At 66.5% G+C, this 56,477-nt stretch carries 49 protein-coding genes and 1 pseudogene (2 of these 50 running past the window's edge); 22 read left to right on the top strand and 28 right to left on the bottom strand.

Going from position 1 to position 56,477, the window contains the following annotated elements; translation table 11 throughout:
- Both J2T47_RS28090 and J2T47_RS28085 read right to left on the bottom strand, forming a co-directional pair.
- Positions 1-298: the 5' end (the start) of an HD domain-containing protein gene (locus J2T47_RS28090; protein WP_253453902.1), read on the bottom strand. 344 nt of this gene lie to the left of the window's left edge; only the first 298 of its 642 coding nucleotides appear in the window; the start codon lies at positions 296-298; the stop codon falls past the left edge of the window.
- Between the two features lie 355 nt (positions 299-653).
- Positions 654-1,889 carry an NAD(P)/FAD-dependent oxidoreductase gene (locus tag J2T47_RS28085; RefSeq protein WP_301295711.1) on the bottom strand — a complete coding sequence of 412 codons (1,236 nt, stop codon included), beginning with the start codon at positions 1,887-1,889 and terminating at the stop codon, positions 654-656.
- 172 nt (positions 1,890-2,061) lie between these two features.
- On the opposite strand from J2T47_RS28085, the gene J2T47_RS28080 reads away from it, so the two are divergent.
- From J2T47_RS28080 to J2T47_RS28040, 9 genes and pseudogenes are all read left to right on the top strand, one after another.
- Entirely contained in the window at positions 2,062-4,260 is a 2,199-nt protein-coding gene (locus J2T47_RS28080; protein ID WP_253453898.1) for an OsmC domain/YcaO domain-containing protein, read from the top strand.
- 364 nt (positions 4,261-4,624) lie between these two features.
- Positions 4,625-5,134: a VOC family protein gene (locus J2T47_RS28075; RefSeq protein WP_253453897.1), complete on the top strand. Its 510-nt coding sequence runs from the start codon at positions 4,625-4,627 to the stop codon at positions 5,132-5,134.
- A 22-nt stretch (positions 5,135-5,156) separates the two neighbouring features.
- Positions 5,157-5,546 (top strand): VOC family protein, encoded by a 390-nt coding sequence (locus J2T47_RS28070; RefSeq protein ID WP_253453895.1) that lies wholly within the window; start codon positions 5,157-5,159, stop codon positions 5,544-5,546.
- Between the two features lie 144 nt (positions 5,547-5,690).
- Positions 5,691-5,999: a hypothetical protein gene (locus tag J2T47_RS28065; RefSeq protein WP_253453893.1), complete on the top strand. Its 309-nt coding sequence runs from the start codon at positions 5,691-5,693 to the stop codon at positions 5,997-5,999.
- A 177-nt stretch (positions 6,000-6,176) separates the two neighbouring features.
- On the top strand, positions 6,177-6,677 hold the full coding sequence (gene tpx / locus J2T47_RS28060; RefSeq protein WP_081516774.1) for a thiol peroxidase: 501 nt from the start codon (positions 6,177-6,179) through the stop codon (positions 6,675-6,677).
- A 231-nt stretch (positions 6,678-6,908) separates the two neighbouring features.
- Positions 6,909-8,207, top strand: a complete 1,299-nt coding sequence (locus tag J2T47_RS28055) for an MdtA/MuxA family multidrug efflux RND transporter periplasmic adaptor subunit (protein ID WP_253453891.1) — start codon at positions 6,909-6,911, stop codon at positions 8,205-8,207.
- The gene (locus tag J2T47_RS28050; protein ID WP_253453889.1) at positions 8,204-11,326 is read left to right on the top strand and encodes an MdtB/MuxB family multidrug efflux RND transporter permease subunit; all 3,123 of its coding nucleotides are present in this window, start codon (positions 8,204-8,206) and stop codon (positions 11,324-11,326) included. The genes J2T47_RS28055 and J2T47_RS28050 overlap by 4 nt, the downstream gene beginning before the upstream one ends.
- Positions 11,326-14,442 (top strand): multidrug efflux RND transporter permease subunit, encoded by a 3,117-nt coding sequence (locus J2T47_RS28045; RefSeq protein WP_253453887.1) that lies wholly within the window; start codon positions 11,326-11,328, stop codon positions 14,440-14,442. Before J2T47_RS28050 ends, J2T47_RS28045 begins: the two co-directional genes overlap by 1 nt.
- Positions 14,439-15,936: pseudogene (locus J2T47_RS28040) on the top strand (efflux transporter outer membrane subunit); the annotation flags it as partial. The gene J2T47_RS28045 and the pseudogene J2T47_RS28040, both read left to right, overlap by 4 nt.
- Here the strand turns inward: J2T47_RS28040 and J2T47_RS28035 are convergent.
- The 7 genes from J2T47_RS28035 to J2T47_RS28005 all read right to left on the bottom strand — a co-directional run bounded on the left by J2T47_RS28035 (position 15,934) and on the right by J2T47_RS28005 (position 19,768).
- Positions 15,934-16,227: a hypothetical protein gene (locus J2T47_RS28035; RefSeq protein WP_253453883.1), complete on the bottom strand. Its 294-nt coding sequence runs from the start codon at positions 16,225-16,227 to the stop codon at positions 15,934-15,936. The pseudogene J2T47_RS28040 and the gene J2T47_RS28035 overlap by 3 nt on opposite strands.
- Before the next feature lie 28 nt (positions 16,228-16,255).
- On the bottom strand, positions 16,256-16,849 hold the full coding sequence (locus J2T47_RS28030) for a C40 family peptidase (protein ID WP_253453881.1): 594 nt from the start codon (positions 16,847-16,849) through the stop codon (positions 16,256-16,258).
- Between the two features lie 147 nt (positions 16,850-16,996).
- Positions 16,997-17,566 (bottom strand): C40 family peptidase, encoded by a 570-nt coding sequence (locus tag J2T47_RS28025; RefSeq protein ID WP_253453879.1) that lies wholly within the window; start codon positions 17,564-17,566, stop codon positions 16,997-16,999.
- A gap of 123 nt (positions 17,567-17,689) precedes the next feature.
- The gene (locus tag J2T47_RS28020) at positions 17,690-18,115 is read right to left on the bottom strand and encodes a VOC family protein (RefSeq protein ID WP_253453877.1); all 426 of its coding nucleotides are present in this window, start codon (positions 18,113-18,115) and stop codon (positions 17,690-17,692) included.
- Positions 18,116-18,135: 20 nt separating this feature from the next.
- On the bottom strand, positions 18,136-18,597 hold the full coding sequence (locus tag J2T47_RS28015; protein ID WP_253453875.1) for a hypothetical protein: 462 nt from the start codon (positions 18,595-18,597) through the stop codon (positions 18,136-18,138).
- 92 nt (positions 18,598-18,689) lie between these two features.
- On the bottom strand, positions 18,690-19,013 hold the full coding sequence (locus J2T47_RS28010) for an antibiotic biosynthesis monooxygenase family protein (protein WP_253453873.1): 324 nt from the start codon (positions 19,011-19,013) through the stop codon (positions 18,690-18,692).
- Positions 19,010-19,768 (bottom strand): CTP synthase C-terminal region-related (seleno)protein, encoded by a 759-nt coding sequence (locus J2T47_RS28005; protein WP_253453871.1) that lies wholly within the window; start codon positions 19,766-19,768, stop codon positions 19,010-19,012. Before J2T47_RS28005 ends, J2T47_RS28010 begins: the two co-directional genes overlap by 4 nt.
- Before the next feature lie 108 nt (positions 19,769-19,876).
- Here J2T47_RS28005 and J2T47_RS28000 point away from each other — a divergent pair, with 108 nt between their 5' ends.
- Entirely contained in the window at positions 19,877-20,749 is an 873-nt protein-coding gene (locus J2T47_RS28000) for a LysR family transcriptional regulator (RefSeq protein ID WP_192382988.1), read from the top strand.
- A gap of 47 nt (positions 20,750-20,796) precedes the next feature.
- Here the strand turns inward: J2T47_RS28000 and J2T47_RS27995 are convergent, their stop codons facing one another.
- Positions 20,797-21,171 carry a hypothetical protein gene (locus tag J2T47_RS27995; protein ID WP_024762291.1) on the bottom strand — a complete coding sequence of 125 codons (375 nt, stop codon included), beginning with the start codon at positions 21,169-21,171 and terminating at the stop codon, positions 20,797-20,799.
- A gap of 226 nt (positions 21,172-21,397) precedes the next feature.
- On the opposite strand from J2T47_RS27995, the gene J2T47_RS27990 reads away from it, so the two are divergent.
- Positions 21,398-21,724: an I78 family peptidase inhibitor gene (locus J2T47_RS27990; RefSeq protein ID WP_253453869.1), complete on the top strand. Its 327-nt coding sequence runs from the start codon at positions 21,398-21,400 to the stop codon at positions 21,722-21,724.
- Positions 21,725-21,788: 64 nt separating this feature from the next.
- On the opposite strand, the gene J2T47_RS27985 is transcribed toward J2T47_RS27990, so the two are convergent.
- The 3 genes from J2T47_RS27985 to J2T47_RS27975 all read right to left on the bottom strand — a co-directional run bounded on the left by J2T47_RS27985 (position 21,789) and on the right by J2T47_RS27975 (position 23,579).
- The gene (locus tag J2T47_RS27985; protein WP_253453867.1) at positions 21,789-22,049 is read right to left on the bottom strand and encodes a hypothetical protein; all 261 of its coding nucleotides are present in this window, start codon (positions 22,047-22,049) and stop codon (positions 21,789-21,791) included.
- A 182-nt stretch (positions 22,050-22,231) separates the two neighbouring features.
- Entirely contained in the window at positions 22,232-22,489 is a 258-nt protein-coding gene (locus tag J2T47_RS27980) for a hypothetical protein (RefSeq protein ID WP_253453865.1), read from the bottom strand.
- Positions 22,490-22,655: 166 nt separating this feature from the next.
- Positions 22,656-23,579, bottom strand: a complete 924-nt coding sequence (locus J2T47_RS27975) for a LysR family transcriptional regulator (RefSeq protein WP_253453862.1) — start codon at positions 23,577-23,579, stop codon at positions 22,656-22,658.
- A 123-nt stretch (positions 23,580-23,702) separates the two neighbouring features.
- Between J2T47_RS27975 and J2T47_RS27970 the strand changes: the two genes are divergently transcribed.
- Positions 23,703-24,461 carry a 3-oxoacyl-ACP reductase family protein gene (locus tag J2T47_RS27970; protein WP_253453860.1) on the top strand — a complete coding sequence of 253 codons (759 nt, stop codon included), beginning with the start codon at positions 23,703-23,705 and terminating at the stop codon, positions 24,459-24,461.
- Between the two features lie 31 nt (positions 24,462-24,492).
- Here the strand turns inward: J2T47_RS27970 and J2T47_RS27965 are convergent, their stop codons facing one another.
- Positions 24,493-25,581 (bottom strand): FUSC family protein, encoded by a 1,089-nt coding sequence (locus J2T47_RS27965; RefSeq protein WP_253453858.1) that lies wholly within the window; start codon positions 25,579-25,581, stop codon positions 24,493-24,495.
- 86 nt (positions 25,582-25,667) lie between these two features.
- Positions 25,668-27,098, bottom strand: a complete 1,431-nt coding sequence (locus tag J2T47_RS27960; protein ID WP_253453856.1) for an ArnT family glycosyltransferase — start codon at positions 27,096-27,098, stop codon at positions 25,668-25,670.
- Positions 27,099-27,214: 116 nt separating this feature from the next.
- On the opposite strand from J2T47_RS27960, the gene J2T47_RS27955 reads away from it, so the two are divergent.
- A complete protein-coding gene (locus J2T47_RS27955; protein WP_253453854.1) occupies positions 27,215-28,279 on the top strand; it encodes a metallophosphoesterase in 1,065 nt (354 codons plus the stop codon).
- Positions 28,280-28,354: 75 nt separating this feature from the next.
- Complete coding sequence (locus tag J2T47_RS27950; RefSeq protein ID WP_253453852.1) at positions 28,355-30,418, top strand: putative bifunctional diguanylate cyclase/phosphodiesterase; 2,064 nt, start codon at positions 28,355-28,357, stop codon at positions 30,416-30,418.
- Between the two features lie 5 nt (positions 30,419-30,423).
- On the opposite strand, the gene J2T47_RS27945 is transcribed toward J2T47_RS27950, so the two are convergent.
- Complete coding sequence (locus J2T47_RS27945) at positions 30,424-31,290, bottom strand: LysR substrate-binding domain-containing protein (protein ID WP_253453850.1); 867 nt, start codon at positions 31,288-31,290, stop codon at positions 30,424-30,426.
- Positions 31,291-31,406: 116 nt separating this feature from the next.
- Between J2T47_RS27945 and J2T47_RS27940 the strand changes: the two genes are divergently transcribed.
- Genes J2T47_RS27940 through J2T47_RS27930 form a run of 3 tightly spaced genes read left to right on the top strand, consistent with a single transcriptional unit; the run spans position 31,407 to position 33,743 of the window.
- Positions 31,407-32,054, top strand: coding sequence for an ankyrin repeat domain-containing protein (locus tag J2T47_RS27940; protein ID WP_253453920.1), 648 nt, complete (start codon positions 31,407-31,409; stop codon positions 32,052-32,054).
- A 16-nt stretch (positions 32,055-32,070) separates the two neighbouring features.
- Positions 32,071-32,526, top strand: coding sequence for a nucleoside deaminase (locus J2T47_RS27935; RefSeq protein WP_253453848.1), 456 nt, complete (start codon positions 32,071-32,073; stop codon positions 32,524-32,526).
- 8 nt (positions 32,527-32,534) lie between these two features.
- Positions 32,535-33,743, top strand: a complete 1,209-nt coding sequence (locus tag J2T47_RS27930) for a CynX/NimT family MFS transporter (RefSeq protein WP_253453918.1) — start codon at positions 32,535-32,537, stop codon at positions 33,741-33,743.
- Between the two features lie 112 nt (positions 33,744-33,855).
- Here J2T47_RS27930 and J2T47_RS27925 read toward each other — a convergent pair whose 3' ends face one another.
- From J2T47_RS27925 to J2T47_RS27900, 6 genes are all read right to left on the bottom strand, one after another.
- Positions 33,856-34,056, bottom strand: a complete 201-nt coding sequence (locus J2T47_RS27925; RefSeq protein ID WP_045207810.1) for a hypothetical protein — start codon at positions 34,054-34,056, stop codon at positions 33,856-33,858.
- Positions 34,057-34,173: 117 nt separating this feature from the next.
- Positions 34,174-34,368, bottom strand: a complete 195-nt coding sequence (locus tag J2T47_RS27920) for a hypothetical protein (protein WP_253453846.1) — start codon at positions 34,366-34,368, stop codon at positions 34,174-34,176.
- A gap of 267 nt (positions 34,369-34,635) precedes the next feature.
- Entirely contained in the window at positions 34,636-36,063 is a 1,428-nt protein-coding gene (locus tag J2T47_RS27915; protein ID WP_437181023.1) for an efflux transporter outer membrane subunit, read from the bottom strand.
- A 5-nt stretch (positions 36,064-36,068) separates the two neighbouring features.
- Positions 36,069-39,281, bottom strand: coding sequence for an efflux RND transporter permease subunit (locus J2T47_RS27910; protein ID WP_253453842.1), 3,213 nt, complete (start codon positions 39,279-39,281; stop codon positions 36,069-36,071).
- Positions 39,282-39,390: 109 nt separating this feature from the next.
- Positions 39,391-40,626 (bottom strand): multidrug efflux RND transporter periplasmic adaptor subunit MexE, encoded by a 1,236-nt coding sequence (gene mexE / locus J2T47_RS27905; RefSeq protein ID WP_253453840.1) that lies wholly within the window; start codon positions 40,624-40,626, stop codon positions 39,391-39,393.
- Positions 40,627-41,026: 400 nt separating this feature from the next.
- Complete coding sequence (locus J2T47_RS27900; protein ID WP_017517481.1) at positions 41,027-41,941, bottom strand: LysR family transcriptional regulator; 915 nt, start codon at positions 41,939-41,941, stop codon at positions 41,027-41,029.
- A gap of 313 nt (positions 41,942-42,254) precedes the next feature.
- On the opposite strand from J2T47_RS27900, the gene J2T47_RS27895 reads away from it, so the two are divergent.
- The 3 genes from J2T47_RS27895 to J2T47_RS27885 all read left to right on the top strand — a co-directional run bounded on the left by J2T47_RS27895 (position 42,255) and on the right by J2T47_RS27885 (position 46,472).
- Positions 42,255-43,274, top strand: coding sequence for a zinc-dependent alcohol dehydrogenase family protein (locus tag J2T47_RS27895; protein WP_081516799.1), 1,020 nt, complete (start codon positions 42,255-42,257; stop codon positions 43,272-43,274).
- A gap of 484 nt (positions 43,275-43,758) precedes the next feature.
- The gene (locus J2T47_RS27890; protein WP_253453838.1) at positions 43,759-44,217 is read left to right on the top strand and encodes a (2Fe-2S)-binding protein; all 459 of its coding nucleotides are present in this window, start codon (positions 43,759-43,761) and stop codon (positions 44,215-44,217) included.
- An 11-nt stretch (positions 44,218-44,228) separates the two neighbouring features.
- Entirely contained in the window at positions 44,229-46,472 is a 2,244-nt protein-coding gene (locus tag J2T47_RS27885; protein WP_253453835.1) for a xanthine dehydrogenase family protein molybdopterin-binding subunit, read from the top strand.
- Between the two features lie 55 nt (positions 46,473-46,527).
- Here J2T47_RS27885 and ptrC read toward each other — a convergent pair whose 3' ends face one another.
- A complete protein-coding gene (ptrC, locus tag J2T47_RS27880) occupies positions 46,528-46,734 on the bottom strand; it encodes a type III secretion system co-regulatory protein PtrC (protein ID WP_253453833.1) in 207 nt (68 codons plus the stop codon).
- A gap of 206 nt (positions 46,735-46,940) precedes the next feature.
- On the opposite strand from ptrC, the gene J2T47_RS27875 reads away from it, so the two are divergent.
- The gene (locus tag J2T47_RS27875; protein WP_024762270.1) at positions 46,941-47,276 is read left to right on the top strand and encodes a ribonuclease E inhibitor RraB; all 336 of its coding nucleotides are present in this window, start codon (positions 46,941-46,943) and stop codon (positions 47,274-47,276) included.
- 352 nt (positions 47,277-47,628) lie between these two features.
- Here the strand turns inward: J2T47_RS27875 and J2T47_RS27870 are convergent, their stop codons facing one another.
- The 4 genes from J2T47_RS27870 to J2T47_RS27855 all read right to left on the bottom strand — a co-directional run bounded on the left by J2T47_RS27870 (position 47,629) and on the right by J2T47_RS27855 (position 52,823).
- A complete protein-coding gene (locus J2T47_RS27870; protein ID WP_253453831.1) occupies positions 47,629-48,288 on the bottom strand; it encodes a DsbA family oxidoreductase in 660 nt (219 codons plus the stop codon).
- 176 nt (positions 48,289-48,464) lie between these two features.
- Entirely contained in the window at positions 48,465-50,876 is a 2,412-nt protein-coding gene (locus J2T47_RS27865) for a TonB-dependent receptor (RefSeq protein ID WP_253453829.1), read from the bottom strand.
- Positions 50,877-51,384: 508 nt separating this feature from the next.
- Positions 51,385-52,320 (bottom strand): FecR domain-containing protein, encoded by a 936-nt coding sequence (locus J2T47_RS27860; protein WP_253453827.1) that lies wholly within the window; start codon positions 52,318-52,320, stop codon positions 51,385-51,387.
- Entirely contained in the window at positions 52,320-52,823 is a 504-nt protein-coding gene (locus tag J2T47_RS27855) for a sigma-70 family RNA polymerase sigma factor (protein WP_253453825.1), read from the bottom strand. The genes J2T47_RS27860 and J2T47_RS27855 overlap by 1 nt, the downstream gene beginning before the upstream one ends.
- A gap of 257 nt (positions 52,824-53,080) precedes the next feature.
- Between J2T47_RS27855 and fusA the strand changes: the two genes are divergently transcribed.
- Positions 53,081-55,189 (top strand): elongation factor G, encoded by a 2,109-nt coding sequence (gene fusA / locus J2T47_RS27850; RefSeq protein ID WP_253453823.1) that lies wholly within the window; start codon positions 53,081-53,083, stop codon positions 55,187-55,189.
- 955 nt (positions 55,190-56,144) lie between these two features.
- Here fusA and J2T47_RS27845 read toward each other — a convergent pair.
- Positions 56,145-56,477 carry the 3' end of an ATP-binding protein gene (locus tag J2T47_RS27845; protein ID WP_253453821.1) on the bottom strand. 1,143 nt of this gene lie beyond the right edge of the window, so 333 of the gene's 1,476 nt are visible here — the last part of the coding sequence; the start codon falls outside the window, past its right edge — the gene reads right to left on this strand; its stop codon occupies positions 56,145-56,147.

The following is a 56,477-nucleotide window of genomic DNA, read 5'->3' as shown; positions in this document are numbered from 1 at the left end:
TTTCGGCGATGCCATGGCTGCGCAGGAATTCCGCGGCGCAGTCGGCGCCATCCACCTCGAAGCGTTCGCACTGGCTGCAGTAGCGCGGCATCAGGCCCATGTCATGGAACATCGCGCCAGCGTAGAGCAGCTCGGCATCGTACTTCAGTTCCTTGCGCGCGCCGGTCAGGGCGCCCCAGTAGTAGACGCGCGAGGAATGGTGGAAGAGCAGCGGGGTGGCGTTGTCGCGGACCATCTCGGTGATGGCCTTGGCAAGGGCGCTGTCGGGGACTTTGACGCCGTTCAGGTCGAGGCTCATGGCGGGCTCCTGGGCTGGGATTTCAACGCGCGGTGCGGGGTGCGTCGCGCTCCCTGCCATTGGAAATCCGCAGCCTTCGAGGGACAACGAGGGCGGGGGAGCGAATCCGGACAGCCGTGCGTCCTTTGCTGCCAGCAGCCTGTAAACCTCTGAAATCGAGCTCACCTGCAGGAGCGCGCCATGCGCGCGATCGCGGGCATGGCCCGCTCCTGCAGGGGGCGCCGATGCTGGGCGAAGATCGTAGGGCGGATAACGCGCCAGCGTTATCCGCCGCGAGGCAATCGGCGCATAACCCGTTCCGGGTTATGCGCCCTACGGTCCTACCGTTCGAAAGCCTCGGCGTGGGGCGTCTGCCCTAGACGAACTGCGCCGCCGCGTAGCCCGAGGCCCAGGCCCACTGGAAGTTGAAGCCGCCCAGGTGGCCGGTGACGTCCAGCACTTCGCCGACGAAGTACAGGCCGGGGGATTTCAGCGATTCCAGGGTTTTTGAGGACACCTCGCGGGTATCGACGCCGCCCAGGGTGACCTCCGCCGTGCGGTAGCCCTCGGTGCCGGCGGGCACCAGCTGCCAGTCGCCCAGGCGCTCGGCGATCACCTTCAGCTCGGCCGGCGTGTACTGCTTCATCGGCTTGGAGACGAACCACTGCTCGGCCAGCAGGCCGGCCATCTTCTTGGTGAACAGCTCGCCCAGCAGCGTCTTCAGTTCGCTGTTGGGGCGCTCGCGCTGCTGCTCGACGAGCCAGACGGGCAGGTCGATGCGCGGCAGCAGGTCGATGCTGACGGTGTCGCCGGGCTGCCAGAACGAGGAAATCTGCAGGATCGCCGGGCCGCTGAGACCGCGGTGGGTGAACAGGATGTTCTCGACGAAGCTCTGGCCGTTGCAGCTGACGCGGCAGTCCTCCACCGAGGTGCCGGACAGCTCGGTGCACAGCGCCTTGAGCTGCGGGTCGGTGAGGGTGAAGGGCACCAGGCCGGCGCGGGTCGGCAGTACGCTGTGACCGAACTGGCGGGCGACCTGGTAGCCGAAGCCGGTGGCGCCCAGGGTCGGGATGGACAGGCCGCCGGTGGCGATCACCAGGGATTCGCAGCGGATCAGGCCAAGGCTGGTCTGCAGCTGGTAGCCGCCTTCGTCGAGGCGGGCGATCTCGCTGACCGAGGTGTCCAGGCGCAGGTCGACGCCGGCCTGCTCGCACTCGTCCAGCAGCAGGCCGAGGATGTCGCTGGACTTGTTATCGCAGAACAGCTGGCCGAGCTTCTTCTCGTGGTAGGGCACGCCGTGCTTGGCCACCAGGGCGATGAAGTCCCACTGGGTGAAACGCGCCAGCGCGGACTTGCAGAAATGCGGGTTGTGCGAGAGGAAGTTGGCCGGCTCGCAGTACATGTTGGTGAAGTTGCAGCGCCCGCCACCGGACATGAGGATCTTCTTGCCGGCCTTGTTGGCATGGTCGATCAGCAGGACCTGACGACCGCGCGCGGCGGCGCTCATGGCGCACATCAGTCCCGCGGCGCCGGCGCCAATGATGATGACCTGGGAGGTGAGCACGGTGGATTCCTCGTGGACGAGCGCCCGGGCGGCGCAAAAGCCGCGCATCTTACCCCAAGGGTGGCCGTACGGGCTGCCTGCAGCCGACCGGGTGTCGACTGCCAATCCTTCACGCGACAGGCTTCCCGACCGGCGCCGGGCACGTCGGGATATCCCCGCGGCGCTTTTGTCCGGATAATGCCGGGCAGTTCGCTTTCTCCTTTTTCGTGGTAATGCCCGCATGGAAATCAAGGTCAATTTTCTCGACAACCTCCGACTCGAAGCCAAGTTCGACGACTTCACGGTGATTGCCGACCAGCCCATCCGCTACAAGGGCGACGGTTCGGCACCGGGTCCGTTCGACTACTTCCTGGCTTCCTCGGCGCTGTGCGCGGCCTACTTCGTCAAGCTCTACTGCCAGACCCGCGACATCCCCACGGACAATATCCGTCTGTCGCAGAACAACATCGTCGACCCGGAGAACCGCTACAAGCAGATCTTCAAGATCCAGGTGGAACTGCCGGCGGACATCTCCGAGAAGGACCGCCAGGGCATCCTGCGCTCCATCGACCGCTGCACCGTGAAGAAGGTGGTGCAGACCGGACCGGACTTCGTCATCGAGGAAGTCGAGAACCTCGACGCCGACGCCCAGGCGCTGCTGATGCCGAGCACCGCCGCCGGCGCCAGCACCTATATCCAGGGCAAGGACCTGCCGCTGGAGCAGACCATCGCCAACATGTCGGAAATCCTCGCCGGCCTGGGGATGAAGATCGAGATCGCCTCCTGGCGCAACATCGTGCCCAACGTCTGGTCGCTGCACATCCGCGATGCGCAGTCGCCGATGTGCTTCACCAACGGCAAGGGCGCTACCAAGGAAAGCGCACTGGCCTCGGCGCTGGGCGAGTTCATCGAGCGACTGAACTGCAACTTCTTCTACAACGACCAGTTCTGGGGCGAGGAGATCGCCAACGCGCCGTTCGTGCACTACCCCGACGAGCGCTGGTTCAAGCCGGGTGCCAAGGACGAGTTGCCGGAGGAGATCCTCGACGGGTATTGCCTGGAGATCTACAACCCGGATGGCGAGCTGCGCGGTTCGCACCTCTACGACACCAACTCGGGCAACACCGAACGCGGCATCTGTTCGCTGCCGTTCGTGCGCCAGTCCGACGGCGAGACGGTGTACTTCCCGTCCAACCTGATCGAGAACCTCTACCTCTCCAACGGCATGAGCGCCGGCAACACCCTGGCCGAGGCGCAGGTGCAGTGCCTGTCGGAAATCTTCGAGCGCGCGGTGAAGCGTGAAATCCTCGAAGGCGAACTGGCGCTGCCGGACGTACCGCAAGAGGTGCTGGCCAAGTACCCGGGCATCGTCGCCGGCATCAAGGGCCTGGAGGAGCAGGGCTTCCCGGTGCTGGTCAAGGATGCTTCGCTGGGCGGCGAATTCCCGGTGATGTGCGTGACCCTGATGAACCCGCGCACCGGCGGCGTGTTCGCCTCCTTCGGCGCCCACCCGAGCTTCGAAGTGGCGCTGGAACGCAGCCTCACCGAGCTGCTCCAGGGCCGCAGCTTCGAGGGCCTCAACGACCTGCCCAAGCCGACCTTCGAAAGCCAGGCGCTGACCGAGCCGAACAACTTCGTCGAACACTTCATCGACTCCAGCGGCGTGGTGTCGTGGCGCTTCTTCAGCGCCAAGGCGGATTACGAGTTCGTCGAGTGGGACTTCTCCGGCCATGGTGAGGATTCGAACCTGCAGGAAGCCCGGACTCTGTTCGGCATCCTCGAGGAGCAGGGCAAGGAGGTCTATATGGCCGTCTACGAGCACCTGGGCGCCACCGCCTGCCGTGTCCTGGTGCCGGGCTACTCGGAAATCTACCCGGTGGAAGACCTGATCTGGGACAACACCAACAAGGCACTGGCGTTCCGCTCGGACATCCTCAACCTGCACAGCCTCAACATCGTCCGCCTCAAGTCGCTGCTCAAGCGTCTGGAAGCCTGCGAGGTGGACGAGTACACCGACATCACCACGCTGATCGGCATCGAGTTCGACGACAACACCGTCTGGGGCCAGCTGACCATCCTTGAGCTGAAGCTGCTGATCAACCTCGTGGCGAAACGCTTCGAGACGGCCAAGGAACTGGTGGAGATGTACCTCCAGTACAACGACAACACCGTCGAGCGCGGGCTGTTCTACCAGGCGCTCAACGCGGCGCTGGACGTGCACCTGGACGAGGAACTGGAGATGGCCGACTTCGAAGCCAACTTCCGCCGCATGTTCGGCAATGAGCGCATGGACGCGGTGCTCGGTTCGCTGGACGGCAGCGTGCGTTTCTATGGCCTGACGCCCACCAGCACCAGGCTGGAAGGCCTCGACAAGCACCTGCGCCTGATCGAGAGCTACAAGAAGCTGCACCAGGCACGGGCTCGGGCGGTTGGGCGCTAATCCCTCTCCCTAACCCTCTCCCTGAAGGGAGAGGGGACTGTCCGGCGCGCTCTGATAGCACCTCGCTCGCCGGCTGCCGGTGAGTCCATATCTCGCGCCGATCGGCTCCCTCTCCCTTCAGGGATAGGGCGGGGGAGAGGGGCGTGAGCACAGCGCAGGACTTTACAGGGAGTCAAAAGGCGTCCAATCGCTCGCGGCACTTACCCTGATTCCGCACCCCGCACCCCGCACCCCGCTGCCACATGCCGCCCGACCGGTCGTCCGGTGCAATGCGAAAGTCCGCCTAGACTTGTCGATTCCGCCGTCGCCCAGGCGACCAAGCTGCATGGCGGTCATGCCGACCGCGAGAATCAGGAGAGTCACGATGTCCAGCCTGCAACGCGTCACCCCCTGCCTGTGGTTCGACGGCAAGGCCGAGGAGGCGGCCGAGTTCTATGTCGCCATCTTCCCCAATTCGCGGATCGTCCAGACTGCCTACTACCCCGAAGCCGAGAAGGACCGCCATGGCGGTGTGCCCGGTTCGGTGCTGACGGTGGAGTTCGAGCTGGATGGCCAGACCTTCATCGCGCTGAACGGCGGACCGGCCTTCAACTTCACCGAGGCGCTGTCGCTGCAGGTGATGTGCGATAGCCAGAAGGAGATCGACCATTTCTGGGACAAGCTCGGCGCCGGCGGCCCGGTGGAAGCGCAGATCTGCGGCTGGCTGAAGGATCGCTACGGGGTGTCCTGGCAGATCTGCCCGCGCCACGTCGGCGACATGGTCGCCGACCCGGACAAGGCCAAGGCCAGCCGCACGCTGCAGGCAGTGATGGGCATGAAGAAGCTGGACATGGCCGCCATCGAGCGCGCCCATGCTGGTAACCAGGCGCGGTAGTTGAGCGAGGAGGGTGCGCGGCATGTTCAGCCATATCACCGTCGGCACCAATGACCTGCCGCGCGCCATCGACTTCTACGGCAAGGTGCTCGGCCCCCTGGGGATCGTCCTCAAGGCGCAGCGCCATGCGCCTGAGCGGGCGATCTTCGCTCACCCGGACAGTGACGTGGTGTTCTGTGTCTATGAGCCCATCGACGGCCAGCCCGCCTGTATCGGCAATGGCAGCCTGGTTGCCTTCGAGGCGCGCACCCGGCACCAGGTCGACAGCTTCCATGCCCGCGCCGTGCAGCTGGGTGGTGTCGACGAAGGGGCGCCGGGCCTGCGCCTGAATTACTCGCCGACCTACTACGGGGCCTATGTGCGCGATCTGGATGGCAACAAGCTGTGCTGCGTCTGCCATCTGGAGGAGTGAGGCGGCACGAGAGAAATTTCGAACCTGCCCGCGCAGCGGCGCGTCCAACTCCCTGAACGTCGCAGTCAGCCGGCACGCACCGATTGCCTGACTGCGACGCCGCCAAGCGGCGAGGGTGCGCTCGCCGGACAGGGAGAATCTGCGATGGTCACTCACTACAAGGTCAAGGGGCACCTGGCTTGCGGGCACGCGGGCAAACACCTGGAATCCACCACCGAACTGAACCGGGTGAAATGCCGGAGCTGCCGCAACACCGAGGTCTACAAGGAGGCCCGCCGCGATGCGCGCAACGCCGCGCGCCGTGCCCAGCGCAAGGCCCGCGCCGCCGCCGTGCACAACGACTGGCGCAGCTTCTGGGAAAAACGCCTGGCCGCCATGCCGGGCAGCCAGCGCCTGCCGCGCGGGTTCCACGATCAGCCTTGCGTGGGCGCTGCCTTGGCCGCTGCTGCCTGAGCCGGGTCTGAGGGAGGGCGAGGCCGTTGATCCCGGGGCTGTCGATCCTGAAGGGCCCGGGTGCATGTCCGAGCCTTGTGCTCGGGAAAGTCGTGCTAGCATCTGCCCCGGCCCCGAATCCTCCCGCGGCGCTGGCAACCCGCCGGCGCCGCCATCCCTCACAGAAGGACCCAAGCAATGGCTCAAGTCACCCTCAAGGGCAACCCGGTTTCCGTCGACGGCAAGCTGCCGCAGAAAGGCGAACAGGCTCCGGCCCTGTCGCTGGTCGCCGGCAACCTGTCCGACGTCACCCTGGAAACCTACGCTGGCAAGCGCAAGGTGCTGAACATCTTCCCCAGCGTCGATACCCCGACCTGCGCCACCTCCGTGCGCAAGTTCAACGCTGAGGCCAGCAAGCTGGCCAACACTGTCGTACTGTGCGTTTCCGCCGACCTGCCGTTCGCCCAGGCGCGCTTCTGCGGCGCCGAAGGCCTGGAGAACGTGGTGAACCTGTCCACCCTGCGTGGCCGCGAGTTCCTCGCCAACTACGGCGTGGCCATCGCCGACGGCCCGCTGGCCGGCCTGGCTGCCCGCGCTGTCGTGGTGCTGGACGAGCAGAACAAGGTGCTGCACAGCGAGCTGGTCGGCGAGATCGCCGACGAGCCGAACTACGCCGCCGCCATCGCCGCCCTGGCCTGATGCTGCTGCGCTCGTAGGGGCGCCGGGCCAGTCCTCCAGGACAGGCTCCAATGGCGCGGGAACCTCCCGCGCCATTTCCGGGTCGCAATGCCCCGGCAATTCGTAACTCCCGGTAAATCAAAGGTAAATAGCGGGTAAAGAGACTTTGCCTGCGGCGTTGCTGTGCTTATCGTTCAGCCTCGCTATTCTCACTTTTTTGCGCCAAGCCCCTTTTCAACAAGACGAAGCCCCATGACTGCAAGCAACGGATCGCCCTCGAAACTTCGCACCCTGCGCCCCTGGCTCATCACCGCGCTGCTGTTCGCCGCCGTGGTGGGGCTGATCATGTGGCTGCACTCGACGTCTTCGGGAGCACCGGCGGCCCAGGGTGGACGTGGCGGGCGCCCGGGTCCTGGGCAGATGGCCGCGGGGCAGGGCGGCACGGCGGTGACCGTCAGCGTCGCGCCGGTGGTCAAGGGTGACCTGCCGGTGCATTACCACGCACTGGGCACGGTGACGGCCTACAACACCGTCAACGTCCGCGCGCGGGTCAGCGGCCAGCTGGTCAAGGTGCCGTTCCAGGAAGGTCAGGAAGTGAAGGCCGGCGATGTGCTCGCGGTGATCGACCCACGTCCGTTCCAGGCCGCGCTGGATCAGGCCCAGGGCACCCTGCTGCAGAACCAGGCGCAACTGAAGAACGCGCAGATCGACCTGGCCCGCTACAAGGGCCTGTATGCCGAGGACTCCATCGCCAAGCAGACCCTGGACACCCAGGAAGCCCAGGTCCGTCAGTACGAAGGCACCCTGAAGACCAACCAGGGCCAGGTCGCCGACGCCAAGCTCAACCTCGAGTTCACCCAGGTGCGCGCGCCCATCGCCGGTCGCGTCGGCCTGCGCCAGGTGGACGTGGGCAACCTGGTCACCTCCGGCGACACCACGCCGCTGGTGGTGATCACCCAGGTCAAGCCGATCTCCGTGGTGTTCAGCCTGCCGCAGCAGCAACTGGGCACCATCGCCCGCGAGCTGTATGGCAACCAGCCGGTGCCGGTCGAGGCGCTGGATCGCAACCAGAACCAGACCCTGGCCACCGGCGTGCTGAAGACCCTGGACAACCAGATCGACACCACCACCGGCACCGTCAAGCTCAAGGCCGGCTTCGAGAACGCCGACCACAAGCTGTTCCCCAACCAGTTCGTCAACGTGCGCCTGCTCGCCGAAACCCTGCCGGGCGTGCTGACCATCCCGGCCAACGCCGTGCAGCGCGGCAACGACGGCACCTACGTCTATTTGGTGGGGGAGGAGAGCAAGGCCAAGCGCCAGCTGGTCACCCTGGGCACCAGCGAGAGCGAGCGCGTGGTGGTCACCGAGGGCCTGAAGGAAGGCGACCGCGTGGTCGTCGAGGGCACCGACCGCCTGCGCGACGGCACCCGCATGAATATCGCCACCTCCGACGAGAAGGCCCGTGCGGCCGCCACCGAGGAGGGCGACAAGTCCACCGCCAAGCCCTTTGGCTCGGACACCCCGGTCCAGGACAGCGGTAAGAGCGAATGAACCCGTCCCGCCTGTTCATCCTGCGGCCGGTCGCCACCACGCTGCTGATGGTGGCGATCCTGCTGTCGGGGATCATCGCCTACCGCTTCCTGCCGATCTCGGCCTTGCCGGAAGTGGACTACCCGACCATCCAGGTGGTGACCCTGTACCCCGGCGCCAGCCCGGACATCATGACCTCCTCGGTGACCGCGCCGCTGGAGAACCAGCTGGGGCAGATTCCCGGCCTGAACGAGATGTCCTCCACCAGCTCCGGTGGCGCCTCGGTGATCACCCTGCAGTTCAGCCTGCAGATCAACCTCGACGTCGCCGAGCAGGAAGTCCAGGCGGCGATCAACACCGCGCAGAGCCTGCTGCCCAAGGACCTGCCGAACCAGCCGGTGTACAGCAAGGTGAACCCGGCGGACGCACCGATCCTGACCCTGGCGGTGATGTCCCCGGACATGCCGCTGCCGCAGATCCAGGACCTGGTGGACACGCGTCTCGCGCAGAAAATCTCGCAGATTTCCGGCGTTGGCCTGGTCAGCATCAGCGGCGGCCAGCGCCCGGCCGTGCGCATCCGCGCCAACCCTGGTGCGCTGGCGGCCGCCGGCCTGAGCCTGCAGGACCTGCAGACCACCGTCACCAACAACAACCTCAACGGCCCCAAGGGCAGCTTCGACGGTCCGACCCGCTCCTCGACCCTGGACGCCAACGACCAGCTCAAGTCCGCCGACGCCTACCGCGACCTGATCATCGCCTACAAGAACGGCTCGCCGCTGCGCGTGCGCGACGTGGCCAGCGTCGAGGATGACGCCGAGAACGTGCGCCTGGCCGCCTGGGCCAACACCTCGCCGGCGGTGGTGCTGAACATCCAGCGCCAGCCGGGCGCCAACGTCATCGAGGTGGTCGACAGCATCAAGAAGATGCTCCCGCAGTTGCAGGCGACCCTGCCCGGCAGCCTGGAAGTGACGGTGCTCACCGACCGCACCACGACCATCCGCGCCTCGGTGGCGGACGTGCAGTTCGAGCTGTTCCTCGCCGTCTGCCTGGTGGTGATGGTCACCTTCCTGTTCCTGCGCAATATCTCCGCGACGCTGATCCCCAGCTTCGCCGTGCCGTTGTCGCTGATCGGCACCTTCGGCGTGATGTACCTCGCAGGCTTCTCGATCAACAACCTGACGCTGATGGCGCTGACCATCGCCACCGGCTTCGTGGTGGACGACGCCATCGTCATGGTGGAGAACATCGCGCGTTACCTGGAGAAGGGCGACCCGCCACTGGAGGCTGCGCTCAAGGGTTCCAAGCAGATCGGCTTCACCATCATCTCGCTGACCTTCTCGCTGATCGCCGTGCTGATCCCGCTGCTGTTCATGGGCGACGTGGCCGGGCGGCTGTTCCGCGAATTCGCCATCACCCTGGCGGTGGCGATCCTGATCTCCGGCTTCGTTTCCCTGACCCTGACGCCGATGCTCAGCGCCAAGCTGCTGCGCCACGTCGAGCCGGAGAAGGAAGGGCGCTTCGCCCGCGCCGCCGGGCGCTTCATCGACAACCTGATCGAGCGCTACGCCGCCGCCCTGCGCGTGGTGCTGCGCCATCAGCCGCTGACCCTGCTGGTGGCCATCGGCACCGTGGTGCTCACCGCGGCGCTGTACCTCTTCATGCCCAAGGGCTTCTTCCCGGTGCAGGACACCGGGGTGATCCAGGGCATCGCCGAGGCGCCGCAGTCGATCTCGTTCCAGTCCATGGCCAGCCGCCAGCAGGACCTGGCGAAGATCGTGCTGAAGGATCCGGCGGTGCAAAGCCTGTCCTCGTTCATCGGCGTCGACGGCACCAACGCCACCCTCAACACCGGGCGCCTGCTGATCAACCTCAAGCCGCACGCCGAGCGTGACGTGACCGCCAGCGAGGTGATCCATCGCCTGCAGCCGGAGCTGGACCAGATCGCCGGCATCAAGCTGTACATGCAGCCGGTGCAGGACCTCACCATCGAGGACCGCATCGCCCGCACCCAGTACCAGTTCACCCTGCAGGATGCCGACCCGGAGGTCCTCGCCGACTGGGTGCCGCGCCTGGTGGACCGCCTGCAGCAACTGCCGGAGCTGGCCGACGTGGCTACCGACTGGCAGGACAAGGGCCTGCAGGCCTACATCAACATCGACCGCGACACTGCTTCGCGCCTGGGCGTGAGCCTGTCGAACATCGACAGCGTGCTGTACAACGCCTTCGGCCAGCGGCTGATCTCCACCATCTTCACCCAGGCCACGCAGTACCGCGTGGTGCTGGAGGTGGCGCCGGAATTCCAGATCGGCCCGCAGTCGCTGGAGAACCTCTACGTGCCATCCAGCGACGGTACCCAGGTGCGCCTGTCGAGCCTGGCCAAGGTCGAGGAGCGCCACACCCTGCTGGCGGTCAACCACATCGCCCAGTTCCCGGCCGCGACCATCTCCTTCAACCTGGCCAAGGGCGTCGCCCTCGGCGAGGCAGTGCAGGCGATCCGCGACGTCGAGGCGCAGATGGAAATGCCCGTCAGCCTGCAGGGCAGTTTCCGTGGTGCGGCCCAGGCGTTCGAGGCCTCGCTGTCCAACACCCTGCTGCTGGTACTGGCTTCCATCGTCACCATGTACATCGTGCTGGGCATCCTCTACGAGAGCTTCATCCACCCGGTGACCATTCTCTCCACGCTGCCCTCGGCGGGCGTGGGCGCGCTGCTGGCGCTGATGCTCTCGGGGCAGGACATCGGCATCGTGGCGATCATCGGCATCATCCTGCTGATCGGCATCGTCAAGAAGAACGCGATCATGATGATCGACTTCGCCCTGGACGCCGAACGCAACGAGGGCAAGCCGCCCCATGAGGCGATCTACCAGGCGTGCCTGCTGCGCTTCCGGCCGATCCTGATGACCACCATGGCCGCGCTGCTGGGCGCGCTGCCGCTGATGCTCGCCGGCGGTGCCGGCGCCGAGCTGCGCCAACCGCTGGGCGTGACCATGGTTGGCGGCCTGCTGGTCAGCCAGCTGCTGACGCTGTTCACCACGCCGGTGATCTACCTGTACTTCGACCGCCTGGCCGCGCGCTGGGCCAACTGGCGGCAGCGCCACGGCCTGGACGTGAACAGCATCGACCCGGCGGAGCGTGGCTGATGGGCGGCTTATCGCGCCTGTTCATCCTGCGCCCGGTCGCCACCAGCCTGCTGACCCTGGCGCTGATGCTCGCCGGCATCCTCTCGTTCAGCCTGCTGCCGGTGGCGCCGCTGCCCAACGTCGACTTCCCGACCATCCTGGTGCAGGCATCCTTGCCCGGCGCCAGTCCGGAAACCATGGCCTCCACGGTGGCGACGCCGCTGGAGCGCTCGCTGGGGCGCATCGCCGGGGTCACCGACATGACCTCCAGCAGCTCCCTGGGCAACACCACCATCATCATCCAGTTCGACCTGTCCAAGGACATCGATGGCGCCGCACGCGAGGTGCAGTCGGCGATCAACGCGGCCATGAGCCTGCTGCCCTCGGGAATGCCGAACAACCCGACGTACCGCAAGGCGAATCCGTCGGACATGCCGATCATGATCCTCACCCTGACCTCGGATACCTATACCCGCGGGCAGATGTACGACCTGGCCTCGACCATCGTCTCGCCCAAGCTGGCGCAGGTGAAAGGGGTGGGGCAGGTGAGCATCGGCGGCTCGTCGCTGCCGGCGGTGCGCGTCGATGTGAATCCGGACCAGCTCAGCCACTACGGCATCTCCCTGGACACGGTGCGCAACGCCATCAACAACACCAACGCCGACGGGCCCAAGGGCTCGCTGGAGTTCGGCGAGCGGCACTGGCAGGTGGACTCCAACGACCAGTTGCGCAAGGCCAGCGAGTACGCCCCGCTGATCGTCCACTACAACGCCGACACCGGTGCGGCGGTACGCCTGCGCGACGTGGCCAAGGTCACCGACTCGGTGGAAGACACCCGCAACGCCGGCTTCTCCGACGACCTGCCGGCAGTGCTGCTGATCATCACCCGTCAGCCTGGCGCGAACATCATCGAGGCCACCGACGCCATCCACGAGCAGCTGCCGATCATCCAGGACGTGCTCGGCCCGCAGGTGAAGCTGTCGGTGATGGACGACCGCAGCCCGTCGATCCGCTCCTCGCTGGAAGAAGCCGAGCTGACCCTGATCATCTCGGTGATCCTGGTGATCCTGGTGGTCTACCTGTTTCTGCGCAACGGTCGCGCCACGCTGATCCCCAGCCTGGCGGTGCCGGTGTCGCTGGTGGGCACCTTCGCGATCATGTACCTGTGCGGCTTCTCGCTGAACAACCTGTCGCTGATGGCGCTGATCATCGCCACCGGCTTCGTGGTGGACGACGCCATCGTCGTGGTGGAGAACATCGCCCGGCGCATCGAGGAGGGCGACCCGCCGATCCAGGCGGCGATCCGCGGTGCGCGGGAAGTAAGTTTCACCGTGCTGTCGATGACCCTGTCGCTGGTGGCGGTGTTCATTCCGCTGCTGTTGATGGGCGGCATCACCGGGCGGCTGTTCCGCGAATTCTCGGTGACCCTGGCGGCGGCCATCCTGGTCTCGCTGGTGGTCTCGCTGACACTGACGCCGATGCTCTGCGCACGCCTGCTCAAGCCGGTGGAGCGCGGACCGAAGAAGGCCTCGGTGGAGCGCCAGAGCAACCGCTACTTCGTCGCCTTCATGCAGCGCTACCGCGCCAGCCTGAGCTGGGCGCTGGAGCATTCGCGGCTGATGGTGATGATCATGCTCGGCTGTATCGCGCTGAACCTCTACCTGTTCGTGGTGGTGCCCAAGGGCTTCCTGCCGCAGCAGGATTCCGGGCGCCTGCGCGGCTTCGCGGTGGCCGACCAGAGCATCTCGTTCCAGGCGCTGGACAAGAAGATGGCGCAGTTCCGCAAGATCCTCTCCGAGGACCCCGGCGTGGAGAACGTGGTGGGCTTCGTCGGCGGCGGCAAGTGGCAGTCGAGCAACACCGGCTCCTTCTTCGTCACCCTGAAGGACATCACCGAGCGCGACTCCGCCGAAACCATCGTCAACCGCCTGCGCAAGAAGCTGGCGCAGGTCCCCGGCGCCAACCTGTTCCTGGTCGCCGGCCAGGACGTGCGCATCGGTGGCCGCCAGGGCAATGCGCAGTACGACTTCACCCTGCGCAGCGATGACCTCAACCTGTTGCGCGAATGGGCGCCGAAGGTCGAGGCGGCGATGAACAAGGTGCCGCAGATCGTCGACGTGAACAGCGATGCCCAGGACAAGGGCGTGCAGAGCCGCCTGGTGATCGACCGCGACCGCGCGGCGAGCCTGGGAGTGAACGTCGCCGAGGTGGACGCGGTGCTGAACAACTCCTACGGCCAGCGCCAGGTCTCGACCATCTTCAACCCGCTGAACCAGTACCACGTGGTGATGGAAGTCGCCCAGCCGTACCAGGAAACCCCCGAGGAGCTGCGTCAGGTCTACGTGATCAACAGCGAAGGGCAGCGCATTCCACTCTCGGCCTTCACCCACATCGAGCCGAGCCGCGCGCCGCTGGAGGTCAACCACCAGGGCCAGTTCGCCGCCACCACCTTCTCCTTCAACCTGGCCCAGGGTGCGCAGATCGGCCCGGCCCGCGACGCGATCCTGGCCGCGGTGGAGCCGATCCACCTGCCGATGGAAATCCAGGCCACCTTCGAAGGCAACGCCGGCGCGGTGCAGGACACGCAGAACGACATGCCCTGGCTGATCCTGCTGGCGCTGATCTCGGTGTACATCGTGCTGGGCATCCTCTACGAGAGCTATGTGCATCCGCTGACCATCCTCTCGACGCTGCCCTCGGCGGGCGTCGGCGCGCTGCTCACGCTGATGCTGTTCCGCACCGAGCTGTCGCTGATCGCGCTGATCGGGGTGATCCTGCTCATCGGCATCGTGAAGAAGAACGCCATCATGATGATCGACTTCGCCCTGGACGCAGAGCGCACTCTGGGACTGTCACCGCGTGAGGCGATCCTTGAGGCGTGCATGAAGCGCTTCCGGCCGATCATGATGACTACCCTGGCCGCGATTCTCGGTGCGTTGCCGCTGATCTTCGGCATCGGCGGCGATGCCGCGCTGCGTCGTCCGCTGGGCATGACCATCGTCGGCGGGCTGATCGGCAGCCAGTTGCTGACCCTGTACACCACCCCCGTCGTCTACCTCTACCTCGACCGCCTGCGCCATTGGGTCAACAAGAAGCGCGGCGTGCGCACTGATGGCGCCCTGGAGACACCCGTATGATCCGTTCCCGTTCACTTCTCCCCTTGGCGCTGGCCGTGGCCCTGGCCGGTTGCGCCATCGGCCCGGACTACCAGCGCCCCGAGCTGACGGTGCCCGCCAGCTTCAAGGAGGGCGAGGGCTGGCAACTGGCGAAGCCGCAGGATGGCTTCAACCAAGGCGCCTGGTGGGAACTGTACGGCGATGCCACGCTGAATGACCTGCAGACCCGCCTGGTGGCGGCCAACCAGACCCTGGCGCAGTCGCTGGCGTCCTACCGCCAGGCCCAGGCGCTGGCCAAGGGCGCGCGCTCCTCGTTCTTCCCCAGCATCACCGCCGACGCCGGCAAGACCCGCTCCGGGCAAGGCACCGGCAGCGGCGGCAGCGTGCGCTTGCCCGACGGCTCCACGGTGGCCAGCGGCGGAAGCAGCAGCTCGATCAGCAACAGCTACTCGGCGAGTCTCGGCGTGAGCTGGGAGCTGGACCTGTGGGGCAAGCTGCGCCGCCAGCTGGAGGCCGACAACGCGAGCATGGACGCCAGTGCCGCCGACCTGGCCAACTCGCGCCTTTCCCTGCAGTCCCAGCTGGCCCAGAACTACCTGCAGCTGCGGGTGATGGACCAGCAGATCAAGCTGCTCAACGACACGATCACGGCTTACCAGCGCTCGCTCAAGCTCACCGAGAACCAGTACAACGCCGGCATCGTCACCAAGGCCGATGTCGCCCAGGCGCGTACCCAGCTGAAAAGCACCGAGGCCCAGGCCATCGACCTGAAGTACCAGCGCGCGCAGCTGGAACACGCCATTGCCGTGCTGGTCGGTCTGCCGCCGGCGCAGTTCTCCCTGGCCGCCGTGGACGGTGTGCCTAACCTGCCGAACGTGCCGGCACTGCTGCCCTCGGAGATACTGCAACGCCGCCCGGACGTGGCCTCCGCCGAGCGCCAGGTGATTTCCGCCAACGCCAAGATCGGCGTGGCCAAGGCCGCCTGGTTCCCCGACCTGACCCTCACCGCCGCCGGTGGCTACCGCAGCGGCAGCTTCCAGAACTGGATCGAGACACCCAACCGCTACTGGTCCATCGGCCCGCAGTTCGCCATGACCCTGTTCGATGGCGGGCTGATCGCCTCCCAGGTCGAACAGGCCGAGGCGAGCTACGACCAGACCGTGGCCAGCTACCGGCAGACCGTGCTGGACAGCTTCCGCGAGGTCGAGGACTACATGGTCCAGCTCAAGGTGCTGGAAGAGGAAAGCGGCGTGCAGCAGGAAGCGCTGGACTCCGCCCGCGAGGCGCTGCGCCTGACCACCAACCAGTACAAGGCCGGCACCATCGACTACAGCAACGTGGTCACTACCCAGACCAGCGCGCTGTCCAACGAGCGCACGCTGCTGACCCTGACCGGCAGCCGGCTGACCGCCAGCGTGCAGCTGATCGCTGCCTTGGGCGGTGGCTGGGATGCGGCGAAGATCGCCGAGGAAGGACAGGCGACGCGGGACTGAATCCGCGTCGTTGCCGCAGTCAGTCTTCGACCAGGGCGCTCAGGGGAATGTGGAAGCGGTTTTCGCCGTCCAGCGATCTGATGCCCCGGGGCTGAGCGGTGCTCACCAGTGCGCTGCCGTCCAGGCGCTCCAGCACTTCGCAGTCGATCCGGCCGACGGCCGGGAGGCGGTCGTCTGCGCTGCCCGTGCGCAGGCTGGCGCGTGGTTTGAGGAAGCGCCAGTCGCGCCCGCAGGCATCGATCAGGCGGCATTCGGCCCAGCCCGGGAAGCATTCTTCGGTGTAACGCACGATCTCGACCAGCAGGCTGGGCATCTTCAGGTTCCGGTAGCGGGAAGGGGCGTCAGCCGTTGAAGCGACGAGCGGTGGTGAAACTGCGTTCCCAGTAGTTGTTGTCCAGCGAATCCATGCGGATCCGTTCGCCGGAACTGGGGGCATGGATGAACTGGTTGTTGCCGATGTACAGCCCCACGTGACTGATGCTGCCGCGCCCGTTGCGGTTGAAGAACACGGCATCGCCCGGCTTGAGCTCGGCGCGACCGATCCGCTGGCTGCCGCTTTCGATCATCTGGCCGGTGGTGCGCGGCAGCTTCATGCCGGCTTCAGTGCGGAACAGGTAAACCAGCAGGCCGCTGCAGTCGAAGCCGTTGGCCACGGTGGTGCCGCCATGGCGGTAGGGCACGCCGATCAGTTGGTGGGCACGGGCCACCACTCGCGAGTTGGTGGCAGCCGTCGCCTTGCGCAGGCCCGATTTCAGCGGGCTATTCATGTCACCGTGCAGGCGCACGTTATTGCGGTTGACCCGCTTGCCATGGAGCGGATGCGGGAGGCCGGCGCTGGCCTTGTGCGGCGCGGCGCGCTGGGCTTCGCGAGCTTCGGCGTGGGGAACGGTCAGAAAGAGCAGCAGGGCCGCGCTCAGCAGGGGAAGGAAACGCATCTTGGCTACATCGTGTGGTCAGGTGGTGGAACGGGGCGCCATCTTAGGAATCTCCTGCGTCGGATGAACGAGGGTAAGTTGCAAGGCGCTGTAGGGGTTTTCCGAATGTGTGCCGGACTGGTGACCCGACTGCGTTTTTTTGCCGGATCAGCCGCTGAAGCGTCTTGCGGTAGTGAAGCTGCGGCGCCAGTAGCCGTTTTCCAGCGAGTCGATGCGGATGCGCTTGCCGGTGCTGGGGGCGTGGATGAAGCGGTCGCCGCCGATGTACAGGCCGACATGGCTGCTGCTGCCTTCGCCGTTGTGGTTGAAGAACACCGCGTCGCCCGGCTGCAGTTCGTCCCGGCTCACTACGTTATGGCGCTGGGCGATCATCGAATGGGTGGTACGCGGCAGTGTGCGGTGGGCGATGCTCTGGTAGAGGTAGACCAGCAGTCCGCTGCAGTCGAAGCCGTCTTCCTCGGTCTGGCCGCCCCAGCGGTACGGCGTGCCGAGCAACTCGTGGGCGCGCGCGATGAGGCGCGAGGTTTGCGCCGGGCTGCGGATTCGACGAGCGGCTGATGGCGGTGGGGCGGCCGAGCCGCTGGCGGGCAGGACGCTGCGCTCGACGGCGGCCCGGTCGTAGCGCCGCCAGTCGGGCGGGTCGAAGTCATCGGCCAGGGCCGCCGGCGCTCCGAGGGTGCAGAGCAGGTAAAGAGGAAGCCAGCAGAGTGGGCGCACGTCGGATCACCTCGGGGTGAACGCTGGGGACGGGCGCCATCCTAGGAATGGCTAGTGAAGGTCTATGTAGGAAATATCTAATAGATCTGAAGGTGTATTCCACGATGAAGGGTCGATCACCCCTCAGCGCGCGAACAACTGGCCAATGTCCTTGAAAGCCTTGAACTCCAGGGCGTTGCCGCAGGGGTCGAAGAGGAACAGCGTGGCCTGTTCGCCCACCTGGCCCTGGAAGCGCACATGGGGTTCGATGACGAACCGTGTGCCACGCGCGCGCAGCCTTTGCGCCAGCCGCTCCCAGTCGTCCCACGGCAGCACCACGCCGAAATGCGGTACCGGTACGTCGTGCCCATCGACGGCGTTGGTGTGCGCCGCCTCCTGGCTGGCGGTGCGTGGGTGCTCGTGGATCACCAGCTGGTGGCCGAAGAAGTCGAAGTCCACCCATTGGGCGCTGCTGCGCCCTTCGGCGAGGCCGAACACCTCGCCGTAGAAACGCCGGGCCAGGGCGAGGTCGTGGACCGGAATGGCCAGGTGGAAAGGTGATAGCGCCATGGACGTACTCCCTGTCAGGTTCAGGCCGTCACGGCCAGCAGGCGGCTGATGGTGGCCTTCGCCGCGTTCAGCTGGCCCTCGCGGGCGAGGCGGGTGAAGTCCAGCAGGGCGTGTTCGTGCTCGGCGAGATCGTCGAGGATATCGCGGTCATCGTCGTCGCCCTCGATGGCCAGGCTGTCGTAGCGCCGGACATAGGGTTCCACCAGCACTTCGAGTTTTTCCAGGGTCTGCGGCCAGTCGAGCCCGAGCCAGTCGGCGGCGCGCTGGCGGCCCTGGGCAGCGGCGTGCGCGGTGTCACCCAGCGGCAGGCCATGGCGTTGCAGCAGCCGCGCCATGCGCAGGCCGGTCTGGCGTTCCAGTCGCGCCAGCAGGAGCATCGAGGAGGCCCCCTCCGGCAGTTGCTCGGCCAGGCCGAGGAAGAAGTTTTCACCGCGGACTTCGCCCAGGTAGGCGGCCTGCAGTTCACTGGCTTGTCGGTGCATGCGTCGGTCCCCCGTGCTCAATGGGGACCAGCCTAGACGATGTGCGCCGGGCATCGAACCCGGCATGTCGTGTCTGGGCCAGAAGGGGTCGCTCAGCGTTCGAATCCGTAGTCGCGCTCGACGCGGCTGATGCGCACGCGGAACGCGCTGTACCAGTCGCGGCGGCCGGCCTGCTGGGCCATGCGGTGTTCGGCCTGCTGCTTCCACTGGCGGATGGCGGCTTCGTCGCGCCAGTAGGACACGGTGATGCCCAGACCGTCAGCGCCACGGGCCGACTCGACGCCGAGGAAGCCATCCTGTTGCGCGGCCAGTTCCAGCATGCGTTCGGCGGTGGCGCCGTAGCCTTCGTCCAGCTCGCTGCGGTAGGAGGTGAAGGTCACGGCGTAGTAGGGCGGTTGCGGTGTGCTGGCGATCATGCGGGGCTCCCTGCCTGGATGGTTGCTCGGCTGGATTCTCTGTTGGATTGGTGGCGGAAAGCGGCGGACAGGAACGCTTCGGCCAGCGGCACGGCGATGCCGGCCAGGGCCTTGCGCTCGGGCTGGAACAGGGTGGCGACGAAGAACGGATGGTCGGTCGCTTCCAGTGCACGGACGCTGCCATCCTCGCCATGGGCACAGGCGCGCAGCGAGCCGCTGAACAGCTTGTCCTGGAACTGCGGGTTTACCCCGTAGCTGCAGCGATAGCCCTCGCGGATTTCCGGCAGGCCGTAGATCGCCGCCAGCTGCGTGCCGGCGCCGAGACGGATGGTTTCGCTGACCTCCACCAGTGAACAGGGCAGGGCGTGGACCACCGGTCGGGCCGCTTCCGGGTCCATCTCGGCGTGGGCCGCGTCGCTCCAGCCGAGGACGTTGTGGGCGCGCTCCAGCAGGGCGTGCTGGAAGCCACCGCAGGTACCGAGGAAGGGCACCTGTTTTTCGCGGGCAAAGGTGATCGCCCGCAAGGCGCCTTCGGTGTCGAGGTAAGGGCTGCCGGGGATGGCCCAGAAGCCGGAGTAGGGCTCCAGATCCAGGCCCTGGGCGAGGCGCGGGGTGTCCAGCCAGTCCACGCGCAAGGTGCCCGAATGCGGCAGCAGCGATTGCTGCAGGGCCAGGGGAATCGCCCAGTGGGCGGTGACGCGGCTGTCGCGGTCGCCGATCAGGCCGATGCGCAGTGCTTTACGACGTTTTCCCATCCTGTGTTCCCCCTGGCGTCGTGGCCCATTGGCGGGCCCATGGGCGGCAATTTATAGTTGCGCAGGTGCAATCGAAAATGGGCGGTTGCGCAACCTTGGAGTGCGTCGATGCAATACCGTCTGGAATACGCCGATCTGGCCCTGGTGCTGGCGCTGGTGCGGGGTGGCAGCCTTGCCCGTGCTGCGGAGTTGCTCGAGGTAGACGTCTCCACCGTGTTCCGCGCCGTGCGCCGGCTGGAGAAGGCGCTGGGCACCGCGCTGTTCGAGAAGGGCCGCAACGGCTACCTGGCCACGGCCACCGCACAGCAACTGGCGACCCAGGCGGAGCTGGCCGAACAGGCGCTGGAAGCGGCGCGCCTGGGGCTTGAGCAGGGCCACGACGTGCTCAGCGGCACCGTGCGCCTGACCTGTTCCGACACCGTGCTGCAAGGCCTGCTGCTGCCGGCCCTGGCGCGTTTCATGAAGCGCTACCCGGCGCTGAACCTGGAGCTGACCACCTCCAACGCCTTCGCCAACCTCAGCCGCCGCGACGCCGACATCGCCCTGCGCCTGACCAATGCGCCGCCGGAGCATCTGGTCGGACGCAAGCTGGGCGAGGTGCACTACGTCCTCTGTGCCCACCGCGACTATCTGGCCGAGCAGGGCGAGCGCCCCTGGCAGGACATGAGCTGGATCGCCCCGGACGACTTCCTGCCCGATCACTCCAGCGTCGCCTGGCGCCGCCAGGCCTTCCCGACGGTGCTGCCGGCCTACCGCTGCAACAGCATGCTCTCGGTGCTCGACCTGTGCCGCGCCGGGCTTGGGCTGGCCGCGCTGCCGGCTTTCCTGCTGCGCCCGGACGATGGGCTGCAGGTGCTGGAGCCGGAGCTGCCCGGCTGCAGCATCCATCTCTGGCTGCTGACCCGCCCGGACTGCCGGGCGCTGCGCGCAGTGGTGACACTGTTCGAGGAACTGGCCGGAAGCATTCGTCTGCCGGCCTGAATGAAAAGACCCCGCCGGGAAGCGGGGTCTTTTGTCTGTATCAGCCACTACCAGTGACGATAGTGTCCCGGCGGGCCGTAGTAGCCGGGGCCGTAATAGCGTGGTGGGCCGTAGTAGCGGGGCGGCCCGTAGTAACGCGGGCCGGGTACCACGACCACCGGGCGATAGACCGGCTGGTACACGGGTTGATAGACCGGCGCGGGCTGGTAGTACACCGGTTGCGGCGGGTAGTAGGCGACCGGGGGCGGCGGAGCGTAATAGGGCGCCGGCGCGGGTTGCGAGCCGGCGACCACTGCACCCCCGACGACGGCGCCGACCACCGCGCCGATCGCTGCGGCATCGGTGTTGCTGTTGGCCGCGGCCTGGCCGGCGAGGGCAAGGCCGGCGCAGAGCAGGGCGATCTGGGGGAGACGGTGAAGCATGATGCACCTCCTGAGGAACCCGGCGAGGAACCAGGTATCTATGAGACATCGGCCTCGAGAGAATCGTAACGCCGCCGGTGTAAAGGTTGTGTAAATGGCGCCGTACGGCTCTGCGACGGGCATTGCATGTATCAGCCTGCAATACATCCATCGCGCTGCCGCAGCCTTCGGGCTGGTAAGGTGGCGCCTTTCGCGTTTTTTCCATGAAGAACCAGGGAGACCTTCCATGCCCTTCAACCGAGTGACTCTCTTGTCGCTTCTTGCTGTCGCCGCGCTCGCCGGTTGCAGTTCCAAGGATTCCTCGTCCGATGCCGCCCAGCCGGCCGCGGACGATTCGTCGGCCATGACCGGCACCTGCAACGCCAAGGCGGTGCAATCGCTCATCGGCAAGGTCGTCAACCCGACCCTGACCGAGGAAGCCCGCCGCGACGCCGGTGCCAGCGTCGCCCGCGTGCTCACCCCGCACCAGCCGGTGACCATGGAATACAACTCGCAGCGCCTGAACATCGATGTCGATGACAATCAGGTGGTCAAGCAGGTTTCCTGCGGCTGAGTCCGGCCCTCGTCAACGGCCATGAAAAAGCCCCGCCTGCGCGGGGCTTTTTCATGGGGCGTCATCAGTCGTCCTTCGACGGTTTGGCGCTGGTTTCCAGGGCTTGGGTGGTCAGGGCGATACATTCCTTTTCATTCCCGGCGGCCTGCGCCTGCCTGGCCTTGTCGATGGCCTGCTGGAGCGCGGAGTTCTTGCCCTGGCTGACGTCCTGGTTGCCATCCTTGGCCTGCTCGCTGAGCAATTGCAGGTTGGCGGTGCAGAGGCTGTCGTCGGCAAAGGCCGGCAGGGCGAGCAGACCGGCCAGCAGGAGGGCGTACTTGATCATGCTTGTGACTCCAGGAATGGGATGAGGCCCGAAAGTAAAGGCCACACCGGCCGGCCCTCAACGGCGGGGCGGGGGTAATGGGCGGAGCTGGCGGACGCTGTGAAGTCGGTCCGCCTTCCCTGGGTATCTGCCGAGCATGAAAAAGCCCCGCCTGGGCGGGGCTTTTTCGTTTCCAGAGCCTATCAGCGGTTAGCGGGTTTGTGGATCACCCGCAGGGCCTGGGTGGTCTGGTTGACGCACTCCTCGTAGTTGCCGGCCTTTTTCGCCTCTTCCGCCTTGGCGATGTAGTCGTGGACGACGTTCACCTTCACGCCGCTGGCGTTGCTGCTGGCGGTCTTGAGAAAGTCGTTGAGCTGCTGCAGGTTACCGTCGCACAGGGCGCTGTCGGCGAAGGCCGGGACGGAAAACACCATGGCCAGGAGCAGGGCGTACTTTTTCATGCAGGTTCTCCTTGCATTTCGAATGCCGTATCGAAGAAATTCGAAATTACGTTAGCTTGCTAACAATCGACAAGGGTTCGCCCGGCGAATTCAATTTGTTTCTGACATCGATCAGACAATATGGGATGAACCAGCGTCGCTGGTCAGATCGCCCTGAGCTCACGTTTCAGAAGGCGCTGAACCTGCGTTCCAGTCCCTGGCTGCGGAACTGCTCGATGACGTAATCGACGAACACCCGCGTCTTCGCCGGCAGCAGTTTCTGCGCGGCGTAGTAGAGCGCCGTGTTGCCTGCGTCCACGTACCAGTCCGGCAGTACTCGCACCAGCCGGCCGCTGTCCAGGTAAGGCACGGCGTGCTGCATGCTCACCAGGGTCACGCCCAGCCCCATGAGCGCGGCGACGCAGGCCGCTTCCGGGTCGCTGAAGGTCATGCGCTCCTTCAGCGCGATCGGCGCCTGGGCCTGCTGGCGGTTGGTCAGCGGCCAGGGCCGCACGCGCCCGGTCTGCGGCGAGCGGATGCGGATGCCTTCGTGGCTGGGCAGGTCAGACGGGTAGCGGATCGCCGGGCGACCCTGGAGATAGGCTGGCGCGGCCAGCAGCACCAGGTGCGCCGGGCACAGCTTGCGTGCCACCACCCCAGGCGGCAGTTCGAAGCCGCCGCCGATGGCCGCGTCGAAGCCTTCGGCGATGAGGTCGACCTGGCGGTTGTCGAAGTGCCAGTCGGGGCGGATCGCCGGGTAGCGCCCGAGGAAGTCGCCCAGCAACGGCAGGATGTAGTCGCGACCGAACACCAGTCCCATGCTGACCTTCAGTGCACCGCTGGGCTGGCCGTCGGCGCTGGCCAGGTTGGCGATGGCGCTTTGCAGGCTGGCCAGGCCGCCGCTGGCTTCGTCGAGAAATCGTTCGCCGGATTCGGTCAGGGTCAGGCTGCGGGTACTACGCTGGAACAGCCGCACGCCCAGGTTGTTCTCCAGCCGCGCCACGTTCTTGCTCACCGCCGCCGGCGTCAGCCCCAGGTGTCGCGCGGCGGCGGCGAAGCTGCCGGCCTCGGCGCTGCGGACGAAGCATTCGATACTGATCAGGCTTTCCATGGGTGGTATTCCGGACGTTTGGTATCGACTGAATATAGCGATTACTGGCTACCGGGTCAGGAGTGCAAGCGCGAAACTGGCCCCGTCGAATTGACTCCCCCACTTGATTCCTGGAGACACGCAATGACCACTACACAAACCCACCAACCCCTCGCCGGTAAAGTCGCATTCGTACAGGGCGGTTCCCGCGGCATCGGCGCCGCCATCGTGCAGCGCCTGGCCCGTGAAGGCGCCGCTGTGGCCTTCACCTACGTCAGCTCGGCGCAGAAGGCCGAAGACCTCGCCGCCAGCATCCAGGCCGCCGGCGGCCGCGCCCTGGCGCTGAAGGCCGACAGCGGCGACGCCGCATCCGTGCAACAGGCCATCGACACCGCGGCCCAACGCCTGGGCGGCATCGACATCCTGGTGAACAACGCCGGCGTACTGGCCATCGCTCCGGTGGAAGAATTCAGCCTGGAAGACCTCGACCGCACCCTGGCAGTGAACGTGCGCAGCGTCTTCGTCGCCACCCAGGCCGCCGCACGGCACATGGGGCAGGGCGGACGCATCATCACCATCGGCAGCACCAACGCCGATCGCATGCCCTTTGGCGGTGGTGCCGTCTACGCCATGAGCAAGTCGGCCATCGTCGGCCTGACCAAGGGCCTGGCCCGTGACCTCGGCCCGCGCGGTATCACCGTGAACAACGTGCAACCCGGCCCGGTGGACACCGACATGAACCCGGCCGACAGCGATTTCGCGGCCTCGCTGATGGACCTGATGGCGGTCGGCCGTTATGGCCGTGCGGAAGAGATCGCCGCCTTCGTCGCCCACCTGGCCGGTCCGGAAGCGGGCTACATCACCGGTGCCAGCCTGACCATCGACGGCGGCTTCGGGGCCTGATCGACTTTTGGTAAAGACGGCGCGGCCGGGCTCAGGCCCGGTCGCGACTCTGGATGTTCCAGTGCCCGGAGGTGGCGGCGAGTTTTTCCGAGAGCATCTCCACCTGTTCATAGAGGCGCAGGGTGAGCCAGTAGAAGCCCTGCTTCTCGAAGGAGTCGGTCAGGTTGTGCGGCCGCACCGGGAGATTTTCCAGGCCCTGGCAGGCCTGCACCAGCTTGCTGGTGCGACTGAACTTGAGGGCATGGGCCGATTGCAGCAGCAGGCGGCCGATGATCTGCCGGTGCGAGTCGAGGCTGGCCGGCACCGGTTCTATCTCCCCGGCTTCGGCGGCGAACTGCCGGGAGGCGATCAGCGATTCCAGGGTACCCATGATCGCGCGGTGGATACGCTGGAGCATCTCCAGCTCGCGCAGCGGCATGCCGGTCTCCCGCGACACCGGCCCCAGGTGCGCGCGTGACGCCACCAGGCGGTGGTCCAGCTCTTCCAGCTGGCGGGCGAAATGGTCGGCGGTGAAGTCGTGGTTGGATGACAACTGCCCGTACATCCGCGCGCAGGCCCGCAGGTTGTCCGAGAGCAGGTAGCGCCAGACGTAGACCGCCCGCAGCGGGTAGATCTGCGAGAACAGCAGGGCCAGCGCGACACCGATCAGCACGTTGGCTGAACGCCACAGCCCTTCGGTGAACCCCGTCTCACCGGGGCCGGCGACAATGCACATGGTTATTCCCGCCAGCAGCGCGACGTAGCCGGGGCGGCGAATCGCATAGAAGGCCGAGGCCGCACCCAGCACCGACATGGCCAGGTAGGTGAGGGTGAGCGAACGGGTCTGGTCGTAGATCGCGATCACGCACAACCCCAGCGCCGCGCCGACCAGGGTGCCCATCACCCGCTCGTAGGACTTGCCGCGGATCGTCCCCTGGTGCACCAGCCCGCCCATCACCACCAGCACTGTCACCGAGGCCCAGAGACCATGGGGTAATTTCAGCGCACTGGTCAGCAGCATCGAGGCGAGCAGCGCGAGGCCGACGCGCACGCAGTGAATCCAGGCGGCGTAGCGGTAGCGGGTGTAGGGGTTGGCCAGGCGGCGGAACGGCAGGGTAAGGATCGAGGGTTGCTTCGCCAAGGGAAGCGGCTCCTGTGCGGGCGGTGGCGATGCTGCAAGGTTAGTCGCTCCCGGCCCGTATGGGCGGCCCTGGATCAATCCCACGGTTATTGCTGGCCGACGAAGTAGTAATCGCGCTCGCCCACGCGGAAGTGCTGCAGCACGCTCAGCGGCGCCTGCGGCACCGTCGTGCTTTCCAGCAGGGCGATGTGTTCGTCCGGCTGGCCGAGGAAGTTCGTCAGCTCCTCGCGGGTCTGAAGTGCCGGCAGCAGGCTGCGGCTGTAGAACACGCTGGCACCGGCGAGGCGCTCGCTGGGCTGGAACAGCGCCACCTGACGCCCGGCCATCTGGTGCTGGCGAATCCGCTCGGTCAGCGGCAGGAAGGATTCCTTCTGGTCGGCGCGGGGTTCGACCCAGATCGCGTAGCCCAGGTAGCAGACGGGGACCAGCAAGGCCAGGAACACCGCGGCGTGGCGCATCCTTTGCGAGGTCCGGGCATGCCAGCGCGACAGCAGGACATGCGCATATTCGGCGGCGATCACCGCGGCGGCCGGGGCCAGCGCCATCAGGTAGACCATGCGCTTGCTGGAGGCGAGGGTCAGCAGGGCGAACTGCGCCGCCAGCCACAGGACGAAGAACAGCAGGTAGCGGTCCTGCACCAGCTGTTTACGGAAGTGCCAGAGGCCGAGGTAGAGCAGGATGTTCCATGGCAGGAAGGCCTGCGGCAGACGGATCAGGTAGTAGTAGAAGGGTTCGAAGTGCCCGGCTTCGCTGAACGAGCCGCTGAAGCGTCCGACGCTGTTGGTCCAGAGGATTTCCTGCAACGCCAGGCTGCCGCCGTCGCGGTAGAGGAACAGCAGCCAGACCAGCAGCGGTACCAGTCCCGGCAGCGTCCACAGCAGCGGGCGCAGCCAGGAGGCAACTTGCAGCCGGCGCTGCTTCAGGCTGTCGCACAGCAGGCAGGCGAAGATCACCACCCCTGGCAGTGCCAGCCCCAGTACGCCCTTGCTCAGGGTGGAGATGGCGATCCCCAGGGCGAATGCCAGCCAATCCCGGATACGCCCCGGCGGTTTGAGCCAGGCCTGCAGGAAGGACAGCAACGCCAGGGTCACGCCCAGGGTGAGCAGGGCGTCTTCGCCCACCTGGCGGGCATTGGCCCAGAAACTGGCCAGGGTCATCAGCATGAGCGCGGCGAGCAACGCCAGCGTTGCCGGCCGGCCGATGCGCCGGAGTGTGCCGTAGAGCAGCAGCACGCTGAACAACCCGGCGAGCGCCGAGGCCAGCCTGACGGCAAAAGTGGTGGGGCCGGACAGGCGGATGGCGGTGACGTCCAGCCACAGGCTAAGCGGCGGTTTCTCCAGGAACGGCACGCCGTTCAGGCGCGGCGTCACCCAGTCGCCGTCCAGGTGCATTGCCATCGCGATGCCGGCCACTCGCGGTTCGGTGGAACCCTGCAATTGATGATTGCCCAGCGCGCAGAAGAACAGCAGGCCGCCCAGCACGAGCAGAAGGATAAGGTGACGGCGTGGCTGGGGCATGGCGGGTCCGGGGTGGGGCTTGTTGCCTGCAGGTATAGGCGACATTTCGTTAACGCGGAATTAACCTTGGCGGTGCTTCACTGCATCCCTCGCCCGGTATTCCCCTGGGGGTTGCCATGTCCGCTCGCCTGCCTGCGTCCCGTCCTGCCTTCCTGCGCCGTCGCTACCTGCTGCTGGCGCTGGCGGTGCTGATCCTGGTGGTTGTCTGCCTGGCGGGGTTCATGGCGCTGGTGCCGCCGTCGCCCTACACGCCGCTGGCCGAGCAGAACCCTGCCAAGGTCACGTTGCTGGCGCTGGGCGACCAGGGCAGCGGCGACCTGCAGCAATGGCGTGTGGCCGAGGGCATGGAGCGGGTGGCCGAGAACGAAGGCGGGCTGAACATGGTCCTGCTGCTGGGCGATAACTTCTACGGCAAGGCCCTGAGTGGCGTCGACGACCCGGCCTGGCAGCTCAAGTTCGAGCGCGTCTACCACGGACGCTGGCTCAGCCACGTGCCTTTCTACGCGGTGCTGGGCAACCACGACTACCCCGATTCCGCCGCCGTCGAACTGGACTACGCACGCCAGCGCGTGGGTTCCACCCGTTGGCAGATGCCGGCGCCTTTCTACACCCGTGATTTCGGTGAAGTGGCGGGGCGCCCGCTGCTGCGTGCGGTGTTCCTGGATACTTCCGAGGATGCTGCCGGGCGCCTGCGCCAGGCGGACTTCCTGGAGCGGGCCTTCAGCCGGCCGGGTGCTGCCCCGTTGTGGAAGATGGTGGTAGCGCACCACGCGATTCGCAGCAGCGGCGGCAAGCACGGCGACGATACCCAGCTGCTGCAGCAATTGTTGCCGGCGATGCAGCGCAGTGGCGTGGACCTTTACCTGTCCGGCCATGAGCACAATCAGGAAGTGGTGGTCCGTCCCGGCGAGCCGGCCTGGCTGGTATCCGGCGGTGGTGGCCAGAGCCTGGATGGGCTCAGGTCCGGTGCGCCAGCCGAGGACACGCTGTTCGCCGCCGAACAGCATGGCTTCGCCAGGCTGGCATTCACCGCGCAGGGCCTGCGGCTGACTTACTATGATCCCGAGGGCAGGCGCGAGCAGGGCTTCCTCTGGGCGCGGGACTGCCCGTGGATGGCCGAGGGCTGTCTGAAGCCGGACGACACGGCGCAGTTGGCGACGAACAGGGCCACTGGCCAGTAGTTGCAGCAGGGGGTATTTCGTTAGAATCCCGGACTTTTGCGTGCCTGGACCGCGAGAGTCCAACAGAGAGCCCCCATGCTTGCCGGTAGTTACGATCCCTCCCTTGTCCTGATTTCGCTGTGCGTCGCCATGCTGGCGTCCTACACCGCCCTGGACCTGGCCGGGCGCATCGCGACCACCCGCGGCTGGCCGGTGCTGCTGTGGATCGGTGGCGGTGGGGTGGCCATGGGCATCGGCGTGTGGTCGATGCACTTCATCGGCATGCTCGCCTTCAGCCTGCCTATCCCGCTGGGCTACGACCTCACCCTGACGCTGCTGTCGCTGGCCATTGCCGTGCTCAGCTCGGGCTTCGCCCTGGCACTGGTCAGCCAGGACCGCCTGCCGCTCTGGCAACTGGTCTGTGGCGCCCTGGCCATGGGCGCCGGGATCAGCTGCATGCACTACCTGGGCATGTACGCGATGCTGATGCAGCCGGGTATCGACTACGACCCGACGCTGTTCGGCCTGTCCCTGCTGATCGCCGTGGCGGCTTCCGGCGCCGCCCTGTGGATCGCCTTCAAGCTGCGGCATAACACTCCCTTCGTGCGCCTGGCCCGCGGTGGTGCAGCGCTGGTGATGGGTGTGGCCATCGTCGGCATGCACTACACCGGCATGGCCGCCGCGCGTTTCCCCGAGGGCAGCTTCTGTGGCGCATCGCCCAGCGGGCTGAACAGCGACTGGCTGGCGCTGCTGATCATCATCGTCACCCTGGCGGTGATCGGCATCGCGCTGCTCACCTCGGTGCTGGACGCACGCCTGGAGTCGCGCACGGCGCAGCTCACTTCGTCGCTGGCCCAGGCCAACCAGGAGCTGACCCAGCTCGCCCTGCACGACAACCTCACGCGCCTGCCCAACCGAATCCTGCTGGAAGACCGCATCGAGCAGATGATCGGCAAGGTGCAGCGCAGCGGCGGGCACTTCGCGCTGATGTTCCTCGACCTCGACGGCTTCAAGCCGGTCAACGACGCCTTCGGCCACCATGTCGGCGACCTGTTGCTCAAGGCTGTGGCCCAGCGCCTGCGTGACAGCCTGCGCAGCGAAGACACCGTGGCGCGCATCGGCGGCGACGAATTCGTGGTGCTCGCCGAGCTGGCCGAGGCCGAGGACGCGGTGACCGTCGCTGGCCAGCAGATCAGCCTGCTGGCGCAGCCGTTCCAGGTGGCCGGCCAGGAGCTGCGCATCGCGGCCAGCATCGGCATCGTGGTCTATCCCGGCGACGGTGCCAGCCAGCATGAACTGCTGCGCAACGCCGACGCGGCGATGTACCACGCCAAGGGCAACGGCAAGAACGGCTACAGCTTCTTCGAGCAATCGATGAACACCAACGCGCGCAATCACCTGCAGCTGCTGCACGACCTGCGTGCGGCCCTGGAGCGCCGCGAGTTCACCCTGCATTACCAGCCCAAGTTCGCCGCCAGCGGCGAGCCCATCGGCGCCGAGGCGCTGCTGCGCTGGCAGCATCCGCAGCGTGGCCTGCTGATGCCCGACACCTTCATCGCCCTGGCCGAGCGCACCGGTCTGATCATCCCCATCGGCGACTGGGTGCTGGACGAGGCCTGCCGGCAGATGCGCCAGTGGTACCTGCAGGGGCATGAAAGCTGGCGCGTGGCGGTAAACCTCTCGGCGCTGCAGTTCTGCCATGCCGCCCTGGTGGATTCCGTAGCCGATGCGCTGCAGCGCCACCAGTTGCCGGCGCGTTGCCTGACCCTTGAGATCACCGAGACCACCGCCATGCGCGACGCGGATTCCAGCCTGGAAATCCTCGGCAGGCTGTCGGACATGGGTGTCGACCTGTCCATCGACGACTTCGGCACCGGCTACTCCAGCCTGCTGTATCTCAAGCGCCTGCCGGCCAACGAGCTGAAGATCGACCGCGGCTTCGTCCGCGACCTGGAGCAGGACAGCGACGACGCCGCCATCGTGTCGGCCATCGTCGCCCTCGGCCAGGCGCTGGATCTGCGCATTGTTGCCGAAGGGGTGGAAACCTCGGGCCAGCAGAACTTCCTCACCCGCCTGGGATGCGACTCGCTGCAGGGCTTCCTGCTTGGCAAACCGGTGCCGGCCGAGCAGTTCCTCGAGCGCCTCAGCGCCCCGGCCTGAGGCCGTCAGTACTCCGGTGCCACGGCCGCCAGTTGTGCGCACAGCTCACGCAACTGCTCGCACAGGCTGCGCCCGGCGCTGCCCAGCTCCGGGCGGGCGTAGAGCGCCAGTTCAAGCCCTTCGATGGGCGCGAAGCCTTCCTCGGCGGTCAGCACGCGGTGGCCGTCGTGGCGGCCGCGCAGCGGTAGCAGGCTGACGCCCATGCCCGCTGCCACCGCCGCTGACAGGCTCGCCAGGCTGGCGCTGCTGTAGCTGATGCGCCAGCGCCGGCCGCTGGCTTCCAGGGCGTGGATCATCTCCTGGCGATACAACGCCCCCAGCGGGAACACCACCAGCGGCAGCGGATCACGCGCGGCGGCCGGCGTGGCGGCGCTGTCCTGCCAGGCCAGGGGTTCGGGCCAGTGGGCGAGGCAGTCGCTGTCCGCGCCCCATTGCTTGACCAGCGCCAGGTCCAGCTCGCCACTGCGGTACTGGCGCAGCAACTCCTGGCTGAGGCCGCTGGAGACTTCCAGGCGCAGCCGCGGGCGTTCCGCGCTGAAGGCTGCCAGCAGCGGCATCATCCGTTCGCCGGCGAAGTCCTCCGGCATGCCCAGGCGCAGCACGCCCTCGCTGTGCTCGCTGCTCAGCGCTTCACGCGCCTCCGAACCCAGTTCGAGGATGCGTCGCGCATAGCCCAGCAGCTGTTCGCCCTGTTCGGTGGGCAGCACCTGGCGCTGGCTGCGATCCAGCAGGCGGCAGTCCAGGCTCTGCTCCAGGCGCAGGATCTGCTGGCTGACGGTGGACTGGGTGAGGTGCAGCAGCTCGGCGGCGCGGGTGAAGTTGCCGGCGTCCACCACCATCACGAAGCTGCGCAGCAGGTTGGGATCAAGCATTTCGTTTCCCACTGGAAGTCATGTTTCTATTTAATTTCAGCATAGAACATCCCTTCGTCATACTGCCGGCGTTGATTCGAGGCACGACAGCCAACACGGGGAAGCGCCACATGGACATGCCAACTGTTCAGACCGAGCAGGCTATTCAGACCGAGGCTGTGCACAGCCGCGCCGCTGCGGATGCGTTGCTGGGCGCTGCCAGCGCGGGCCGCGAAGCCGAGGTGGCGACGCTGCTGGCACGCGGCGTACCGGTGGACGTGGCAGACGGGCAGGGCAATACGCCGCTGCTGCTGGCCACCGCGCACAATCGCGTGGCAGTCGCGCGGCTGCTGATTGCCGCCGGCGCCGACGTCAACCGGCAGAACCGCATCCACGACAGCGCCTACCTGCTGGCCGGTGCGGCGGGGCGCCTGGAAATACTCCAGCTCACCCTGGCCCACGGCGCCGACCTGCGCAGCACCAACCGCTACGGCGGCACGGCGCTGATCCCGGCTTGCGAGCGCGGCCATGTGGAGGTGGTGGCGACGCTGCTCAAGGCCGGCGTCGATCCCGATCACGTCAACAAGCTGGGCTGGACCGGGCTGCTCGAAGCCATCCTGCTCAGCGACGGCGGCCCGCGTCACCAGGCCATCGTCAAGCAACTCATCGAAGCCGGGGCGAACCTGAACCTGGCCGACAACGACGGCATTACGCCGCTGCAACACGCCCGCCAGCGCAACCAGACCACCATCGCCAGGATGCTGGAAGTCGCCGGCGCGCATTGATCTACTGGAAACTGCCATGTCACACGAAGTCTTCATGCGCGAGGCCCTGCAACTGGCCCGCGACAACATCCAGGCCGGCGGCCGCCCGTTCGGCGCCGTGCTGGTCAAGGACGGCCGGGTGATCGCCCGCGCCGCCAATTCCATCCATGTGGATTTCGACCCCACCGCCCACGCCGAACTGCTGGCGATCCGCCGGGCCTCGGCGGTGCTGGGCCTGTCGCGGCTGGACGGCTGCGTGATCTACGCCAGCGGCCACCCGTGCCCGATGTGCCTGGCAGCCATGCACCTGTGCGGCGTCGAGGGCGCGTACTTCGCCTACTCCAATGACGATGGCGAGCCGTTCGGGCTGTCGACTGCCGTGGTGTACCAGCAGATGACCCAGCCGCCGCAGTGGCAGGCGGTACCGCTGCGGGTTCTGCGTCCGAGCGGTGAAGAGGGTCTTTACAACCATTGGCAGGAGCAGCGCTCGTGAGCCGCGGCATGACCCTGCCGGCGCAGGGCGAAGCGGCGGAGCAGAGCAGCCACGCCGGCTGGATCGGCCTGCTGGTGATAGTCGCGCTGGGCATCAACCTGCGGCCGATCCTCACCTCCATCGGCCCGCTGCTGGCCGATATCCACCACGCCACCGGCCTGGGCTTCCAGGGCCTGTCGATGCTGACGGTGCTGCCGGTACTGTGCATGGGCCTGTTCGCCCTGGGCCTGCCCTGGGTCGGCCCGCGCCTGGGCGAGAGCCGCGGCATGGTGCTCGGCCTGCTGGCCATCGGCGCGGCCTGCTTCTGGCGGCTGCTGCTGGACAGCGGCTTCGCGCTGATCGCCAGCGCGGTGCTGGCGGGCTGCGGTGTGGCGGTGATCCAGGCGTTCGTGCCGGGCGTGATCAAGCGCTGGTTCCCGCACAAGGTGCCGTCCGCCATGGGCCTGTACTCGGCCTCGCTGATGGCCGGCGGCGGAAGCGCGGCGGTACTCGCCCCCGTGGTGTCGGAGCACTTCCACCGCTGGCAGGACGGCCTCGGCGCCTGGCTGTTGCTGGCTGTCGTCGGCCTGCTGCTGTGGTCCGTCGCCCGCCCGCGCGAGACGCCGGTGGCCACGCTGCCCCGGCAGAAGGTGCAGCACTATTTCGGCAGCCGCCGCGCCTGGCTGCTGGCCCTGTACTTCGGCCTGATCAACGGCGGCTACACCAGCATGGTGGCCTGGCTGCCGGTGTATTACCGCCAGCTCGGCTGGACGGCCCAGGCCAGCGGCCAGCTGATCGGCCTGATGACCATCTTCCAGGTGATCGCCGCGCTGACCATCCCGCTGCTGATTCGCCGTTCGCTGGACCGTCGTGGCTGGCTGTGCCTGTGCCTGCTGATCCAGCTCGCCGGCTTTATCGGATTGATCTGCGCGCCGTTGCACCTGCCGGGCATCTGGGTGGCGATGATCGGCTACGGCCTGGGCGCGTGCTTTGCCCTGAGCCTGACCCTGACCCTGGATCACCTCGCCGATGCCGGCGCGGCCGGGCGCCTGGCGGCCTTCGTGCAGGGCATCGGCTTCATCGTCACCGGCATCGTGCCCTACGTCACCGGCTGGCTGCGCGACAGCACCGGCAGCTTCCAGGCGTCCTGGGTTTTGCTCGCGGTTTCAGTGGTGCTGATGCTGGGCGTGACCTTGCGCTTCTCGCCCAAGGGGTATGCGCGGGCGATGGAGCGATAGGCGAGGTTCGGCGTTGTCGGATACCCATCGCGGACGGAGTCCGCTCCTACGAAAGGTGAAGACCTGTGTAGGAGCGGACTTCGTCCGCGATCGTTTCAGGCGCGTGACAGGGTCAGACCGACGTAGCGATATAGATGCGGTAGGCGATGATCGACAGCATGCTCAGCGTGCCGACCCACATCAGGAACACGCCCACCGGGCGCTGGCGGATGGTGAAGCCGATGCCCAGCATGAACATGCCGAAGACGATGATGCCGAGGGTGATGAAGAGGGACGTGGGGTCCAGCGGGATGAAATGGGCAGTGGCGTCCACGGCATGTCCTTGTCTGAAAGATCCGATATGGAAAGTCTAGGCCAGAGCAGGACCGAACTCCTTTGATCCCTGGCAAGCCGCTCGGGATCATAGCGACCCGGAGCGCTCAGCCCAAGCTCAGGTCTCCAGCAGGAGCCGGCCCTTGTCTGTGAGGGCAAGCTGAAGGCCGCGCCGTTCGGCGAATCCGAGGTGAATCAGCAGTCGTTTCAGCGCAGGGTGGATGACGTCGCCGCGCCTGATGCCGCGAAGCAGCTGGCACAGTTCGGCGTCACGGGTGGGTGATGGACTTTTCTCGACCTCTTTGTTGAGCACTGAGCGGGCTTCCCTGATTCCTGATGTCAGTGAATTCTGAATTCGAATCAGCTTCAGCTTATTTTCGTTTGCTATCGGAAAATACTGATCGATATCCAGGTTTCTGACAGATTCTCGAACTCACTTCCCTGGGCGCGTGCCTTGGTGCGGCAGAAAGTGACGGCTTGCGCGGGAAATCCACGGCGGCGGGCATAAAAAAGCCCCGCGGTCCGGAGCGTCAGACCGCAGGGCCAGAAGGTCGGGAGATTCCCGACCGGGGAGGACCGATCAGGCCGCCGGCGTCGGCTGCCAGCCGCCGCCAAGGGCCTTGTAGATCGCCACGATGCCGCGGTACACGTCGACTTCCGCCAGGGCCTGGGCATCCTCGGCGGCCAGCTGTTCGCGTTCGGCGTCCAGCAGGTTGAGGAAGTCCACGGTGCCCTCGCGGTACTGCAGGCCGGCTTGTTGCGCGGCGTTGCGGCTGGCTTCGGACTGGCGCACCAGCGACACCAGGCGCTGCTGGCGCTTGCCGTAGTCGCTGAAGGCGTTCGACGACTCTTCCAGGGCCAGCAGGACCTGCTGCTCGTACGTCGCCAGGGCGCCGTCGGCGTCGGCCTTGGAGGAGCGCAGGCGGGCCCGCACGCTGCCCAGGTCGAAGGCCGCCCAGGTGATGCTCGGGGCCACGCCCCAGGCGCTGGCGGCGGAGGAGCCGATCTGCGAACCACGGCCGGCGGTGTAGCCGAGGAAGCCGCCGAGGCTGACTTTCGGGAACAGGTCGGCGGTGGCTACGCCGACATCCGCGGTGGCGGCCGCCAGGCGACGTTCGGCAGAAGCGACGTCCGGCCGGCGGCGCAGCAGCTCGCCCGGATCGCCAATCGGCAGGGCCTTGGCGATGGCCGGCAGTTTCTTCGGCGACAGGTCCACGCTCAGCGCATCCGGGCGCTGGCCGAGGAGGGTGGCGATGCGGTTGCGCTGGCGCACTTCCTCGGCCTGCAGTTGCGGCACGCTGGCTTCGGTGGAGGCCAGGCGCGCTTCGGCGCGCTGCACGTCCAGCTCGCTGCCGACACCGGCGTCGCGCAGCTGGATGGTCAGGTCGCGGGACTCACGCTGGTTGTCCAGGTTGCTTTTGGCAATGCTCTCGCGCAGTTGCGCGCCGCGCAGCTGTCCATAGGCATCGGCCAGCTCGGCGATCAGGCTGACCTGCAACTGCTGCAGGTCGGCAACTATGGCTTCGCTCTGCGCGTCGCTGGATTCCAGCTGGCGACGCACGCGGCCGAACAGGTCGACTTCCCAGATCATGTCCAGGCCCAGGTCGTAGCGCTCCTGGTTCACCCGGTCCTCGGTCTGGCCGGGCACCTGGCCCTTGCCAACCTGGCCTTCGGCGCGGCTGGTGACCGTGGGGAAACGGTCATTCGCCACATCGTCGCGGATCGCCCGCGAAGCCAGCACGCGGGCATAGGCCACGCGCAGCTCGCGGTTTTCCTTGAGGGACTGGTCGACCAGCTGGGTCAGCACCGGGTCGTCGAACTGCTTCCACCAGGCGTCTTCGAAACGGGTGCGGTCGTAGTTCTGTGCCTGGGTGTTGCTGTCCAGCTGCGCCGGCGCGGTGTCCGGCTTGTGGTAGTCGGGGCCGACCATGCACGCGCTGAGGGCCAGCGCGAGCAGGGAGGGGACGAACAGTTTCACGGCACTCTTGCTTACCGCACGGATGGTCATGACGCTCATGCCTGGTGGGCCTCGCTGTTGTTAGGTTGGCTCTGGGCGATGCGCGCTTGCTGCTCCTGTTTCTTCGCTTCACGGGCTTCCATGAAACGGCGGATCAGCACGTAGAAGACCGGGGTCAGCAACAGGCCGAAGAAGGTCACGCCGAGCATCCCGGAGAACACCGCGACACCCATGGCATGGCGCATTTCAGCGCCGGCACCGGACGACAGCACCAGGGGCACCACGCCCATGATGAAGGCGATGGAGGTCATCAGGATCGGCCGCAGACGCAGGCGGCAGGCTTCCAGCACCGCGCTCAGGCGGTCCATGCCTTCGTCCTGTTTGTCCTTGGCGAACTCGACGATCAGGATCGCGTTCTTGCACGCCAGGCCCACCAGTACGATCAGGCCGATCTGGGTGAAGATGTTGTTGTCGCCACCGGACAGGATCACGCCCGCGATGGCCGACAGCAGGGTCATCGGCACGATCAGGATCACCGCCAGCGGCAGGCCCCAGCTCTCGTACAGTGCGGCCAGCACCAGGAAGGCGAGCAGCACGCAGAGCGGGAACACGTAGATCGCGGAGTTGCCGGCGAGGATCTGCTGGTAGGTCAGCTCGGTCCATTCGTAGGTCATGCCATTGGGCAACTCCTGCTTGAGCAGGCGCTCGATGGCGGCCTCGGCCTGGCCGGAGCTGTAGCCCGGTGCGGCGGCGCCGTTGATCTCGGCGGTGATGAAGCCGTTGTAGTGCATCACGCGGTCGGGGCCGGAGGTGTCGCTGATCTTGATGAAGGTCGCCAGCGGGACCATCTCACCCAGGTTGTTGCGCACCTTCAGCTGGCCGATCTGCTCGGGTTCGAGACGGAACTGCTGCTCGCCCTGGACGTTCACCTGGTAGGTGCGGCCGAAGCGGTTGAAGTCGTTCGCGTACAGCGAGCCGAGGTAGACCTGCAGGGTGTCGAAGATGTCGCTGATCGCCACGCCGTGGGTCTTGGCCTTTTCGCGGTCGATGGCGGCATCCACCTGCGGCACGTTCACCTGGTAGCTGGTGAACACCGACATCGGGTTCAGCTCCGGCAGCGCGCGGGCCTTGTTGAGGATGTTCTGGGTCTGTGCGTAGAGCTCCTCGTAACCGGCGTTGCCACGGTCTTCGATCTGCAGGCGGAAGCCGCCGATGGTGCCCAGCCCCTGTACCGGCGGCGGCGGGAAGATCGCGATGTAGGCGTCCTGGATATCCGCGAACTGCTTGTTCAGCTCGGCGGCGATCTCGTTGGCCGACATGCCCGGACCTTTACGCTCGCTGAAGTCCTTGAGCGGGGTGAAGACGATGCCGCTGTTGGGGCTGTTGGTGAAGCCGTTGATCGACAGGCCCGGGAAGGACACGGTGTGCTCGATGCCCGGGTGCTTGCCGGCGATTTCCGACATGCGCTTGATCACCGCTTCGGTGCGGTCCAGGGTGGCGGCGTCGGGCAGTTGCGCGAAGGCCACCAGGTACTGCTTGTCCTGCTGCGGCACGAAGCCGGTGGGGGTGCTGGAGAAGCCCAGGTAAGTCAGGCCGATCAGCCCCGCATAGAGCAGCAGCGCGATGGAGCTGCCACGCAGGACGCGGGTGACGGTGCCGACATAGCCGTGGCTGGCGCGGTCGAAGAAGCGGTTGAACGGACGGAACAGCCAGCCGCCGAGCAGCTTGTCCAGCAGCACCGAGAAGCGGTCCTTCGGCTCGTGGTGCCCCTTGAGCAGCACGGCGGACAGCGCCGGCGACAGGGTCAGCGAGTTGAACGCGGAGATCACCGTGGAGATCGCGATGGTCAGGGCGAACTGCCGGTAGAACTGCCCGGTGAGGCCGGATATGAACGCGGTGGGAATGAACACGGCGCACAGTACCAGCGCGGTGGCGATGATCGGCCCGGTCACTTCCTTCATGGCGCGCTTGGTCGCCTCGATGGGCGTGAGGCCCAGGCCGATGTTCCGCTCGACGTTCTCCACCACCACGATGGCGTCGTCCACCACGATGCCGATGGCCAGTACCAGACCGAACAGCGACAGCGCGTTGAGCGAGAAGCCGAAGGCGTGCATCACCGCGAAGGTACCGATCAGCGACACCGGCACCGCGGCCAGCGGGATGATCGAGGCGCGCCAGGTCTGCAGGAACAGCACGACCACCAGCACCACCAGGATCAGCGCTTCGAACAGGGTGTGCACCACGGCCTCGATGGAGCCGCGCACGAAGATGGTCGGGTCATAGACGATGGAGTAGTCCACGCCCTGGGGGAAGTCCTTCTTCAGCTCGGCCATCTTCTCGCGCACCAGGTTGGAGATGGCGATGGCGTTGGAACCGGGACGCTGGAAGATCGGGATGGCGACCGCCGGCTGGTTGTCCAGCAGCGAACGCAGGGCGTACTGGCTGGAGCCGAGTTCGACGCGGGCGATGTCCTTCAGGCGGGTGATCTCGCCGTCCGGGCCGCTGCGGATGATGATGTTCTCGAATTCTTCCTCGGTGACCAGGCGCCCCTGGGTGTTGATCGACAGCTGGAAGCTGGTGTCGCTCGGCGAGGGCGGTGCGCCCAGGGAGCCGGCGGCGACCTGGCGGTTCTGCTCGCGGATCGCGGCGACCACGTCGGTGGCGGTCAGGTTGCGCGAGGCGACCTTGTTCGGGTCCAGCCAGACGCGCAGGGAGTAGTCGCCCATGCCGAACAGCTGCACGTCGCCCACACCGTCCAGGCGCGCCAGCTCATCCTTGATATTGAGGATGGCGTAGTTGGACAGGTAGAGCATGTCGTAGCGGTTATCCGGCGAGGTCAGGTGCACGACCATGGTCAGGTCGGGCGAGGCCTTGTCGACGGTGATACCGATCCGCGTGACTTCCTCGGGCAGCTTGGGCTGCGTGCGGGTCACACGGTTCTGCACCTGCACCTGCGCGTTATCCAGGTCGGTGCCCAGGGCGAAGGTGATGGTCAGGGTCATCTTGCCGTCGGCGGTGGATTGCGAGGACATGTAGAGCATGTTCTCGACGCCGGTGATGGCCTGTTCCAGCGGCGCGGCGACGGTCTCGCCGATCACCTTGGGGTTGGCGCCGGGGAAGTTGGCGCGCACCACCACGGTGGGCGGCACCACTTCGGGGTATTCGCTGATCGGTAGCTGGAACAGCGAGATGGCCCCGCCGATCAGGATGATCAGCGAAAGCACGGCGGCGAAGATCGGCCGCTGGATGAAGAATTGCGAAAAGTTCATGGCTGGTTCCTGTCGCGAACGCTGCGGTTCGCCAAACCCGGGACAAAGGTCACCCAAGGCCCTGGTGGGACAGGGCCTGGTACATCAGTTCATGGATTACGGGTTGGGGTCAGCCGCGCGGAGCACCCGGCTTGGAGGATTTCTCGGCGACCTTCGGCGCTTCGAAGCTCTCCAGCGCACGACGCTGGCTTTCGAGGTTGGCGAGGGTTTCCTTGCTGGCCATCTCGACACCCTGGGCATCGACCTGGGCGCCCGGGCGAACCCGTTGCAGGCCGTTGACCACGATGCGGTCACCCTTCACCAGGCCGCTGCGGACGATACGCAGGCCTTCGAGTTTCGGGCCCAGTTCGATGCCGCGGTATTGCACCTTGCTGTCCTTGTCGAGCACCAGCACGAACTTCTTGCCCAGGTCGGTACCGACCGCTTCGTCCTTGATCAGCGCGGCGGGGTAGGTGCCGCTGCCGACCAGCTTGATGCGGGCGTACAGGCCGGGGGTGAACTGGTTGGCGTCGTTGTCGAACACGGCGCGGCCGCGGATGGTGCCGGTCTTGGGGTTGACCTGGTTGTCGAGGAAGTCCAGGCGGCCCTGGTGGGGGAAGCCGTCCTCGCCGGTCAGGCCCAGGTACACCGGGCTGCTGCCGCGAGCGTCCGGGCCGCCCTTGCGGGCGAGGTCGACGTACTTCAGGTAGACGCGCTCGTCGGCGTCGAAGTAGGCGTAGACCTTGTCGGTGGAGACCAGGGTGGTCAGCACGCTTTCGCCGCTGTTGACCAGGTTGCCGGCGGTGACTTCGGCGCGCGAGACGCGGCCGTCGATGGGCGCGGTGACCTGGGTGAACGACAGGTTCAGGCGGGCGTTGTCCAGTTCCGCCTGGGTCGCGGCGACCACGGCTTTCGCCTCGGTGGCGGCGGCGGTGCGGGCGTCGGCGAGTTCCGCGGAAATGGCGTTGGTGGCGCGCAGACGATCACCGCGGGACGCTTCGTTGACGGTACGGGTCTGGTTGGCGCGAGCCTGTTGCAGCTGGGCTTCCAGGCGGTGCACCTCGGCCTGGAACGGCCGCGGGTCGATCTGGAACAGCAGGTCGCCTTTCTTCACCAGTGCGCCCTCACGGAAGGCGACGCGGTCGATGTAGCCGGAGACGCGCGGACGCAGTTCGACGGACTCCGGAGCCTCCAGGCGGCCGGTGAACTCGTCCCATTCGTTGATCGGTTGCTCGATGACATCCGCCACGCTGACCTTGGGGGCGGCCATGTTCTGTGCCGCCTCCTGGCCCTTGCCGCAGGCGCTGAGAACCAGCACGGCGGCCAACGCCAACGGAATACGCAAGGTGTTCAGATTTCGCTCCATGGAAAGGACTCCGGCGATCTAATTGGTTTTGGGATTTCTGATGGAGCGGAGTCTGCGCAACGGGGCGCCCGGGAACTAATCGAACGAGCAGATTTTGATTATCACGCGCAGTGATAAATGCTTTTGCACTATGCGCAGGAATAGATAGAAGGAGTGGGCACGGGGTTTGCCGCTTTTAGCTCCCTCTCCCTTCAGGGAGAGGGTTGGGGAGAGGGGCTCGCCCCACGCTGATGCTTGGCTGAAACGACCTATTGTAGGAGCGAGCTTGCTCGCGAACCCGCATTGCACGGTGCTTGGAGTCGCGTAGGGCGAATAACGCTCCAGGCGTTATCCGCCGTGTCGTTGCCGGCGGATAACCTGTTCCAGGTTATGCGCCCTACGGTGGAGCCCACTGTGGGCGTCAGAGACTGTCCGGGTCACCCACGAACATGGTGATGCGCGAGCGCAGCCAGCGTTCGGCCGGGTCCTGGTCCTGGGCACCGCGCCAGACCATGGACAGCTCGGCCAGGCGCGTGGGGAAGGGCGGTTCCTCGGCGCGCAGGCCGCCGGCGGCGGTGAGGGCCAGGGCGACGTACTCGGGCACGGTGGCGATGATGTCGGTGCCGGCCAGCAACTGCGCAAGACCGACGAACTGCGGCACGGCCAGCACCACCTGGCGCTTGCGGTCCATCTCGGCGAGGGTCTGGTCGACGAAGCCGTCCAGGTCGCCGGCATAGGACACCAGTGCGTGCGGGCGCGCGCAGTAGTCATCGAGGGTCAGCGCGCCGGGTATCGAATCGGCACGCAGGATCTTCCAGGTGCTGCGGCGCAGGGTCTTGCGCTTGGCGTTGGCCGGCAGCTCGTCGGTGTAGCTCACGCCCACGGAGATTTCCCCGGAGGACAGCAGTTGCGGCATCAGCAGGTAGTTGGCGCGGCGCACCACCAGGGTGATGCCCGGCGCCTCGGAGCGCAGGCGACGCAGCAGCGGCGGCAGCAGGCCGAACTCCACGTCATCGGAAAGGCCGATGCGGAACACCGCCTTGCTGGTGGCCGGGTCGAAGTCGGCGGCGCGGCTCAGGGCGGTGGAGATGGAGTCCAGTGCCGGCGAGAGGTGGCCGAAGATTTCCTGCGCCCGTGCGGTGGGTTCCATGCTGCGCCCGGTGCGCACGAACAGCGGATCGTCGAACAGACCGCGCAGGCGCGCCAGGGCCGCACTGATCGCCGGCTGGCCGAGGAACAGCTTCTCGGCGGCGCGGGTCACGCTGCGTTCATGCATCAGCGTCTCGAAAACGATCAACAGGTTGAGATCAACCTTGCGGAGGTCGTTGCGGTTCATAGGGACTCCCTGGCGATGGGGGAAAAGTGGGGCCGAGCGTGTCCTGAGTCAAGTCTGTCAGATAAGTCCTTGATCAATTTCCACTTTTTTAATGAGAATCTCGCCCCGGCAGTGTGGTCAGACTCTGTAGGAACAGAGCCGCCCCGGTCCCTCCCGCAGCCCCGTCGCAGAGCCTTGCAGCCGCGCCGGACAAGGCTTTCAACGCGGGCCGAATCATCGGCGTTTATGTCAATTATCAATGGTGAACGGTGGCGTCACCCCTAAAGCCCGGATAGAGTCCGTGGCTATGAGCACTACTAAGGCGAGGTATGTGATGTCCCGCATGATCCGTTTCCACCAGTTCGGTGACGCCTCGGTCCTGAAGATCGAGGAAATGCCGACCCCGCAGCCGGGGCCGGGTGAAGTGCTGGTCCGTACCCAGGCACTGGGCGTCAGTTGGCGCGACGTGCTCTGGCGGCAGAACCTCGCCCCGGATCAGGCCAAGCTGCCGGCGGGCATCGGCTATGAACTCTCCGGCATCGTCGAAGCCGTGGGCGAGGGCGTTGAAGACCTCGAGCCCGGCGTGGCGGTGGCCAGTTTCCCGGCGAACTCGCCGAACCTGTACCCGGCCTGGGGCGACCACGTCATCGTGCCGCGCACCTCGCTGACCCGCTATCCCGAGGTGCTGACCCCGGTCGAAGCCGCCGTGCACTACACCGGCCTGCTGTATTCCTACTTCGCCCTGGTGGAGTTGGCACAGATCAAGCCCGGCCAGCGCGTGCTGATCACCGAGGCCGGTCATTGCCTCGCTCCGCAGGCGGTGCAGCTGGCCAAGGCGCTCGGCGCCCAGGTGATCGCCACCACCAGCCACGAGGAAACCCGCGAGTTTCTGAAGGGCCTGGGTGCGGACAAGATCATCTACACCGAGGAGCAGGACCTGGTGCTGGAAGTCGAGCGCTTCACCAAGGGTGAAGGCGTGGAGATTGTCCTCGACCAGTGCGCCGGCCCGCAGATGAAACTGCTGGGTGACGTCGCCGCGCCGCGCGGCAAGCTGATCCTCTACGGCATCAATGGCGGCAACGACGCCGCCTTCCCGGCCTGTGCGGCGTTCAAGAAGCACCTGCAGTTCTACCGTCACTGCGTGCTGGACTTCACCGGGCAACCGGAGATCGGCCTGACCCGCAACGACGAAGCCGTGCAACGGGCGCTGACCGCGATCAACCAGATGACCGCCGACCAGCTGCTCAAGCCGAGCATCGACCGGGTGTTCGACTTCGCCCAGTACCGCGACGCCAACTACTACATGGAAACCTGCCCAGGCGGCGGCCGTGTGGTGATGAAGATGCCGGAGTGATCCGACATCGGTAGCTGAAAAAAGCCACTCTTCGGAGTGGCTTTTTTATTGCCTGCGAAGCAGTCGTTGCGCTACGCAGCGGCTTGGAAACGATCGCGGACAGAGCCCGCTCCTACGCTCCGGGTAAACACCGTGTAGGAGCGCGCCATGCGCGCGATCGCGGGCATGGCCCGCTCCTGGAGGATTGCTCCGTTGCCACCAACCTACGTAGGAGCGGACTCTGTCCGCGATTGCTCACCGCCGGCATTACAGCCATCCTGCGTTGCGCCTGTCGGTCGCAGACCTGCGGAATAGAGCCTTCTATACACCGCTACATCCCCCGCAGTATCAGGCAAGCCTCGGGAGAACCAGGCAAACCGCTCGGCGCCTTCCTCGCGTATTGTCGCGGCACCTGCCGGCCCTGCGCCTAGGCTGAATCCATTGCGTGTCGGAGCCGCTGTGCTTCGCCTCCATCCATCACCCGCATGAAGAGGTGAATCCCCTGATGATTACCGTGAACCTGAACGGCAAGGACCACGAGCTCGACGCCCCCGGCGAGATGCCGCTGCTCTGGGCCATCCGCGATGTCGCCGGGCTGACCGGCACCAAGTACGGCTGCGGCATGGCACTGTGCGGCGCCTGCACCGTGCACATCGACGGCCAGCCGACGCGCTCCTGCGTCACCCCGCTGGCGGCGGTGGCCGGCAAGAAGATCACCACCATCGAGGCGGTGGCCGAGCAGGCCGCCGGCAAGGCGGTGCAGGAGGCCTGGCGCAAGCTCGACGTGGTGCAGTGCGGCTACTGCCAGTCCGGGCAGATCATGTCGGCCACCGCGCTGCTGGCCTCGAACAAGCAGCCCAGCGACGCCGACATCGACGCCGCCATGAGCGGCAACATCTGCCGCTGCGCCACCTATGCGCGGATCCGCGCGGCCATCCACGACGCCGCCCAGACCCTGGCCTGAGGATAGAAGTCATGCTCGAACCCCGTACCGACGAACAGCCGGCGCAGCCCGGCAGCATCCTCAACGTCAGCCGCCGCAGCTTCCTGCGTGGGGCCGGCGGCCTGGCCCTGGGCATCTACTTTGCGCCGCTGCTGGGCAAGCTGGGTGACGCCCAGGCGGCCAGTGATTTCGAAGCCAACGCCTTTGTGCGCATCGCCCCGGACGGCACCGTCACCGTGATCGCCAAGCACGTGGAAATGGGCCAGGGCAGCTACACCGGCCTGGCCACGCTGGTCGCCGAGGAACTGGACGCCGACTGGAACCACGTGCAGGTCGAAGGCGCACCGGCGGACGCCAAGCGCTATGCCAACCTGGCCTTCGGCAACCTGCAGGGTACCGGCGGCAGCAACGCGATGGCCAACTCCTTCGAGCAGATGCGCAAGGCCGGTGCCAGCGCCCGCGCCATGCTGGTCGGTGCGGCGGCGGAGCAGTGGAAGGTGCCGGCAGCGCAGATCGAAGTGCACGACGGCGTCATCAGCCATCCGGCTTCCGGGCGCAAGGCCGGCTTCGGCGAACTGGCCGAGGCGGCGGCGAAGCAGCCGGTGCCGGCGGAGGTGAAACTCAAGGACCCGAAGGACTTCAAGCTGATCGGCCAGGTCAAGCTGCCGCGCAAGGACAGCCCGTCCAAGACCGACGGCACCGCGCAATTCACCCAGGACGTGCACCTGCCGGACATGCTGGTGGCCGTGGTCGCCCACCCGCCACGCTTCGGCGGCGTGCCGGCGAAGGTCGATGCGAGCAAGGCCAAGGCCGTGCCCGGCGTGGTCGACGTGGTGCAGTTCCCCGGCAGCGAGCGGCGTTTCGCCGGCGTCGCGGTGCTGGCGAAGAACACTTGGGCCGCGCGCCAGGGCCGTGACGCGCTGCAGGTCGAGTGGGACGAAAGCAAGGCCTTCAAGATGGGCAGCAAGGAAATCTTCGCCCAGTACCGCGACATGGCTAGCAAGCCGGGCCTGGTGGCGCGCAACGAAGGTGACATCGGCAAGGCGCTGGAGAAGCCGGCGCACCTGATCGAGGCGGAGTACCAGTTCCCCTATCTGGCCCACGCCGCCATGGAGCCGCTGAACTGCGTGGTGTTCCTCAAGGAGGACGGCTGCCAGATCTGGAACGGCGAGCAGTGGCAGACCGGCGACCAGATGTCGGTGGCGCAGCTGCTGGGCATGCCGCCCGAGCAGGTGAGCATCACCCAGCTCTACGCTGGCGGCAGCTTCGGCCGCCGGGCCAATCCGCATTCGGATTACGTGCTGGAAGCGGTGGCCATCGCCAAGGCAGCCCGCGAGCAGGGCGTGAAGGTGCCGATCAAGATGGTCTGGACTCGCGAAGATGACACCCGCGCCGGCTACTACCGTCCGGCCTTCCTGCACCGCGCACGGCTGGCGGTGGATGCCCAGGGCAACCTGGTGGGCTGGGAGCAGCGACTGGTGGGGCAATCCTTCATTGTCGGCACGTCGTTCGAGAAGTTCATGGTCAAGGACGGCGTCGACAAGATCGCCGTCGAGGGGGCCGCCGACCTGCCTTACGCTGTGCCGAACCTGCGCGTCGAACAGGCGCTGGCGGAGAACGTTACGGTGCCGACCCAGTGGTGGCGTTCGGTGGGTCACACCCACACGGCGTTCTCCACCGAGACGCTGGTCGACGAAGCAGCCATTGCCGCCAGGCAGGACCCTTACGAATTCCGCCGCAAGCTGCTGGAAAAGCACCCGCGTCATCGTGGCGCGCTGGAGCTGGTGGCACAGCGGGCGAATTGGCTCGCGCCGCTGGAAAAAGGCAAGGACGGTGAGCAGCGCGGCCGTGGTATCGCCGTGCACGAGTCGTTCGGCAGCTTCGTCGCCCAGGTGGTCGAGGTGACCTACAAGGCGGACAAGAGCTTCAAGGTGGACCGCGTGGTCTGCGCAGTGGACTGCGGCCTGGCGATCAACCCGGACGTGATCAAGGCGCAGATGGAGGGAGGCATCGGCTTCGCCCTGTCGGCGGCGCTGCACAGCGCCATCACGCTGACCGACGGCAAGGTCGACCAGTCCAACTTCCACGACTTCCAGGTGCTGCGGATCAACGAGATGCCGGTGGTGGAGGTGCACATCGTGCCGTCCGCCGAACCGCCGACCGGTGTCGGTGAGCCGGGCGTGCCGCCCCTGGCGCCGGCGCTGGCCAACGCGCTGTTCGCGGCGACCGGCAAGCGTATCCGCACGCTACCGATCGGCAATCAGTTGCAGGCGTGAGGTTCGAAGCCTGAAGCAATAGCCCCGCGAATGCGGGGCTATTGCTTTGCAGGGTCTACGCTGAAAGAACCGCCGGGGCCTGCTCGCAGATCAGTTCGCGCAGCGCCCGGCGCTCCGACGGCGGCGTGGCGGCACGGAGCAGGGCGAGGCCACCGTCCTCGTCGGGGATGGCGATTTCGGTCTCGAAGTGCAGTTGCACCTCGTCCAGGGTGATGTAGGTGATGCGGTAGGCCTCGTCTAGGCTTTGCAGGGTGCTGGACATGGTCGCAGGCTCGATGTGGGAGGGCGCAGGGCCGATGGAGGCATCCTCGCGCTGTGCGGGCCAGCTCGGAAGTGAAACACCGTGATGGTGAACATCACCAAAGGCGATGGTGCCGGCGAGATTTTCCGGCATCTGTCATGCAGGACGAGTATCCTGCGCGGGCGTGCCCACACCGGGCACTTTGTAAATCGAACTGGAGCAGTGACATGAGCCGCGACAAGCAGCTTTTCCCGGAAGACGAAATCGGCGATGCCCTGTGGGCCCTGCAGGAAGACGGCGAAGACCTCTCCCTCGAGCATGAGGTGGAGTTCGCGGTGATCTTCCCGGACGAGCAGTCCGCCCTGGACTTCGCCATCATGCTGCTGCAGAACGGGCAGAAGGTGGCGTACTCCGAGTACGACGGCAACGACAAGCTGCCCTGGCAGGTCCTGGCCTACCCGGTGATGGAGCTCTCCCACGAGCACATCAGCGGCTACGCGGCGCTGCTGTCCGAGCACTCCGCTGACCTGGGCGGTCAGATGGACGGCTGGTCGGCGCTCTGATCGGCTGACGCTGCACGAGAAACGGCGCCTTCGGGCGCCGTTTTTGATTGCCGTAAGCGCACTGGGACGGGCAGGGATAACCCCGTAGGGCGCATAACGCGCCAGCGTTATCCGCCATGTGGGTGCCGGCGGATAACCTGTTCCAGGTTATGCGCCCTACGGTCCTGCAATCTTTCGCGGATAATGTCCGCCCCCACACCAGCGGATGCCACGGAGTCGAATTGTAGGATCGGGCCATGCCCGCGATCGCGCGCATGGCGCGCTCCTACAGGGGAGCACCGCGTTCGCAGGAAACGACCGTGCCAAATGAAAAGGCCCGCGCGAAGCGGGCCATTTCACGGCGGTGGACGGCTCACTCCGGCAACGGCGCCTGTCGCGCCACCTGGCGCAGCGCCTGCTCGTAGTAGTCGGTGCTCTGTGCCCCGGAGATCAGCTGGCGACCGTTGAGGATCACCGCCGGTACCGCGCGGATGCCATGGCTGGTGTAGAAATCCTCTTCGGTCACCACCTCGTCGGCGTAGGCGTCGCTGTCGAGGACTTCCCGGGCGCGCACGGCGTCCAGACCAACGCTGACGGCCACTTCCAGCAGCACTTCCGGGTCGCTCGGGTCGCGGCCTTCGCCGAAGTAGGCCTGCAGCAGCGCCTGCTTCAGCGCAATGTCGCGGTGGGATTCCCCCGCCCAGTGCAGCAGGCGGTGGGCGTCGAAGGTGTTGTAGATGCGGCTGCGCTTCTTCAGGTCGAAGTGCACGCCGACTTCCTCGCCCATGGAGCGCAGATGCTCCTGATTGCGGGCGATGTCCTCGGCGCTGCTGCCGTACTTGCGCTGCAGGTGCTCCACCAGGTCTTCCCCTTCGGCGGGCATGTCGGCATTCAGCTCGAAGGGCTTGATGCGCAGTTCCACGGTCAGTTCGCCGTCCACCCGGCGCATGGCTTCCAGCAGGCCGTTGAGGCCGATGGCGCACCAGGGGCAGACCACGTCGGAGACGAAATCGATGGTGATGGCGTCGCTCATGGGGCGAACTCCGGCAAATGGGCGAGCTTCCAGCATGGACCCGGAAGGGCATTGTGATCCAGTGGCGAGACGGCCGGGAGTGTTTCTGCAGGTTCGCCGGGCGCCGGCTCGGCATGCCCGAGACGCCGGCGGCCGGGGCTGGAATGGGGTGCGACGTCCTTGTCGCGATGGGGAAATCAGAAGTCCACGGTCATCGACAGCTTCAGGGTGCGCGGGTCGCCCTGGGTCAGGTAGCCGCCGATGGTGGAGGCCCAGTAGGCCTTGTTGGCGACGTTTTCCAGGTTGGCGCGCAGGGTCACGTCGCGCTCGTCCACCTTGAAGGCGTAGCGGGCACCGAGGTCGAAGCGGGTCCAGGCCGGGATGCTCAGGTCGTTGGCGGCGTCCAGGTACTGGCCGCCGGTGCGCAGCACGCGGCCGTTGAGGGCGGCGCCCTGGATGCCGGGGACGTCCCAGTCGGCGCCCAGGTTGTACTGGAAGGTCGGCACGCCCACGGCGCGGTTGCCGTCGGTCTTGCCGCCAGCGGTATTCTTCAGCTCGGTGTCGATCCAGGTGCCGCCGGCCAGCAGGCGCAGGCCGTCGACCGGTTCGCCGAAGAGGTTCAGCTCGATGCCGCGGTTTTCCTGCTCACCGTCGACGCTGAAGATCTTCGAGTCCGGGTCGGTGGTGCTGAAGGGCTGCTCGATGCGGTAGAAGGCCAGGTTGCCGCCGTAGCTGCCGAAGTCCAGCTTGGCGCCGACTTCCACCTGCTTGGAGCGGTTCGGCGCGAAGACTTCGCCGAAGTTCGAAGCGCTGCTGGGCGCGGTCGGGCCGGCGGCCAGGCCTTCGATGCGGTTGGCGTAGAGCGACAGGTACTCGGTGGGCTTCACCACCAGGCCATAGACCGGCGTGGTGATGGATTCGTCGTAGCTGGCGGTGCGCTTGCCGACGTAGTTCCAGCCGTCGGTGCCGATGCTCTGGCGGCGCACGCCGACGGTCAGCAGCACGCGGTCATCGAGGAAGCCCAGGGTATCGGCGGCGGCCACGCTCCTGTTCCGCGTCTTGCCGACGATGCCCGGATCGCTGTAGTCGCCGCCGGCCAGGGTCGGTGCGGGCTTGGGCGTCTGCACCGGGTTGTAGAGGTCGGTCGGGTAGCGCTTGGTGGCCATGGTGTAGGCGCTGCGCTGCTCGGCCCAGATGCCGGCGACGCTGAAGTTCATCTGGTGGCTGACCGGGCCGGTGGCGAAGTGGCCGTTGAGGCCGGCCATGGCGCTCTTGTTGTCCTCGTCGTGGGTGGCATCCATGGTGCCGCCGCCCGCGTCGCCGCTGTTGTCGTTGAGGGTCAGCGCCGAATAGGCGCCGTTCTCGCGGGTGTGCTTGGCGCCGCCGGAAAGGTAGGCCGTCCAGCTGTCGTTGAGGTCGTACTCGGCGCGGAACATGCCGAAGCTGTCTTCGAGCTGCGAGTAGCTCCAGGACTGGCCGTAGTTGTGGTCGGCGTCCGGGGCATGGGGGATGCTGGTGACGCCGCTGCCGACGTAGACCACCGGGCGGCCCTGGTTGATGCGCTGCTTCTGGTAGCCGAAGTCGGTGTTCAGGCGCAGGCGCTCGCCACGGTAGTCGAGGTTGACGGTGGCCAGCTTGTAGCGCTGGTTCTCGTCGTCGACGCCGGTCTCGCCTTCGCGCTGGGCCAGGTTGACCCGCGCGCCGAAGCGGTTGTCCTCGCCGAAGCGCTGGCCGAGGTCGAGGTGTTCGCCGATCTGGTTGTCGCTGCCGTAGCCCAGGGTCACGCTACGGGTGGGGGTGTCCTCGGCCCGCTTGGTCTGCAGGTTGACCGCGCCGCCGATGCCGCTGCCGCTGGGCGTCACGCCGTTGATGAAGGCGTTGGGGCCCTTGAACAGCTCGACGCGCTCCAGCGACTCGGTGCCGATGATCTGCCGCGGGGTGACGCCGTACAGGCCATTGAGCGAGACGTCGTCGGTGCTCAGCGGCAGGCCGCGGATGACGAAGATCTGCGAGAAGTTGCCGTAGCCGTTGCCCTGGCGCACCGAGGCATCGTTGAGCAGCACGTCGCCGACGGTCTGCGCCTGGGTGTCCTGGATGGTCTTGGCGGTGTAGCTGGCGAAACTGAAGGGCACGTCCTGGATATCCTGGTTGCCCATCATGCCCAGTTGCGCGCCGCGGGCGACCTGGCCGCCGGCGTAGGCAGGCGGCAGGTCGCCGGGCTGCTGCGCGGCGCCGCTGACGGTGGTGGAGTCCATCTCCAGGGCGCCGCTGTCATCGGGGGCGGCTTCCACGCCATAGCCGCTGCTCTTGCGTACCAGGCGATAGCCGCTGCCTTCGAGCAACTGTTCCAGGCCCTGCTCGGGGGCGAAGCTGCCTTTGAGACCGGCACTGTGCCGGCTGTTCAGCGCCTGCGCCTCGAACGCCAGCGGCACGCCGGCCTGGGCAGCGAAGCGCGCCAGCACCTCGCCCAGCGGGCCGGGGGCGATGTCGTACTGGCGCTGCTGGCTGGCGGCTTCGGCGGCCAGACCGGGCAGCACGACGCCGCCGGTCAGGGCCAGGCCGACGGCCAGGGCGAGGGAGTGCGGGCGAAGGCGGGAGCGGAGGAGCATGGAGTGTTCCTGTCGGCAAATGGAGGTTGTCTTCCTCTTCACCGGGCGAGATTGGAAAAGGTGTCAGGGGTGGGCGAAAAAATTTTCAGGCAATGCTTTTTGTAGGACCGAGGGGGGCGCCTAGCCCTTGCTCGCGAACGGACTTGGCGGCGGCGTCGGCGTCGGCGTTGGGCGGTTCGCGAGCAAGCTCGCTCCTGCAGGTTGGACATCTCGGCGCGGGGCGGCCCTCTCCCTAACCCTCTCCCTGAAGGGAGAGGGGATATCCGTGCCTTGCAATCTTCCGTGATTGCCGGCGAGCGAAGTGCATGCCATGCGCGCCGATGGAGCCCCCTCTCCCTTCGGAGCGGGGCGCGTAGCCAGGGCGGGGGGAGAGGGGGAAGATTCCAGGTACGGAGCTCCGGCTGGAAAAACCGTCCGTTCGTAGGGCGCATAACGCGCCAGCGTTATCCGCCATATGCGTGCCGGCGGATAACCTGTTCCAGGTTATGCGCCCTACGGTGGTGGTCGGTCACGCCGGCTCCACTGTGACCCAGTAGCGCGTCATCCGCCGCAGCTTCACCGGCAGCATGTCCGCCAGCAGCGCAAGGCCGGCATCGCTGTCGCCCAGCGGGATCGCGCCGGTCACGCGCAGGTTAGCCAGGCGCGGGTCGCAGCGCAGGAAGCCGCTGCGGTAGCGGCCCAGTTCACCCAGCAGGTCGTCCAGGCGCATGCCCTGGGCCAGCAGCATGCCGTTCTCCCAGGCGCTGGCGTTGGCGTCCGCCGTCTGCAGCGACTGGAAGCCCTGCGCGCCGAACACCAGTTGCTGGCCGGCGCCGACCGTCTGGCTCGCATGGCCCGGCAGTTCGACATTCACCTCTCTGTCGAGCACCGCGACGCGGCACGCATTGCCCATGTCGCGCAGGCTGAAGCGTGCGGCCTCGGTGCGCAGCAGGCCGTGGCGGCTGTCGACGAGGAAGGGGCGCGGGTCGGGCAGGGCGTCGACGAGGATTTCCCCTTCGAGCAGGCTCAGGCGCCGTTCGCGGGCGTTGAAGGCCACGTTCACCGCACTGTCGGTATTCAGGGTGAGCTGGCTGCCATCGGGCAGGCGCAGGTGCTTGCGCTCGCCCACGGCGGTGCGCAGGTCGGCGTTCCACTCCGCCCAGGGCAACTGCCGCGCGGCCAGCCAGGCGGCCGGCGCCACGGCCATCAGCACGCCCAGTCGGTTGAGCATCTGCCGGCGGCTCAGGCCGCTGCGCTGCAGACTCTGCCGGCCGAGGCCCGGCGGCAGCTGGCGCAGGCCCAGCAGGGCCTCGGCGCGGCGCCAGGCTTCGGCGTGCTGGGCGCTGCGCGCACGCCATTGCTCGATGGCCTGCAGGTCGGCGCTACTGACGGGATGTTCGTTGAGGCGCACCAGCCAGTCGGCGGCTTCGCCGAGGATGCCGGGGTCCAGCGGTTGTTCGCGCATCAGGCGACGCTCAGGCAGGCGATGAAACCGGCGCGCATGTAGCGCTTCACGCTGGCCAGGGAAATGCCCAGGCGCTCGGCGATCACCGGGTAGGTGAGGCCGTCCAGCTGCGACAGCAGGAAGGCTTCGCGGGTCAGCGCCGGCAGCTCGCTCAGGGCAGCGTCGATGCGCTCCAGCGCTTCGAGGATCAGCTCGCGGGTTTCCGGGCCGGGGGCCAGCTCTTCGGGCAGCGCGGCGACACTTTCCAGGTAGGCACGCTCGATCTCCTGGCGCCGCCAGCGGTCCACCAGCAGGCCCTTGGCGATGTGGGTGAGGAGCGCGCGCGGACGTTCGCCGAGGTCCTCCAGCGGCCGCCGCAGCAGTCGCAGGAAGGTGTCATGGGCGAGGTCGGCGGCATCCCAGGCATTGCCCAGCCTGCCGCGCAGCCACTGCTGGAGCCAGCCGTTGTGCTCGTTGTAGAGGGTGTGCAGATGCTGCGGGGATGGGGTTTCGACGAGGGCCACGGTGCGTGCGTCAGATTTTCATTTGAGAATGCCTATCATTTTATGGTTTTCCCGCGGCGCAGCGCAATGCCAGGGCGGCGCAGCCGGTCGGACGACTTCGCCCGCGACCCTGCGACACTGGAATTGCCACGAAGACGCGCTACCTTGAGCCTGTTGCGTACAGAAATTTCTGACGCCGCACTTCTCCCGCCGTCCCGCGCAGGCAACGGACCCGCAGCAGCAGGCCCGGCAGTCACCCAGCAGATACGGAGCACACCATGGCTCGCACCACGCCCATCGAGCTTTACCGCAATATCGGTATCGTCGCCCACGTCGACGCCGGCAAGACCACGACCACCGAGCGCATCCTTTTCTACACCGGTGTGAATCACAAGATGGGCGAGGTGCACGACGGCGCGGCGACCATGGACTGGATGGTGCAGGAGCAGGAGCGCGGCATCACCATCACCTCGGCGGCGACCACGGCGTTCTGGCAGGGCTCGTCCAAGCAGTACCCCAACAAGTACCGCTTCAACATCATCGACACCCCCGGCCACGTGGACTTCACCATCGAGGTGGAGCGCTCCCTGCGCGTGCTCGACGGCGCGGTGGTGGTGTTCAGCGGCGCCGATGGTGTCGAACCGCAGTCCGAGACGGTCTGGCGCCAGGCCAACAAGTACCACGTGCCGCGCCTGGCCTACGTCAACAAGATGGACCGTCAGGGCGCCGACTTCCTCCGCGTGGTGGCGCAGATCAAGCAGCGCCTGGGGCATACCCCGGTACCGATCCAGCTGGCCATCGGCTCGGAGGAAACCTTCTCCGGGCAGATCGACCTGGTGAAGATGAAGGCCATCGTCTGGAACGACGCCGACCAGGGCACCAGCTACACCGAGGAACCGATCCCGGCCGAGCTGCAGGCGCTGGCGGACGAGTGGCGGGCGCACATGGTCGAGGCCGCGGCCGAAGCCAACGACGACCTGATGAACAAGTACCTCGAAGGCCAGGAGCTGACCATCGAGGAAATCAAGGCCGGCCTGCGCCAGCGCACCCTGGCCAACCAGATCGTCCCGGCGGTGCTGGGTTCCTCGTTCAAGAACAAGGGCGTGCCGCTGGTGCTCGACGCGGTCATCGACTACCTGCCGGCGCCCACGGAAATCCCCGCGATCAACGGCACCGACCCGGACGACGAAGAGAAGCACCTGGAGCGCCACGCCGACGACAGCGAGCCGTTCTCCGCGCTGGCGTTCAAGATCGCCACCGACCCCTTCGTCGGCACGCTGACCTTCGCCCGCGTCTATTCCGGCGTGCTGAGCAGCGGCGACGCTGTGCTCAACTCGGTGAAGATCAGGAAGGAACGCGTCGGCCGGATGGTGCAGATGCACGCCAACCAGCGCGAGGAAATCAAGGAAGTGCGTGCCGGCGACATCGCCGCGCTGATCGGCATGAAGGACGTCACCACCGGCGACACCCTGTGTTCCATCGACAAGCCGATCATCCTCGAACGCATGGACTTCCCCGATCCGGTGATCTCCGTAGCCGTGGAGCCCAAGACCAAGGCCGACCAGGAGAAGATGGGCATCGCCCTGTCCAAGCTGGCCCAGGAAGACCCCTCGTTCCGCGTCAAGACCGACGAGGAGACCGGGCAGACCATCATCTCCGGTATGGGCGAGTTGCACCTGGACATCATCGTCGACCGTATGCGCCGCGAGTTCAACGTCGAGGCCAACATCGGCAAGCCGCAGGTGGCCTACCGCGAGGCGATCCGCAGGAAGTGCGAGATCGAAGGCAAGTTCGTCCGCCAGTCCGGCGGCCGCGGCCAGTTCGGCCACTGCTGGATTCGCTTCGAGCCGGGCGACGAGGGCAAGGACGGGCTGGAGTTCGTCAACGAGGTGGTCGGCGGGGTGATCCCGCGCGAGTTCATCCCGGCCATCCAGAAAGGCATCGAGGAACAGATGCAGAACGGCGTGCTTGCCGGTTACCCGCTGATCGGCCTGAAGGCCTCGGTGTTCGACGGTTCCTACCACGACGTCGACTCCAGCGAGATGGCGTTCAAGATCGCCGCCTCCATGGCTACCAAGCAGCTCTCGCAGAAGGGCGGCGCGGTGCTGCTGGAGCCGGTGATGAAGGTCGAGGTGGTGACGCCGGAGGATTACATGGGCGACGTGATGGGCGACCTGAACCGCCGGCGCGGGCTGATCCAGGGCATGGAAGACACGCCGGCGGGCAAGGTGATTCGCGCCGAGGTGCCGCTGGGCGAGATGTTCGGCTACGCCACGGACGTGCGTTCGATGTCCCAGGGGCGGGCGAGCTATTCGATGGAGTTCACCAAGTACGCCGAGGCGCCGGCGAACATTGCCGAGGCGATCATCAAGAAGTCCCAGGGGTGAGGGTTGCCTGAGCGGACGACGGCGCCTTCGGGCGCCGTTTCTTTTTTGCAGTTGTTGCACAGCGGCCGGCTGAGCCCGGTACTCCCTGTAGGAGCGGGCCATGCCCGCGACCGTCGGCAGGGCCGGCGTCTACCCTTTGCTCCGGCGCTGCAGATTTGCTGCTTCGGCCTGGGTGTTCCAGCGCCGCTTTGACGTGCGCGCGGGCTTCGTGTTTCGCCCCCTCGGGCGAGTTACTTTCTCAAACGCCAGAAAGTAACCAAAGGGCTTGCCCCTGCCATCCGGCTTTTCGCTTCGCGAAAAGTACCCTTGGTTCTTCGGAGTTTCAGGGGCCCGCGTTGACGGGCCATCCCTGGCCCGGCAACGCTCTCGCGACATCCATGTCGCTCGGTCCCTGAAACTCCGATCACCTTCGGCCTCCTGAAAGGGGCACTTCGGCGCGTGTGGATAGTTCTCTGGAAGACATTAAAAGAAAGTGCAGGAGCCAAAAGCTGTTCGCGAGCAAGCTCGCTCCTACGAAAAGCCCAATCTGCCAATCCCTGGCTCTGGCTCTGAAGGCTTCCAGAGAAATACCAGCGCACTCCGGCCTGCCCCGTTCAGGAGGCCTCGTTGAATTGGAGTTTCAGGGGTTGAGCGACATGGATGTCGCGAGAGCCGCGATGGGCCAGGGATGGCCCTTCGCGGCGTGCCCCTGAAACTTCAATTCAATGAGGGAATTTTTCGCCTAAGCGAAAAACCGGATGTCCGGGGCAAGACTTTTTGGTTCCTTTTGGGGCGTTTGCCAAAAGGGACTCGCCCGAGGGGGCGAAACACGAAGCCCGCGCGCACGCCGAAGCGACGCAGAAATACCCAAGCTAACGCAGCAATACAGGAACAACATCGGAGCGGAGGAAGGCGCCGGCCCTGCCGTCGGATCGCGGACATGGCCCGCTCCTACAGGGAGACGCCGAGGCGTGCATCACTCCGCCAACGGCAACTCGAAACAGAACATCGCCCCGCACGGCTCGACGTTCTCCGCCCAGATGTCCCCGCGATGCCGCGAGACGATGCTCTGGCACAGCGCAAGACCAATGCCATTGCCGCTCACCTTCGAGGTGAAGAAGCCATCGAACAACCGCTCCTTCGCCCCGGCATCGATTCCGGGGCCCTGGTCGAGGACTGACAGCCGTGCATTGCTCCCTTCGCGGGAGGTGCGAATACGCAGTAGGCGACGCTCCTCGGGGAGGTTGAGCATCTCCTCGATGGCATTGAAGGCCAGGTTGAGGATCACCTGGCCGACCAGCACCTTCTC

This window comes from Pseudomonas nitroreducens (genome assembly GCF_024170165.1).
GTDB lineage: Bacteria > Pseudomonadota > Gammaproteobacteria > Pseudomonadales > Pseudomonadaceae > Pseudomonas > Pseudomonas nitroreducens_C.
Note: the sequence above shows the minus strand (reverse complement) of the source record. Positions and strands in the feature narration are given on the sequence as shown.

Bases quoted from the DNA above. Each gene is read 5' to 3' on its own strand.
- J2T47_RS28075 (WP_253453897.1), top strand. From the start codon at position 4,625: ATGTCCAGCCTGCAACGCGTCACCCCCTGCCTGTGGTTCGACGGCAAG.
- J2T47_RS27885 (WP_253453835.1), top strand. From the start codon at position 44,229: ATGCTCGAACCCCGTACCGACGAACAGCCGGCGCAGCCCGGCAGCATC.
- fusA (WP_253453823.1), top strand. From the start codon at position 53,081: ATGGCTCGCACCACGCCCATCGAGCTTTACCGCAATATCGGTATCGTC.
- J2T47_RS27950 (WP_253453852.1), top strand. From the start codon at position 28,355: ATGCTTGCCGGTAGTTACGATCCCTCCCTTGTCCTGATTTCGCTGTGC.
- J2T47_RS27930 (WP_253453918.1), top strand. From the start codon at position 32,535: ATGACCCTGCCGGCGCAGGGCGAAGCGGCGGAGCAGAGCAGCCACGCC.
- J2T47_RS28035 (WP_253453883.1), bottom strand. From the start codon at position 16,227: ATGCCCAGCCTGCTGGTCGAGATCGTGCGTTACACCGAAGAATGCTTC.
- J2T47_RS28020 (WP_253453877.1), bottom strand. From the start codon at position 18,115: ATGGCGCTATCACCTTTCCACCTGGCCATTCCGGTCCACGACCTCGCC.
- J2T47_RS27895 (WP_081516799.1), top strand. From the start codon at position 42,255: ATGTCCCGCATGATCCGTTTCCACCAGTTCGGTGACGCCTCGGTCCTG.
- J2T47_RS27985 (WP_253453867.1), bottom strand. From the start codon at position 22,049: ATGATCAAGTACGCCCTCCTGCTGGCCGGTCTGCTCGCCCTGCCGGCC.
- J2T47_RS28005 (WP_253453871.1), bottom strand. From the start codon at position 19,768: ATGGGAAAACGTCGTAAAGCACTGCGCATCGGCCTGATCGGCGACCGC.
- J2T47_RS27865 (WP_253453829.1), bottom strand. From the start codon at position 50,876: ATGCTCCTCCGCTCCCGCCTTCGCCCGCACTCCCTCGCCCTGGCCGTC.
- J2T47_RS27955 (WP_253453854.1), top strand. From the start codon at position 27,215: ATGTCCGCTCGCCTGCCTGCGTCCCGTCCTGCCTTCCTGCGCCGTCGC.
- J2T47_RS27875 (WP_024762270.1), top strand. From the start codon at position 46,941: ATGAGCCGCGACAAGCAGCTTTTCCCGGAAGACGAAATCGGCGATGCC.
- J2T47_RS27860 (WP_253453827.1), bottom strand. From the start codon at position 52,320: ATGCGCGAACAACCGCTGGACCCCGGCATCCTCGGCGAAGCCGCCGAC.
- J2T47_RS27960 (WP_253453856.1), bottom strand. From the start codon at position 27,098: ATGCCCCAGCCACGCCGTCACCTTATCCTTCTGCTCGTGCTGGGCGGC.
- J2T47_RS27940 (WP_253453920.1), top strand. From the start codon at position 31,407: ATGCCAACTGTTCAGACCGAGCAGGCTATTCAGACCGAGGCTGTGCAC.
- J2T47_RS28030 (WP_253453881.1), bottom strand. From the start codon at position 16,849: ATGCGTTTCCTTCCCCTGCTGAGCGCGGCCCTGCTGCTCTTTCTGACC.
- J2T47_RS28015 (WP_253453875.1), bottom strand. From the start codon at position 18,597: ATGCACCGACAAGCCAGTGAACTGCAGGCCGCCTACCTGGGCGAAGTC.
- J2T47_RS28065 (WP_253453893.1), top strand. From the start codon at position 5,691: ATGGTCACTCACTACAAGGTCAAGGGGCACCTGGCTTGCGGGCACGCG.
- ptrC (WP_253453833.1), bottom strand. From the start codon at position 46,734: ATGTCCAGCACCCTGCAAAGCCTAGACGAGGCCTACCGCATCACCTAC.
- J2T47_RS27870 (WP_253453831.1), bottom strand. From the start codon at position 48,288: ATGAGCGACGCCATCACCATCGATTTCGTCTCCGACGTGGTCTGCCCC.
- J2T47_RS27980 (WP_253453865.1), bottom strand. From the start codon at position 22,489: ATGAAAAAGTACGCCCTGCTCCTGGCCATGGTGTTTTCCGTCCCGGCC.
- J2T47_RS27970 (WP_253453860.1), top strand. From the start codon at position 23,703: ATGACCACTACACAAACCCACCAACCCCTCGCCGGTAAAGTCGCATTC.
- J2T47_RS27910 (WP_253453842.1), bottom strand. From the start codon at position 39,281: ATGAACTTTTCGCAATTCTTCATCCAGCGGCCGATCTTCGCCGCCGTG.
- J2T47_RS28085 (WP_301295711.1), bottom strand. From the start codon at position 1,889: ATGCGCGGCTTTTGCGCCGCCCGGGCGCTCGTCCACGAGGAATCCACC.
- J2T47_RS27915 (WP_437181023.1), bottom strand. From the start codon at position 36,063: ATGACCATCCGTGCGGTAAGCAAGAGTGCCGTGAAACTGTTCGTCCCC.
- J2T47_RS27900 (WP_017517481.1), bottom strand. From the start codon at position 41,941: ATGAACCGCAACGACCTCCGCAAGGTTGATCTCAACCTGTTGATCGTT.
- J2T47_RS28010 (WP_253453873.1), bottom strand. From the start codon at position 19,013: ATGATCGCCAGCACACCGCAACCGCCCTACTACGCCGTGACCTTCACC.
- J2T47_RS28050 (WP_253453889.1), top strand. From the start codon at position 8,204: ATGAACCCGTCCCGCCTGTTCATCCTGCGGCCGGTCGCCACCACGCTG.
- J2T47_RS27975 (WP_253453862.1), bottom strand. From the start codon at position 23,579: ATGGAAAGCCTGATCAGTATCGAATGCTTCGTCCGCAGCGCCGAGGCC.
- J2T47_RS28080 (WP_253453898.1), top strand. From the start codon at position 2,062: ATGGAAATCAAGGTCAATTTTCTCGACAACCTCCGACTCGAAGCCAAG.
- J2T47_RS27995 (WP_024762291.1), bottom strand. From the start codon at position 21,171: ATGCTTCACCGTCTCCCCCAGATCGCCCTGCTCTGCGCCGGCCTTGCC.
- J2T47_RS28000 (WP_192382988.1), top strand. From the start codon at position 19,877: ATGCAATACCGTCTGGAATACGCCGATCTGGCCCTGGTGCTGGCGCTG.
- J2T47_RS28055 (WP_253453891.1), top strand. From the start codon at position 6,909: ATGACTGCAAGCAACGGATCGCCCTCGAAACTTCGCACCCTGCGCCCC.
- J2T47_RS27935 (WP_253453848.1), top strand. From the start codon at position 32,071: ATGTCACACGAAGTCTTCATGCGCGAGGCCCTGCAACTGGCCCGCGAC.
- J2T47_RS28070 (WP_253453895.1), top strand. From the start codon at position 5,157: ATGTTCAGCCATATCACCGTCGGCACCAATGACCTGCCGCGCGCCATC.
- tpx (WP_081516774.1), top strand. From the start codon at position 6,177: ATGGCTCAAGTCACCCTCAAGGGCAACCCGGTTTCCGTCGACGGCAAG.
- J2T47_RS27890 (WP_253453838.1), top strand. From the start codon at position 43,759: ATGATTACCGTGAACCTGAACGGCAAGGACCACGAGCTCGACGCCCCC.
- J2T47_RS27945 (WP_253453850.1), bottom strand. From the start codon at position 31,290: ATGCTTGATCCCAACCTGCTGCGCAGCTTCGTGATGGTGGTGGACGCC.
- mexE (WP_253453840.1), bottom strand. From the start codon at position 40,626: ATGGAGCGAAATCTGAACACCTTGCGTATTCCGTTGGCGTTGGCCGCC.
- J2T47_RS27990 (WP_253453869.1), top strand. From the start codon at position 21,398: ATGCCCTTCAACCGAGTGACTCTCTTGTCGCTTCTTGCTGTCGCCGCG.
- J2T47_RS28045 (WP_253453887.1), top strand. From the start codon at position 11,326: ATGGGCGGCTTATCGCGCCTGTTCATCCTGCGCCCGGTCGCCACCAGC.